47 protein-coding genes and 1 other RNA gene (2 of these 48 running past the window's edge) are annotated in these 57671 nt (G+C 60.2%); 22 read left to right on the top strand and 26 right to left on the bottom strand.

The genetic code is table 11. From position 1 onward, the window contains the following. The 4 genes from HDF15_RS07265 to HDF15_RS07250 form a co-directional block, all read right to left on the bottom strand. Positions 1 to 1170: the 5' portion of a prolyl oligopeptidase family protein gene (locus tag HDF15_RS07265; protein ID WP_184254143.1), read on the bottom strand. 966 nt of this gene lie to the left of the window's left edge; only the first 1170 of its 2136 coding nucleotides appear in the window; it begins with the start codon at positions 1168 to 1170; its stop codon lies beyond the left edge, outside the window. A 230-nt stretch (positions 1171 to 1400) separates the two neighbouring features. After that, positions 1401 to 2327 carry an energy transducer TonB gene (locus HDF15_RS07260; RefSeq protein ID WP_184254141.1) on the bottom strand — a complete coding sequence of 309 codons (927 nt, stop codon included), beginning with the start codon at positions 2325 to 2327 and terminating at the stop codon, positions 1401 to 1403. Then, complete coding sequence (locus HDF15_RS07255; RefSeq protein WP_260330906.1) at positions 2327 to 2878, bottom strand: RNA polymerase sigma factor; 552 nt, start codon at positions 2876 to 2878, stop codon at positions 2327 to 2329. Before HDF15_RS07255 ends, HDF15_RS07260 begins: the two co-directional genes overlap by 1 nt. Before the next feature lie 586 nt (positions 2879 to 3464). Then, entirely contained in the window at positions 3465 to 5132 is a 1668-nt protein-coding gene (locus HDF15_RS07250) for a DHA2 family efflux MFS transporter permease subunit (RefSeq protein ID WP_184254137.1), read from the bottom strand. A 68-nt stretch (positions 5133 to 5200) separates the two neighbouring features. Here HDF15_RS07250 and HDF15_RS07245 point away from each other — a divergent pair, with 68 nt between their 5' ends. The 3 genes from HDF15_RS07245 (at position 5201) to HDF15_RS07235 (ending at position 6526) form a co-directional block, all read left to right on the top strand. Then, positions 5201 to 5806 carry a TetR/AcrR family transcriptional regulator gene (locus tag HDF15_RS07245; protein ID WP_221314320.1) on the top strand — a complete coding sequence of 202 codons (606 nt, stop codon included), beginning with the start codon at positions 5201 to 5203 and terminating at the stop codon, positions 5804 to 5806. Positions 5807 to 5891: 85 nt separating this feature from the next. Next, a complete protein-coding gene (locus HDF15_RS07240; protein WP_184254135.1) occupies positions 5892 to 6143 on the top strand; it encodes a type II toxin-antitoxin system Phd/YefM family antitoxin in 252 nt (83 codons plus the stop codon). Further along, on the top strand, positions 6140 to 6526 hold the full coding sequence (locus tag HDF15_RS07235) for a type II toxin-antitoxin system VapC family toxin (protein WP_184254133.1): 387 nt from the start codon (positions 6140 to 6142) through the stop codon (positions 6524 to 6526). Before HDF15_RS07240 ends, HDF15_RS07235 begins: the two co-directional genes overlap by 4 nt. Before the next feature lie 70 nt (positions 6527 to 6596). Here HDF15_RS07235 and HDF15_RS07230 read toward each other — a convergent pair whose 3' ends face one another. Together HDF15_RS07230 and HDF15_RS07225 are read right to left on the bottom strand one after the other, a co-directional pair. Then, positions 6597 to 8273 carry a S10 family peptidase gene (locus HDF15_RS07230; protein WP_184254131.1) on the bottom strand — a complete coding sequence of 559 codons (1677 nt, stop codon included), beginning with the start codon at positions 8271 to 8273 and terminating at the stop codon, positions 6597 to 6599. 143 nt (positions 8274 to 8416) lie between these two features. Continuing rightward, on the bottom strand, positions 8417 to 10249 hold the full coding sequence (locus HDF15_RS07225) for a DUF885 family protein (RefSeq protein ID WP_311733053.1): 1833 nt from the start codon (positions 10247 to 10249) through the stop codon (positions 8417 to 8419). A 95-nt stretch (positions 10250 to 10344) separates the two neighbouring features. On the opposite strand from HDF15_RS07225, the gene glgA reads away from it, so the two are divergent. Then, a complete protein-coding gene (gene glgA, locus HDF15_RS07220) occupies positions 10345 to 11589 on the top strand; it encodes a glycogen synthase (protein WP_184254129.1) in 1245 nt (414 codons plus the stop codon). Positions 11590 to 11607: 18 nt separating this feature from the next. Here glgA and HDF15_RS07215 read toward each other — a convergent pair whose 3' ends face one another. After that, a complete protein-coding gene (locus HDF15_RS07215; protein WP_184254128.1) occupies positions 11608 to 11931 on the bottom strand; it encodes a DNA-binding protein in 324 nt (107 codons plus the stop codon). Between the two features lie 2 nt (positions 11932 to 11933). Continuing rightward, on the bottom strand, positions 11934 to 12263 hold the full coding sequence (locus HDF15_RS07210) for a type II toxin-antitoxin system RelE/ParE family toxin (protein WP_184254126.1): 330 nt from the start codon (positions 12261 to 12263) through the stop codon (positions 11934 to 11936). A gap of 215 nt (positions 12264 to 12478) precedes the next feature. On the opposite strand from HDF15_RS07210, the gene HDF15_RS07205 reads away from it, so the two are divergent. Further along, positions 12479 to 13456 (top strand): transaldolase, encoded by a 978-nt coding sequence (locus tag HDF15_RS07205; protein ID WP_184254124.1) that lies wholly within the window; start codon positions 12479 to 12481, stop codon positions 13454 to 13456. A gap of 64 nt (positions 13457 to 13520) precedes the next feature. On the opposite strand, the gene HDF15_RS07200 is transcribed toward HDF15_RS07205, so the two are convergent. Beyond that, positions 13521 to 15041, bottom strand: a complete 1521-nt coding sequence (locus HDF15_RS07200; RefSeq protein WP_184254122.1) for a glycosyltransferase 87 family protein — start codon at positions 15039 to 15041, stop codon at positions 13521 to 13523. 106 nt (positions 15042 to 15147) lie between these two features. Here HDF15_RS07200 and HDF15_RS07195 point away from each other — a divergent pair, with 106 nt between their 5' ends. Next, entirely contained in the window at positions 15148 to 16131 is a 984-nt protein-coding gene (locus tag HDF15_RS07195; RefSeq protein ID WP_184254119.1) for a glycosyltransferase family 2 protein, read from the top strand. A 29-nt stretch (positions 16132 to 16160) separates the two neighbouring features. Here the strand turns inward: HDF15_RS07195 and HDF15_RS07190 are convergent, their stop codons facing one another. The 6 genes from HDF15_RS07190 to hslV form a co-directional block, all read right to left on the bottom strand. Beyond that, positions 16161 to 17897 carry a hypothetical protein gene (locus HDF15_RS07190; RefSeq protein WP_184254113.1) on the bottom strand — a complete coding sequence of 579 codons (1737 nt, stop codon included), beginning with the start codon at positions 17895 to 17897 and terminating at the stop codon, positions 16161 to 16163. Positions 17898 to 18021: 124 nt separating this feature from the next. After that, positions 18022 to 18714 carry a hypothetical protein gene (locus HDF15_RS25505; protein WP_221314318.1) on the bottom strand — a complete coding sequence of 231 codons (693 nt, stop codon included), beginning with the start codon at positions 18712 to 18714 and terminating at the stop codon, positions 18022 to 18024. Next, positions 18714 to 19022 carry a PadR family transcriptional regulator gene (locus HDF15_RS07185; protein ID WP_184254111.1) on the bottom strand — a complete coding sequence of 103 codons (309 nt, stop codon included), beginning with the start codon at positions 19020 to 19022 and terminating at the stop codon, positions 18714 to 18716. Before HDF15_RS07185 ends, HDF15_RS25505 begins: the two co-directional genes overlap by 1 nt. Before the next feature lie 196 nt (positions 19023 to 19218). Continuing rightward, positions 19219 to 20826, bottom strand: coding sequence for an ATP-dependent protease ATPase subunit HslU (gene hslU / locus HDF15_RS07180; protein ID WP_184254109.1), 1608 nt, complete (start codon positions 20824 to 20826; stop codon positions 19219 to 19221). Between the two features lie 44 nt (positions 20827 to 20870). Continuing rightward, positions 20871 to 21383, bottom strand: coding sequence for a hypothetical protein (locus HDF15_RS07175; RefSeq protein WP_184254107.1), 513 nt, complete (start codon positions 21381 to 21383; stop codon positions 20871 to 20873). A gap of 29 nt (positions 21384 to 21412) precedes the next feature. Then, the gene (gene hslV, locus HDF15_RS07170) at positions 21413 to 22027 is read right to left on the bottom strand and encodes an ATP-dependent protease subunit HslV (RefSeq protein ID WP_184254105.1); all 615 of its coding nucleotides are present in this window, start codon (positions 22025 to 22027) and stop codon (positions 21413 to 21415) included. 363 nt (positions 22028 to 22390) lie between these two features. Here hslV and HDF15_RS07165 point away from each other — a divergent pair, with 363 nt between their 5' ends. Continuing rightward, positions 22391 to 22834, top strand: a complete 444-nt coding sequence (locus HDF15_RS07165) for a DUF3592 domain-containing protein (RefSeq protein WP_184254103.1) — start codon at positions 22391 to 22393, stop codon at positions 22832 to 22834. 235 nt (positions 22835 to 23069) lie between these two features. Here HDF15_RS07165 and HDF15_RS07160 read toward each other — a convergent pair whose 3' ends face one another. Together HDF15_RS07160 and HDF15_RS07155 are read right to left on the bottom strand one after the other, a co-directional pair. Beyond that, positions 23070 to 24737 carry a M28 family peptidase gene (locus HDF15_RS07160; RefSeq protein ID WP_184254101.1) on the bottom strand — a complete coding sequence of 556 codons (1668 nt, stop codon included), beginning with the start codon at positions 24735 to 24737 and terminating at the stop codon, positions 23070 to 23072. A 352-nt stretch (positions 24738 to 25089) separates the two neighbouring features. Beyond that, a complete protein-coding gene (locus HDF15_RS07155; protein WP_184254099.1) occupies positions 25090 to 26151 on the bottom strand; it encodes an A/G-specific adenine glycosylase in 1062 nt (353 codons plus the stop codon). Between the two features lie 58 nt (positions 26152 to 26209). Between HDF15_RS07155 and rnpB the strand changes: the two genes are divergently transcribed. From rnpB to HDF15_RS07135, 4 genes are all read left to right on the top strand, one after another. Beyond that, an RNA gene (rnpB, locus tag HDF15_RS07150) (RNase P RNA component class A) lies at positions 26210 to 26686 on the top strand. Between the two features lie 140 nt (positions 26687 to 26826). Then, positions 26827 to 28830 (top strand): hypothetical protein, encoded by a 2004-nt coding sequence (locus HDF15_RS07145; RefSeq protein WP_184254097.1) that lies wholly within the window; start codon positions 26827 to 26829, stop codon positions 28828 to 28830. 135 nt (positions 28831 to 28965) lie between these two features. Continuing rightward, on the top strand, positions 28966 to 29706 hold the full coding sequence (locus HDF15_RS07140; protein WP_184254095.1) for a hypothetical protein: 741 nt from the start codon (positions 28966 to 28968) through the stop codon (positions 29704 to 29706). A 193-nt stretch (positions 29707 to 29899) separates the two neighbouring features. Next, the gene (locus tag HDF15_RS07135; protein ID WP_184254093.1) at positions 29900 to 30946 is read left to right on the top strand and encodes an aldo/keto reductase; all 1047 of its coding nucleotides are present in this window, start codon (positions 29900 to 29902) and stop codon (positions 30944 to 30946) included. A gap of 82 nt (positions 30947 to 31028) precedes the next feature. Here the strand turns inward: HDF15_RS07135 and HDF15_RS07130 are convergent, their stop codons facing one another. After that, entirely contained in the window at positions 31029 to 31430 is a 402-nt protein-coding gene (locus tag HDF15_RS07130) for a type II toxin-antitoxin system HigA family antitoxin (RefSeq protein WP_184254091.1), read from the bottom strand. Between the two features lie 88 nt (positions 31431 to 31518). On the opposite strand from HDF15_RS07130, the gene HDF15_RS07125 reads away from it, so the two are divergent. Next, positions 31519 to 32283, top strand: coding sequence for a DUF72 domain-containing protein (locus tag HDF15_RS07125; protein WP_184254089.1), 765 nt, complete (start codon positions 31519 to 31521; stop codon positions 32281 to 32283). Between the two features lie 345 nt (positions 32284 to 32628). Here HDF15_RS07125 and HDF15_RS07120 read toward each other — a convergent pair whose 3' ends face one another. Beyond that, on the bottom strand, positions 32629 to 34290 hold the full coding sequence (locus HDF15_RS07120) for a DHA2 family efflux MFS transporter permease subunit (RefSeq protein WP_184254087.1): 1662 nt from the start codon (positions 34288 to 34290) through the stop codon (positions 32629 to 32631). 37 nt (positions 34291 to 34327) lie between these two features. Continuing rightward, positions 34328 to 34948 (bottom strand): HAD family phosphatase, encoded by a 621-nt coding sequence (locus tag HDF15_RS07115; RefSeq protein ID WP_184254085.1) that lies wholly within the window; start codon positions 34946 to 34948, stop codon positions 34328 to 34330. Between the two features lie 105 nt (positions 34949 to 35053). On the opposite strand from HDF15_RS07115, the gene HDF15_RS07110 reads away from it, so the two are divergent. Both HDF15_RS07110 and HDF15_RS07105 read left to right on the top strand, forming a co-directional pair. Next, positions 35054 to 35863 (top strand): zinc ribbon domain-containing protein, encoded by an 810-nt coding sequence (locus HDF15_RS07110; RefSeq protein ID WP_184254083.1) that lies wholly within the window; start codon positions 35054 to 35056, stop codon positions 35861 to 35863. Then, positions 35860 to 36417 carry a 5' nucleotidase, NT5C type gene (locus tag HDF15_RS07105; protein WP_184254081.1) on the top strand — a complete coding sequence of 186 codons (558 nt, stop codon included), beginning with the start codon at positions 35860 to 35862 and terminating at the stop codon, positions 36415 to 36417. The genes HDF15_RS07110 and HDF15_RS07105 overlap by 4 nt, the downstream gene beginning before the upstream one ends. Positions 36418 to 36505: 88 nt before the next feature. Here HDF15_RS07105 and HDF15_RS07100 read toward each other — a convergent pair whose 3' ends face one another. The 3 genes from HDF15_RS07100 to HDF15_RS07090 all read right to left on the bottom strand — a co-directional run bounded on the left by HDF15_RS07100 (position 36506) and on the right by HDF15_RS07090 (position 42959). Continuing rightward, a complete protein-coding gene (locus HDF15_RS07100) occupies positions 36506 to 40000 on the bottom strand; it encodes a DEAD/DEAH box helicase family protein (protein WP_184254079.1) in 3495 nt (1164 codons plus the stop codon). A 236-nt stretch (positions 40001 to 40236) separates the two neighbouring features. Beyond that, entirely contained in the window at positions 40237 to 41424 is a 1188-nt protein-coding gene (locus HDF15_RS07095) for a restriction endonuclease subunit S (RefSeq protein WP_184254077.1), read from the bottom strand. Beyond that, a complete protein-coding gene (locus HDF15_RS07090; RefSeq protein WP_184254075.1) occupies positions 41421 to 42959 on the bottom strand; it encodes a class I SAM-dependent DNA methyltransferase in 1539 nt (512 codons plus the stop codon). The genes HDF15_RS07095 and HDF15_RS07090 overlap by 4 nt, the downstream gene beginning before the upstream one ends. A 748-nt stretch (positions 42960 to 43707) precedes the next feature. On the opposite strand from HDF15_RS07090, the gene HDF15_RS07085 reads away from it, so the two are divergent. From HDF15_RS07085 to HDF15_RS07060, 6 genes are all read left to right on the top strand, one after another. Further along, on the top strand, positions 43708 to 45048 hold the full coding sequence (locus HDF15_RS07085) for a hypothetical protein (RefSeq protein ID WP_184254073.1): 1341 nt from the start codon (positions 43708 to 43710) through the stop codon (positions 45046 to 45048). 713 nt (positions 45049 to 45761) lie between these two features. Beyond that, positions 45762 to 46775 (top strand): aldo/keto reductase, encoded by a 1014-nt coding sequence (locus tag HDF15_RS07080; protein WP_221314317.1) that lies wholly within the window; start codon positions 45762 to 45764, stop codon positions 46773 to 46775. A gap of 625 nt (positions 46776 to 47400) precedes the next feature. Then, positions 47401 to 48165: a CPBP family intramembrane glutamic endopeptidase gene (locus tag HDF15_RS07075; protein ID WP_184254071.1), complete on the top strand. Its 765-nt coding sequence runs from the start codon at positions 47401 to 47403 to the stop codon at positions 48163 to 48165. Positions 48166 to 48199: 34 nt separating this feature from the next. Beyond that, complete coding sequence (locus HDF15_RS07070) at positions 48200 to 49195, top strand: SDR family oxidoreductase (protein ID WP_184254069.1); 996 nt, start codon at positions 48200 to 48202, stop codon at positions 49193 to 49195. After that, positions 49192 to 50544 (top strand): nucleotide sugar dehydrogenase, encoded by a 1353-nt coding sequence (locus tag HDF15_RS07065; RefSeq protein WP_184254067.1) that lies wholly within the window; start codon positions 49192 to 49194, stop codon positions 50542 to 50544. The genes HDF15_RS07070 and HDF15_RS07065 overlap by 4 nt, the downstream gene beginning before the upstream one ends. Before the next feature lie 191 nt (positions 50545 to 50735). Then, on the top strand, positions 50736 to 51224 hold the full coding sequence (locus HDF15_RS07060) for a DUF6036 family nucleotidyltransferase (RefSeq protein WP_260330905.1): 489 nt from the start codon (positions 50736 to 50738) through the stop codon (positions 51222 to 51224). A 51-nt stretch (positions 51225 to 51275) separates the two neighbouring features. Here the strand turns inward: HDF15_RS07060 and HDF15_RS07055 are convergent, their stop codons facing one another. The 3 genes from HDF15_RS07055 to HDF15_RS07045 form a co-directional block, all read right to left on the bottom strand. Further along, a complete protein-coding gene (locus HDF15_RS07055; RefSeq protein WP_184254065.1) occupies positions 51276 to 52502 on the bottom strand; it encodes an NAD(P)/FAD-dependent oxidoreductase in 1227 nt (408 codons plus the stop codon). Positions 52503 to 52738: 236 nt separating this feature from the next. Beyond that, positions 52739 to 54430, bottom strand: a complete 1692-nt coding sequence (locus tag HDF15_RS07050) for an NAD-dependent malic enzyme (RefSeq protein ID WP_184254063.1) — start codon at positions 54428 to 54430, stop codon at positions 52739 to 52741. A 36-nt stretch (positions 54431 to 54466) separates the two neighbouring features. Then, positions 54467 to 55813, bottom strand: a complete 1347-nt coding sequence (locus HDF15_RS07045) for a DUF2252 domain-containing protein (RefSeq protein ID WP_184254060.1) — start codon at positions 55811 to 55813, stop codon at positions 54467 to 54469. A 63-nt stretch (positions 55814 to 55876) separates the two neighbouring features. Here HDF15_RS07045 and HDF15_RS07040 point away from each other — a divergent pair, with 63 nt between their 5' ends. Next, complete coding sequence (locus HDF15_RS07040) at positions 55877 to 56362, top strand: heme-degrading domain-containing protein (protein ID WP_184254058.1); 486 nt, start codon at positions 55877 to 55879, stop codon at positions 56360 to 56362. A 293-nt stretch (positions 56363 to 56655) separates the two neighbouring features. After that, on the top strand, positions 56656 to 57671 hold the 5' portion of the coding sequence (locus tag HDF15_RS07035) for a class I SAM-dependent rRNA methyltransferase (RefSeq protein WP_184254055.1). It continues 217 nt past the right edge of the window; 1016 of the gene's 1233 nt are visible here — the first part of the coding sequence; it begins with the start codon at positions 56656 to 56658; its stop codon lies beyond the right edge, outside the window.

Raw genomic sequence — 57671 nt, 5'->3', positions numbered from 1 at the left:
CTTCTTTGTCCAGCCGTTTGCGGTGGGAGTGTAGATATAAGCCTTGCCCTGTACGTGATTGAGCGTGGTGAGCAGCAGGCGGGTCCTGGTCGTATCGACACCCTGCAGGAACTCCTGCACCGTCGGCTCAAAGACGACGGTCGGCTTCAGATGCGCGGGGTCCTTCACCACCTCCGCCAGCTTCATCTCCAGTAGTGATCCCTGCTTGAAGCTCTTCGCCTGACCCGCGGGCGTCCAGTCTTCATTGATAGAAAGCAGCACGCGGCCGTCGATCATTCCGGAGAGATTGGCCTTCAGCGGGATCGACAACTGCTTCAGCCCCTGCGGCGTCTGGACGAAGCTCTGCGACTCGAAGAAGCTGACGCCACGCGTGAACACCGTCAGCGAGTGGCCCTTTGTATCGTGGAGGGTATAGGCTCCGGCGCTGATATCCGACTCCTGCCCACGGAAGACCTCTTTCGCGGTGTCGAGCGGCGTGCCACGCTTCCACTCCTTCACGACAAACGGGTAGCCCGACTTGGTCATCGTGCCCGGGCCCCAGTCACGCGCGATCAACAGCGTGTCTTTGTCCAGCCAGCTCGCACTCTGCTTGCTGTGCGGCAGGGTGAAGCCGCCTTCTACGAACTTGCCGGTCTTCAGGTCGAACTCGCGCATCGTGTCGGCGTCTTCGCCACCGGCGGAGAGCCCGACCAGGCAGTAGTGGTCGCCCGGATAAAGGCAGTCCAGGCCATGAGAGACCCACTTGACGCTGTCCTGCTTGCCCAGCGCATCGTAGTCGATCACGGTCTGCCACTTCGGCTGCATGGTGAGATAGTCGGAGAGGCTGGTCTTGCGGAAGATTCCGTTGACGTGTTCCGCATCGCGCCAGAAGTTGTAGACATCGCCCCCGCGAAGATCAGGGTACGGCAGACGATCCGGCGCCTGCGAAAGCTTCAGGGCCTCCTCGTGATACGCCGCGAAATGCGGGTCGTTCTCGAGCACCTTGGCTGTGCGCTCGTTCTCGTCCTTCACCCAGGTCATGGCACGGTCGCTCGACACGTCTTCCAGCCACACATACTTGTCTGTATCCGTACTATCGGACGGTCCCTGTTGCGCCAGCATGCGCGCTCCACTGCCTAAAACCAACATGGCCGTCAGCACAACGGCCGATCTTTTCACTCGTTCCCGCATGTCCACTCCTGTTTCGCCATTTAAACGCGTACCGATACTCTAACGCCCAACAGACGAGACGGGATACAAATGATTTCGCTCCAGCGGTTGCACCTCATACTCCCCCGATAATCCACCCGCCCAAAGAGCCTTGACGCAAAGAACGCCAAGAAAAGAGCCAAGTTTCGCCACGGTTACCATGGTGAAGCCTGGCTTCCTTTGCGTTGAGGCTTTTGCTTTTATGCAACGCCTCAGAAGATCTGGAAGTTGACCTCGACATTCATCTCCACCTTGACCGGCTTGCCGTTCTGCATTGCAGGCTTGAACCTGTACTCGCGAACAGCTTCGAGGGCCTTCTCATCCAATCCCATTCCCACGCCCCGGGCCACACGAACATGCGACGGATTGCCCTGCTCGTCGACGATGAGAGAGACCAGCACATTGCCGGAGAACTTCGCCTTGCGAGCCTCTTCGGAGAACTGCGGATCTACCTCGTGGATCAGCAGCGGCGCATGCACCGAACCTCCAACCCGCATGACTCCCCCACCGGTATTCCCTCCCGAGCCCAGCCCCACCCCGTTCCCGACACCTGACCCTATACCCGTCCCGGTTCCATTGCCCATGGAAAAACCTTTGAGCGAAGAGGTCGGCGCACCGATATTGGGCATCGTGTTGGTGGCCATCTTCAGGTCGGGCTGAACGACGACACTCGGCTCAATCGCCAGCTTGGGCGCGACAGTCGGTGGGGCCTTCGGAGGCAGAAGCTGCTGCGGAGCCAGCTTCGGCAGATGTCCCTGCGTAACGGGGGCAAGATCATGCTGGCCTCCGCCACCGCCGATGCCGACCAGCTTCGGCGCAACCAGCGGCGGGGGTACGGTCAGCGTCGCCAGCACCTTCACTTTCGGCTGAGCGGTCTGCCTGTGCTGCGATACGACCGTGAAGATCACCAGGATCGCCGCTGCATGCGCTCCCACAGCTACCCACAGGGAAGCCGCACTGCGCCGTGTGGCAACGCGTTCGGCGAAGGCAAATGGGCGTGCGGTCTCTTCCTGAGCCAGTCTCGCCAGTAACCTCTGCTCCAGGCCGCCGGGGGCGGTCGCCGTCACGCGATCGCGCAGAACACTCTGCAGCAACGCGTCAAACTCTCCGAACTCATGGATTGCAATCACTTCGCTCATCACCGTCTCCTTATTCCTGCTACTGCCTGGCTTCTCTCTTCAAACCGCTCCCGGAACTGAGCTCGCAGAGCGGCTCTGGCCCGCATCAGCCGCGTCCGTACTGTGCCTTCGGGCAGCCCCAGCATCAGGCCAACCTCCCGCGAACTGAGCTCTTCCATCGCGGTGAGCAGCAGCGGCTCGCGCAGTTCCAGCGGCAGATCTTCGATGAGCTCATGCAACAACGCATGCTCATCGCTCTCCGCCACCGCCGACTCCGGCGATGGCCGCACATCCTGCAATCGCTGCTCCGCGTCTTCGTCCTCGACTCCGACAGAACGCATTCGGATTCGATCCAGCGCCGACCGCCAGACCACCCTCGCCAGGAACGCCCGCTCGTCTTCCATCGCCCGCCAGGACTCGCCGCGATACAGCTTGAGCAGCGCGTCCTGCACGGCGTCTTCCGCATCCTGCGGATGACGCAGAAGGCTATAAGCCACGCGGTAGAGAAAGCGCGCGTGTTCGGCGACGATCCGCGCAAAGGCGGCCTCGCGTGATTCCTGGGGGACTGTCATGGTCTTCGGTTGCATCCTGTCCCTTCACTATCCAAGACCGGACAAACCGCAAAACCGTTCACTATTTTCGAAGTATTTTTTGGGAGGAGGAGGTTTTATCTATCGGCACAGAAGCCAGCCCCGAAGGGGCGGCTCCATCAAAGCCCAGGGTGAAACCCTGGGTTACAAGGTAAGGAAAGGTATAGCCCTGAAAGGGCGTCCTATCGGGGCTAACCCGGATAGATCGCCCTTTCAGGGCTACATCTCTCGCTGCCACCTCTTCGGGGCTGGTATACATGACCTCTTCGCGTCAGGGCTAACCTTTCCGACTAGGTAGTGTCTGACGAATCGGAGATAGTGGCTTTTGTTTTTGTCTTTGCTTCTGAGATAGGTCCGGGTTTTAGCCCGGACATTCAGACAGGCGATCAATGGGGCTTCAGCCCCTGGGATAGGCTCTCCTCTCCGCAGGCAGAGAGGCCAAGAGAGAGGAAGGCTTGTCCCAGGGGCTGAAGCCCCCTTCGTATTTGTCCTGTAATACCCGGGCTAAAACCCGGGCCTATCTCAGAAACAACAGCAAAAGCGTACTCGTCGATTCGTCAGACACTACCTAGTGAGCCTCAAGCTCGATCTTGCCCACGATCTTCGGTGGCCGCTTCAGGAAGAACACCAGCGGCAGCATGGCGGCCAGCATGTACCCAAACATGCGGTACTGGTCCATGTAGGCCAGCAGCGAAGCCTGCCGATGCACCTGCGCGTACAGCAGCGCCAGCCCCGCATAGGCCTGGTCCGAGGCTGAACCTCTCTGTACCGCCCCCATTGCATGCGAGGCCTGCATCGCCAGCGTATTGCTCGTCGTCAGGTTCGCCGTAAGGTAGGTCTGGTGCGTCTGCTGGGCGCGCTGCAGGAAGGTGCTCGAAAGCGCAATTCCGATACTGCCGCCCTCGTTGCGTACCAGCGCGTAGATGCCCGCCGCGTTGCTGCTCTGGTCTGCCGGCAGGAAGCGGAACATGATCGTGCTGAGCGGCACCGTGGTCATGCCCAGGCCCATAATCTGCAGGACACGCGGCCAGATCAGGTCCGATTCGGCCATCTGCAGATTGCCCAGCGAAAGCCACCATGTGCCCAGCGCAATCGTGACGATGCCCACGAAGATCATCCGCCGCGCATCCGCGCCCCGGCTCAATAGCCAGCCGATCATCGGCACTTCGATCATCGTCACCAGGCCCGCCGGAGAGACCGCCAGACCCGCCGTGGTCGCGTCATATCCCATCAACTCCTGCATGTACTGCGGCAGAAGGAATGTCGTGGCGTAGAGCGCCGTGTAGAGCCCCAGCACGATCATGCAGCAGAACAGGAAGTTGCGTTCTTTCAGAAGCCGCAGGTTTACCACGGGATTCTTTACGTGCAGCTCCCACACAATAGCCCCGATGATGGAGAAGACGGCGATCGCCGCGCACCACGAGATAAACGTCGAGCCCAGCCAGTCCAGCTCCTGCCCGCGATCGAGCACGATCTCCAGCGACGCCAGTCCCAGACTCACCAAGGCCAGGCCGCCCACATCAATCCGCAGCTTCTTGCCCTTCTGCAGCAGACGCTTCGCAGTCAGAGCTGCCGGGTCGACCAGCACCATGCGCGTAAAGAATGCGCACAGGATTCCGACCGGAATGTTGATGTAGAAGATCCAGCGCCAGGAGTAGTTATCGGTAATCCAGCCGCCCAGCGTCGGCCCGAGCACAGGCGCGCACAGAATCGCCACCGTGTAGACCGCCATCGCCATGCCGCGCTTCTCTCCCGGAAACGCATCGGCCAGGATCGCCTGCACAGAGGGCTGCAAGCCGCCGCCGGCAAGCCCCTGCAGCACTCGAAATACAACCAGCATTCCCAGCGTGGGGGCCAGGCCGCAGAGAGCCGAAAACACCGTGAACAGCACGACCGAGACGAGATAGAAGTTCTTGCGCCCCATCACGCTGGAGATCCAGCCGCTGATCGGGAGGATGATCGCATTGGCCACGAGATAGCTCGTCAGGACCCAGGTGCTCTCATCCTGCGAGGCCGAGAGGCTGCCTGCGATATGCGGCAGCGCAACGTTCGCGATGGAGGTGTCCAGCACCTCCATGAACGTGCCCATCGTTACGACCAGCGCGATGATCCACGGATTGAAGATACGGGGTTCAGGCACCTTTTCAGGCGCGACGTGCGGCCAGAGGTCACGGTCCAGCAGTGCCTCCGGTTCAAGCTCCAGCAACTCTTCGACGGATGTTGACCCACCAGTCACAAAAATGACTCCTCAGTCATTAGAGCATCTATGGGGGCCGATAGACTCATTTATGCTAGGTTGATTTCGTGCCCTCCGTCCCCAAACCCTCGTCCAGCCGCCGCGTGCTTACCGACCTGCGCCGCCGGGAGATTCTCGCCGCTGCCATCAAGGTCTTTGGAAAGAAGGGTTTCGCAGATACCCGCGCCGAAGACGTCGCCGCAGCCGCAAAGATTGCCAAGGGCACGCTTTATCTCTACTTCAAATCCAAGGAAGATATCTACACGACGGCTGTGCGGCATACCGTCGATCAGTTGCGAGTGCTTGTGGAAGAGCGCGTATCGGCTGTCGACGGCGTTCGCGACAAGCTGGCCGCCGCTATCGCCCTTCGCATGGAGTTCTGGCTCGACCAGCAGAACCTCTATCGGCTGCTGCTGACCGTCGGTCGTGAACCGAAACACCGTCGCCAGACCAACGAGGCCCTGCGTTTCGGCCATGACAGCTTTCTTGCCATCTTCCAGGAAGGCGTCGCTACCGGGGAGCTGCCGGCTCGGGACTTCGATGCGCTCTGCTGGGCCATCCTGGATATGACCCGCGGCTGTAACGAACGCCGCCTCGACGGTGTCACGGACCGCACGCCACAACAGGATGCCGATTTCATTCTCGAAGCTGCGCTGCAGAGCCTCGGGATTTGAAGGCACAGAATGGGCCAGTAATGGCATTTGCATAGGCCTTTCCAGCTAGACTAGACTAAGTGAACTAAGTCTGATGGAGGCTACAGTGGATACCGTCAATATGCATGAAGCCAAGACCCACCTTTCGAGGCTCGTCGATAAAGCCGCCAAGGGAGAGTCCGTTGTAATTTCCAAGGCTGGCAAGCCTATGGCCAGGCTCGTTGCTTTCGAGGCGCCCGAGGAAAAACCGAAGCAGCGGATTGGTTTTATGAAGGGCCAGATGACGATTCCCGATGGCTTTGGGTTCAAGGATGATTTCAAGGAAGAGATAGAAGAGCTCTTTGGGCTGTCCAAGTGAAATTGCTCTTGGATTCACATCTTTTAATCTGGACGGCTGCAGGTTCTGGCCGTTTGCCTAAGCGTGCGTTGCCTTTGCTCAACGATAAAGAAAACGAACTATTCTTCAGTTCGGCCAGCCTCTGGGAGATCACGATCAAAGCCGCAGCCGGACGACAGGACTTCCAGGTCGACCCACGTCTGCTTCTCCGCAACCTGCTCGACAACGGCTATATCGAACTGCCAGTCACGAGCAGGCATGGCATAGCCGTATTGGGGCTACCCAGTTTGCATAAGGATCCCTTCGACCGCCTGCTCGTCGCTCAGGCGATTGTGGAGGGCATCACCTTACTGACGGTCGACACTACAGTAGCCAATTACCCCGGCCCTATACGAAAGGTCTGAACAACAAAGGCCGGGCATCTTCGCCCGGCCTCTGCTTTGTTGCGATCGCTTTTATCGCTCGAAGACGAACCTACTGGCCGCCTTCATTCTCCTTGATGAACGCCGCCGTCCGGTCATGCAGTCCGTGCAGCGCGTCTTCATTCACATAGACCATGTGGCCGGTGGGGAAGAACTTGTACGAAATGTTCTTCTGCAGCGAAGTGGGGAGGGGTAGATGCTTCATCTCGTAGGTCGCGGCAAAGTACAGCGTGCCCAGATCGAAGTAGCCGCCCATCAGCAGCACATGCATCTTCGGATTCACCTTCATCGTGTAGGCCAGGTCCGCCGAGACGTTCACGCCTGAACCCTGCCCTCCGCCGGGGCCGTTATGCTTCATGTCCCAGGTCCAGCCGGGCTCGCGCGCGCTCGACTTGTAGGTCATGTTCTCGCCGAACTTCAGCGTCTGGTGCGCATACGTATTCATCGCCGACATGAAAGCAGCTTCGATGGACTCGGTGAACGGATCATAGTCGGCGCTCGCGCTGAGCGGGTCGAGGTGCGGCCCTTCGTAGCGTGAGTCCAGACGGCCTGTCGTCGTATCGCTGCCATCCTGCAGGTACTTGGAGAACTCGCCGCCCGTCAGCCGCAGGTTGGCCTTCAGCCACAGAGCCTGGGGAACGCCGGTGTAGCTCTCCAGCTTGGCTGCCACGGCAGCCTTCTTCGTTGGGTCAAGGTCTGCGCCCTGCAACAGGGCCGAGGCGTAGTCTCCGATGGAATACTGCTCCACCTCATGCAGCCAGGGCTCGAGCTCCGCGGGCTGGTTCGGAATCTTGTGGTGATACCACGCGGTCGCCGCGAAGCTTGGCAGCGCGAGGAAGAAGCCGTTGTCCGTTCCGGGGTTGCCGTCGGATCCATCGGCCGAGTTGTCGAAGCTCAGGATCTGGCTCAGCAGCACAACACCGTTCAGGTCCACGCCATGCTGTTGCAGCGTCGCGCTCAGCACGGCGTCGCGCGTGGTGCCGTAGCTTTCGCCGAAGAGGAACTTGGGCGACGACCAGCGGTCGTACTTGGTCAGGAAGCGGCGGATGAAGCGGTCAAACGCGGCTGCGTCCTGGTCGATGCCATAGAACGACTTGAACGCGTCCTTGCCCATCACGCGGCTGTAGCCCGTGCCCGGCGCGTCGATGAAGACCAGGTCGGCGGTATCCAACAGGCTGTACTGGTTCGGCACCGTCTTGTACGGTCCACCGAACTGGTGCTGTGTGTCAGGCGTCAGCACCCGCACCGGCGACATGCTGCCCATGCGCAGATACATCGTCGCCGAACCCGGCCCGCCGTTGTAGAAGAACACTACGGGACGCGTTCCCGAATCCGCGCCCTTGGCGAAGTACGCCGTATAAAAAATGCGCGCGGTCGCGGGCTGATCTTCAGGCTTGGCAGGCAGGTCGATACCGGAGTCCGGCAGCAGCTTGCCGTCCAGGCCCAGGGTCGCGTCCTGCGCATCGCTCGAACCGACAGTCAACATGCCGGCGACAGCCTTGTAGGCGATCGTCTTGCCGCCCGCGACGGTTACGGAGCCCTCGGTGATGGAGTCTGCCGGAAGCGCTACAGGCTTCTTCTCTGGTTCAGAGGCAACGGTAGTCGTCGTTGTAACGGCGGTTTTGTCATTGCCATGATGATCCTGGGCCAGCGACGGCACTCCAGCGGCAAAGGCGAACAGACAAAGGGCACAGACCGTGAGACCGGCCATAGAAAGAGTTGGACGCATTGATTTCTCCTGTTGCTTCTTCGCACAGCATGACTTGCAAGTTTTCACTATATTGCAAATGGAATCTCATTTGCTCAACTGACGGAACTATATCTTGCGGTCGAAGGCCAACAGTGTAGCCCCATCGATCCCACGGCTCGCCTCTACCGCTCCATCTCGGGATAAGGCCCCACCCCGCCGCCCGCGATCCACTGGTCGAGATGCTCTTCCAACACCGGCAGCGGCACAGACCCCGTCTCCAGCACAGCATCATGAAATGCCCGGATATTGAACTTCGCGCCCAACGCGGCCTCTGCCTTGTGACGTTCCTTCAGGATCGACAACTCGCCGAGGTAGTACGAGAGCGCCTGCCCCGGCCAGGAGATGTAGCGGTCCACCTCGGTATCGACCTCGTGCTCTGAAAGCGCCGTGTTGTCACGGAGATACTGCCGTGCCTGTTCGCGGGTCCAGCCCTGCGAGTGAATGCCCGTATCGACCACCAGCCGCGCCGCGCGCCAGGCCTGGTAGCTCAGCATGCCGAAGGTCTCATAGGGCGTGTGATAGATCCCCATCTCCGTCCCGAGCCGTTCGCAGTACACCGCCCATCCTTCTCCGTAGGCCGAGATATACGCACCGCGAAACTTCGGCAGATCCTTATGCTCCGCCGCAATCGGGATCTGGAACGCGTGGCCCGGCGCCGACTCATGCAGGGTCAGCGCAGGCAGCGAGTACAGGCTGCGCGAGGGCAGATCGTAGGTGTTCACGAAGTAGACTCCCGGCCCACCGCGGCCCGAGGTGTAGAACGGAGCAATCTCGGGCGGAACTGGACGAATCGCGAAGCGCTGTCGCGGCAGGTAGCCGAAGTAGCGCGCGGACACACCGTCGAACTCCTTTGAGATATACGCCGCCCGCATCAGCAGCTCTTCCGGAGTCTTCGCATAGAACTGGGGATCGGTGCGCAGGTACTGGAGAAACGCCGGGAAGTCGCCCTTGAAGCCCGTCTGCTGGATCACCGCGAGCATCTCCGCGTGGATGCCGGCCATCTCGTGCAGGCCGATCTCGTGGATCTGCTCCGGCGTCAGATCGACCGTTGTGTATTCGAGAATCTTGGCCTGGTAGTAGGCCTTGCCGTTCGGCAGGCTCTCGGCGGCAAGCGCCTCCTGCGCTCCGGGAACATACTCTTCGCGAAAGAACTTAAGCAGTTCCGCATAGGCGGGGATAATCTTCTGTTCGATGGCGGTACGTGCCTCAGCCCGAAGCTCACCCTGGCGGCTTTCAGGGATGGAAGGCAGCATCGTGGCAAACGGCTTCCAGTAAGGCGTGTCCTCTGCACGCTTCGCCTCCGCGATCGTAGCAATCGAAACATCCCGGCCCTCCAATGTCACCTTCGGGGGAGTAAACCGGCGTGCGAGGCCCGCGCGCATGTCCGCGACCTCCTCGCCGAAGAAGCGCGGGGTGTCATTCAACTGCGAAAGGTAGTGGCTGTAGTCCTCAGCCGTCTTGAAGGAGTTAATCGGAGGGTCCGACAGCTCCGACCAGAACGCGCTGTCGGAGTTCACCGGCATCTCGTAGTAGCGAAACTTCTGGCCATTAATCAGCACCGCAATCTGTGCGCGAAAGACCCGGTAGTTCACCTTCTCCGCGGGCGAAAGAACCTCGACTTTCAGCGCGTCGAGCTGCGCCATCACCTTCGTCCAGTGAGCCAGCTTGGCCTGCTGTGTCGCCTCGTCCACGTTCGGGAGCACAGGCAGAATCGTCTCGTCGTTCTCATCGTCGGAGCCGCCACGCTGCGCTTTGCGCCACGCCGACTCCGCCGTGTAGATCGCCTTCAGGCGAGCGTCTTCCCTCGTTTCGGCTGACCTTGCGGCAGTCGCACCCACAGGTGTTTTCTTCGTGATCGAAGTTGGCGGCACTCCCCCTGATGCAGTACAGGTCGCAGTACAGGTCATGGCAAGCATCCCTGCCGTTGTGGCTATCATCCCAATCTTGAGCTTCACCGTTTCCGCCTCTCATTTATGCTCGTCGTTGCGCCTGAACTACGCTAAGAGGCGCGAGCGCGCACCCTGCGCAGTTCGATTTCCTGGAGTTCCAAATGCGTGTAGGCCTGATGACCCGTGAATATCCACCCTACGTCTACGGAGGCGCTGGAGTCCATGTCGAGTATCTCTCCCGCGAGCTTGCAAAGAAGATCGAGGTCGAGGTTCACGCCTGGGGCGACGCTCCCGATCACGATGGGCTGCGCGAACTCGAAACGCCGCACGAGGCGCATCTCGATGTTCACTTCGAGAACCCGTGGCCGCTGATCTCGCACGGCACACAGGCCAAGTTCAAGGGCGCGCTGGAGGCGCTCTCGCTGAACCTGCTGCAGCAGCTACATCTCGAGAAGCTGGACATCATCCATACGCATACCTGGTACGTCTCGATGGCGGGCTTTCTCGCCAAGAAGCTCTACAACATCCCCTTCGTGCTCACCACGCACTCCCTTGAGCCGCTGCGCGCCTGGAAGGCCGAACAGCTTGGCTCCGGCTACGCCTTGAGCTCGTGGATGGAGCAGACGGCCATCCTCGACGCCGATGCCATCATCGCCGTCTCCAACGGCACCAAGGCCGACATCCTGAAGGCCTATCCCGGCGTCGATCCTGCACGCATCCACGTCATCTATAACGGGATCGACCTGAACCAGTACCAGTGGACGCCCGACACTACAGCGCTACGCAGCTATGGCGTCGACGAGACCAAACCTTACGTCCTGTTCGTGGGCCGCATCACGCGACAGAAGGGTGTGACCCACCTGGTTGAGGCCATTCAACACCTGCCCGCCGGAACCCAGGTGGTGCTCTGTGCCGGTGCTCCCGACACTCCCGAGATCGCGGCCGAGATGCGCGAGAAAGTAGACGCCGCCCGCGCCGCCGGGGGCAACATTGTCTGGATCGAAAAGATGGTGACCAAGCAGGAGGCCATCCAGCTCTACTCGCACTGCGCGGTCTTCTGCTGCCCTTCGGTCTACGAGCCCTTCGGCATCATCAACCTGGAGGCGATGGCCTGCCGCGCGCCGGTCGTCGCGTCAGCCGTCGGCGGAATTCTGGAGGTAGTCGTCGAGGGCAAAACCGGTCATCTCGTACCCTTTACAGCCGACCCGGTCACAACCTTCCCCACCGACCCGGCGCAGTTTGCCCGTGACCTCGCCGCAGGCATCGCGGACCTGCTCGCAGACTCCGTGAAGGCAAAACAAATGGGTGAAGCAGGACGCAAACGCGTGGAAGATTATTTTTCGTGGACCGCCATCGCCGCGCAGACGATTGAGCTTTACGAAAAACTTATTGCCAGCCGGAGGTAAGCCGCTTTATCGGAACTGCTATGCGGCAACCTTGTGAATCACCTCAAACACGGCCCCCTCACGTTGCTGAAGGTAGGCAACGATCTCGAAGAAGTTGCGGATGTGGGGGTTTCCTGCCGGGCTAAGCATCCGCATAAGGCTCTTGGGAGATTTGCCTAGAGCCTCTCCTAGCTTCACAAAACCGATTGTGCCGTTGATATAAGTTCGAAGCACTGATTTTCCTGTCTCCACGTCACCTGAAGCCATACAACCGAAGACCTCGCTCAAGAGCGCCCGGCGGAACTCTGCATCGTTTTGCAGGTCTTCGCGCACCGTGTCGTTGTACTTTCGTGTCGATCCCATTGTCAGACTCTCTTCCCTTTATTTCGCTTGTACTCTTGCCACAGACTCTGTGCGGCATCGATGTCTGCCTGTTGACGTTTCTTCGTCCCACCGCCCAGCAATACGACGATGGTTTCGCCATCCCGCCCGAAGTACACCCGGTAACCTGGACCAAAATCCAGCCGCAGCTCTGAAACACCAGCTCCAACACCCTTCGCAACGGAAAAATTCCCGCGCTCTACGCGGTCAAAGGCTACGGTGATGCGCGCTCTTGTCATGGCATCAAGTGTTGATCTCCACTTTGCAAAGGGAGAGAGTCCAACCGCGTTGACGTACTCGACCAGCTCGACCACATCTTTACGGTAACGAAAGTGTTACTGCATGTCGAGACATACCAGCAAGGCTCTAATAATTTTTGAGAAATATAACGCCACAACCATCAGGCGCACGAGCTCCGTACTCGCTCCTGCCAGACCGCATCTGCCAGGCGTAGCCAAAGGGCTCTATAATGGAGTTCCTACGCGCGGTTGACTCGCGCCCCACACAACCCTCCCCGAGGAGTTTCGAAATGGCAAATTTGTTGGATCAACTCAAGTCGATGACGACCGTCGTCTCCGATACCGGCGATATCAACGCCATCAAGAAGTACAAACCGACCGACGCGACGACGAATCCTTCGCTCATCGCAACGGCCGCCACCATGCCCGAGTATCAGCCCATCGTTGACGGTGTTCTGAAGACCGCACGCGAGAAGGCACCGGCCGGAGCTTCCAACGCCGATGTTGCCGCCTCCGCCTTCAAGTCGCTCGCTGTCGCCTTCGGCCTCAAAATCCTTGAGATCGTCCCGGGCCGCGTCTCCACGGAAGTGGACGCTCGCCTGAGCTACGACACCGAGGGCTCGCTCGCCGCCGCCCGCGACATCATCAAGCAGTACGCCGCCGCCGGCATCGGCCCCGATCGCGTCCTCATCAAGCTCGCCTCCACCTGGGAGGGCATCCGCGCCGCCGAGATCCTCGAAAAAGAGGGCATCCACTGCAACATGACACTGCTCTTCGGCATACACCAGGCTGTCGCCGCCGCCGAAGCGCACGTCACCCTGATCTCTCCCTTCGTAGGCCGCATCCTCGACTGGTACAAACAGGACACCGGCAAGGACTTCAAGGGCGCCGACGATCCTGGCGTTCAGTCGGTCACCGAGATCTATCACTATTACAAGAAGTTCGGCTACAAGACGGTTGTCATGGGAGCGAGCTTCCGCAATATCGGCGAGATCACCGAGCTGGCTGGCTGCGACCTGCTCACCATCGCACCCAAGCTGCTCGAAGAGCTGCAGACGAGCGAAGGCACGCTGCCCCGCAAGCTCGATCCGGCTGCCTCCAAGAACGATCCGATCGAGAAGATTTCGGTCGACAAGGCTACCTTCGACAAGATGCACGCAGAGAACAAGATGGCGCACGACAAGCTGAAGGAAGGCATTGACGGCTTCGCCAAAGCCCTCGTTGGCCTCGAGCACTTGCTGACCGAGCGTCTGACGGAGATCTCCTAAACTCCTTATGCTCTGAAACAAAATGGCGACCTGAAAGGGTCGCCATTTTTTGTGCTCGTCTCCCCTAAGACTTGCACGGGGAGCGGTCTACAAAACCAACATCCAAACGAAGCAAACCGCTCTGGGGCTGGGCAGTGGAAGCAACCGCGCACGACAGCAGGATGAGCGTTGGCTGGTCCACCTGCGCACCGCGAGCCGCAACGCGCAAGACATAGACATTGCTGAACGGCGCCGCCGTAAAGAGCCCCTTAGGCGCATAGCTGTCCGGATCACGATCCAGAACGACCGCCGTAAAGTGCTGTCCGGAGATCTGACGATCGAACTCCTGTACGGCCGGCTGATAGCCCCGGCCCAGCACCGCATCCAGGGCGTCCATCTCCGCGTGCATCGGCTTGCCTGCCATCAGGCCATCGTAGCTGTGGTTTACGACCCATACGTCCCCTGGGGTCGCTCGCAGGTCTGCGATGAACTGCTGCCGGCCCTCCAGCGCTCCCTGCATGGGCAGCACCTGCCCCGGACGATAGAGGTGAGCCATCAACTGTACCGTCAGCGCCAGCCATAGCAACGCAGGCACAGTGATACGCGCACGGCCCACTGCAAAAGTGGGACTGCCCGCTGTCTCCCACCGCTCCAGGAGCCGATGAACCGCTATCCCCGTCAGAATCGCGACCCACGCATACAGCGGAATCGTCGCGTTGATATTGGCTCCGCCATGCGCTCGAACGAACCACACCGCGCCGCCGATCAGGACGGTCACGATCGCAAAGAATGATCCCTCCTGCTCGCGCCAGCGCATGGGGGCCAGCAGGACAGCGGCCAGGATGAGGATCACGGTTACCGGCAACGGCTCCAACAGATCGTGCGGCATAAACATCGCGGCCTCGCGCGGAGCCCAGCCGAGAGACCCCGTCGTTCCAAAAGCGTAGAAGCTGTACCAGTGCTGCGTCAGATGGTTGAGCCAGGCCACGCTGGCCCAGGCCATGGCCGCAAAGGCAGCCATGCCCATCAGCATGCGCTTTGGTCGCTGCCACTCCACCAGGAAGATCGCCAGCCCCAGGGGGAGAAAAGTCTGCTTGCCATGGAAGGCCAGCAGCCACATCACCGCAGCCAGCAGAGGATGCGCGCGCCGCGTCGCCAGTACTGCCAGGAGAAACAGGAACACCGACAGCGAATCGACCCTGCCCACATCGAACCAGCCCAGCACCAGCACGTACAGGCTGGCAAAGAGGCCGACAGCCACCACCGCGGCGGCCCACCGCCGCGTCTCTTTCCAGACCATCAGAAAGATCACGCCAAAGGTGCCGAACGCCGAAAGAATCGATACCATCCGCAGCGGCGCATAGCTGAGGCCCATGACCTTGGACAATGCGGCAGAGAGATAAAAGAACAGGGGGGCATACAGGTAGGAAGCCCACTCCAGGCTCGGCGCCGCGTAGAGCGGATAGCCGTGACGCAGCCTCCACACCGAGGTCATCATGCCGCTCTCGACGCGGTCTATCTCAAACGGATAGTGCAGCCGATGCAGCGCGATAAAGAGGAATGACAGTACAAAGAAAAGCGAAAACCCGAGGGCGGCCAGCCGCAAGAGGCGCTCTAACCTACTTTCTTCCATATGCGGCATACGCCCATTCTAGAGCGATGAGGAAAAAGTGTCTTTCCCGGCCTTCCATCGGTGATAGCCTTTGGAGGCAATGGGGGAACTTCGTGCTACCAATCAGGCCGCGCATGCCAGCGTCCAGGACACCGCACCGCGTATCGCGGTCTTGATCCCCTGCCATAACGAAGAAGCAGCGATCGGCAAAGTGATTGCGGCCTTTGCCCGTGAACTTCCCTCCGCAGCAATCTACGTCTACGACAACAACTCCACCGACCGCACCATCGAAGTCGCCCAGGCTGCCGGGGCCTTTGTCTCCGTCGAACGGCTCCAAGGCAAGGGCAACGTCGTGCGTCGCATGTTCTCCGACATTGAGGCCGATGCCTACGTGCTCGTCGACGGCGACGACACCTACGAGGCCGCCAGCGCCGTTCCCATGCTCGACATGCTCTTCACCGAAGGCATCGACATGGTCACCGGCACGCGTGTCACCAACATCGCCGCTGCGTATCGGCGTGGGCATCGCTTCGGCAACGTCATGCTCACCGGCATCGTCCGCGCCATCTTTGGCGACCGCATTACGGACATGCTCTCCGGCTACCGCGTCTTCAGCCGCCGCTTCGTCAAGAGCTTCCCGGCACTGAGCTCCGGCTTCGAAACCGAAACCGAGCTGACCATCCACGCGCTGGAGCTCAAGATGCCACTCGGAGAGCTTGAAACGCCCTACCGCGACCGCGGCGAAGGCAGCACCTCCAAGCTGAACACCTACAAGGACGGTGTGCGTATCCTCGCGACCATCGTCTCGCTGGTCAAGGATCAACGTCCTCTACAGTTCTTCACGATTGCCGGGGTCATCCTGTTCGTGCTGGGCGTAGGCTTGAGCGTGCCGATCCTGATTGAGTTCCACCGGACGCATCTCGTCCCACGCTTTCCGACGGCCATCCTCTCCACGGGGATCGTGCTGCTGTCGTTCCTCTCGATGGTCTGTGGCCTGGTGCTGGACTCCGTCGCCCGGGGCCGCAAAGAGGCCAAGCGGATGACCTATCTTTCGATACCTGCCTCGATCATCCGTCAACGTTAGCGTTGTTGTGAATGGTGGGAAATAAGTCACTAGCGCGAGGCAGCCTCCAACGGATACGCAAAGAAATCGCTATCCCCCAGCTGCACCCATCCCTCGGGCTTCCGCACCGAGTTCGCGAACTTCGTCACGATAAACCGCAGGCCCATCTTCTGCAGCGGCTCGGTCACCGAGTGCTTATCGGGGATCGAATCCCATACCTGCTGCGGATCGGCGTTGTTGGGCGTCTCCACCTCAGCCAGGATCTGCGCACCCGCCAATCGCGCCCATTGGTGGTCGAGATAGCAGGCGGTATCGCCAAAGCAGGCGATCTTGTCGCCGGGCTTGAGCCCCATCGCGTCCAGTGCCTCGGCCATGGGATTCATCTCCGGGTTGTAGCCGGCCTCTCCGCGATGCGCGCTCGGTTCCAGGCGACGACATTCCGCCAGATAGCTCACAGCCTGCATGGCGGCGATGCCTGCGAATGAGACCACGAGAGCACCGGCAATCCATCGCACCCGCTCCCCTTCGTTCCCTTCCCTGCGCTGCAGCCACGCGAAGAGCGGCAGCAGCACCAGAAGAAATGGCGCCATCAGGTAACGCTCCTGCAGGTCGATAGGAAAGTAAATCCCCAGCATCAGCAGTCCCCACACAACTGCTGGACCACCCACCAGCGAGGCGCGCCGTCGTGGCCAGATCGCACCGAAGGCCAGCATTACGCCAAGCAGAACGAAGGCTTCGGGCCGGCCCAGCAGATACCGCACGAATAATTCCGTGCAGCGAATCAACCGCTCTACATGCCCTTTGAGCCAGAAGTGCGGCGTCAGGCCAACGGTCCAGTACGCCGGATCGAACCATAGCGGAAACGTGCCCACCGGATGCGCCGCAAAGCTGAAGACCGGAGGCGGTGCGGCGATGACGGCTTCCGGATGCGTGAAGGTTCCCACGGCATGGCCAAGATCGTGGAGGTACCACTCGTGCCAGCGCGGGGTCTGGTCGATGAAGTAGCAGTAGTTCAGCCGTGCGGAGTCGCCGGTGGACAGGTGCCCCAACTGCCGCGAGATCGCCACGACATACGGTCCCGCAATCGCCGCGAACACGATCCCCGTTACGACAGCGCCGGAGACGATCTTCGTCCGCTCGCTTCCCTTGCGGGTGAGCCCAAAGATCAATACCGCCAACAGCAGGAACAGGGAGGGCAGAAAGGCAAAAGATTTGACCAGATAGGCGCAGCCCAGCGTGGCTCCCAGCACTGGCCACGCCCAGAAACCCGAACCGGCCTGCAACCGAAGTCCCAGCCCCATCGCCAACAGCAGCAACACCATCAACAAGGTGTCGGAACGCACCGCCGTCAGCGGCAGCTCGCGTCCGGCGCTCATGGTCAGCAAGGCCAGGCCCAGCAGGTGCAGCGCCCAATCCGGAACAGCTGCTCCGGGCTCACCCGGCCCACGCTGCGCGCGCAGCCGCACCAGACCGGCTGTGAAAAAGAGACACGCCAGGATTGCCAGCCCGAAGATCGCTACATTCGTATAGCGCGCCATCGCCATCTCGGTCCAACGCGTGGGGTGGACGGCTATTCGCACCGCGGCGAGTACCGCCGGATAGCCGGGATTCCAGTAGCCATTGATCGCGAGTCCGGCATGGCCGTCGGTCAGGGCCTGCGAGATATCCAGGAAGGCTGTGCCATCGCCGTCCATGAGGTAGCCGTCGTAACGGGCGTACCCGAAGGCGATCACCAACATGAAAAGCGCATACAAACCGAGCAGCCGGCGACTGCGTGAACTGGTCATGAAACTCCCCTGTGCGGATGGCACAAGTATAGGGTAGCGGCTGTTGTTTAATTTTTGACGCCATCCTACGGCTACTCTCGTATTGGCAGACACCTAGGCAATGTGGCCGGTCCGCGAAGACCGTTTAAGATCTCTCCGCGAGCAGCACTTCCAAGCGCTCCAGCCGTCTCCGGTTGATTCGCCGCGTATGCAAAAACAGCAGCGCCACACCTATCCATAAAAGACCGATAACCACATCCCGGCCCGGATGCACGCGAACTCCACCCCGCTCAGCCAGCATCAGGCCGACGCTATAGGCGAGAAAGGCAACACCAGTAATCCACGCCTTGGGAGAACGGTAGAGATCTCGCATATATTCGAGCCTCGATCTGTAAAACCGGATGAGCGCTGTAATATCGTCGTCCGGCGGCACCTTTGTCCTATTGCGCCACTGAATTAACGAAATCATCCCCATTGAGATCGCACCGAACATAACCAGGCTGCAGCCAACGCGCTCCGACAAGTTTGTCGCGTGGGAGAGCCGGTCACTATAGATAAAGCCATGCGAAAACAGGATGCCCCAGGCTATATTTCCGCGGCGTGTTACCTCTGCAAACCGCTGTGCCACACGAGAGAGCTCGTAGAGCGAATCGACAGGCGCTTCCCGGTAGTCGAACAGAACCCGCGCACTGCCAAGCGCCCAGAGCAATGCACCCCAATCGCTTTCAACAAAATCAACTTCGCGCGCCAGCCCTTCTGCCCACTCCTTGCAACCGGGTGAGGCGAAGCGTACGACCGTATTCGAAACCTTAAGCGCCAATTTGCGAACGAGAGTCATTAGGCTGTCACCCCACCGAATGCTGGTTGCCCCGCAGACTGTACAGAAGCAGCGCTCACCTGCTCACGCGCGTACCGCAAGCCGTCGTTCGTCAGCTTATACATGTGGCGCGGCGGGCGGCCTGTCTCCGTGGCCTCCCAGCTAGTCTCCAACATGTGGTGCTCTGCCAGCCGCATCAGGATCGGGTACAGCGTCCCTGACTTCAGCCCTGTGTTGCGGCTGATGTCGTAGCCGTAGCGCCACTCCTGCTCGCATTGAAGAAACTCAGCCAGCACGAGTGTGGTTTGCGGTGACTTACGCAGCTTCATGGGATTAAATCTATATATGTAGATTTAGGCTGTCAACTGGATAGATTGGGATTTGGTTAGGCACAGATACGAGGCACCCGCACGGACGAAGGGGCACGATTGAATCGTGCCCCTTCCGTTCCTTACTTCTAAAGTTGTGGTAATTCGAGAAGCAGATTCCCTGCGGGAATGACAACCAGAAAAGCAAAGGCAAGTTCTACAAGATATACCGGCTCAGGTCCTGGTTCTTCACGATGTCGGCAACCTGCTGCTGCACGTACTCGCGCTCAACGCGCAGCACGCGCTGCGTGCCCTTGTCCGTTGTGCGTTCCAGGAGGGTAGGCACGGGCTTTGCCCCGGCGACCGGCTCCGTGGACTTCACCAGATCAGGAGCCTGGAAGCTGATCTCGTCCAGCACCTTCTCCATGATGGTATGCAGCCGCCGTGCGCCGATGTTCTCCGTCGTCTCATTCACCTGGAAGGCAAAGTTGGCCATCTCCTCCAGTGCCTCGGGAGCAAACTCCAGGGTGAGGCCCTCGGTTTCGAGCAGCGCTGTCGCCTGCTTCACCAGAGACGCCCGTGGCTCGGTAAGGATGCGCAGGAAGTCGGCCACCGTCAGCGGCTGGAGTTCCACGCGAATAGGAAAGCGCCCCTGCAGCTCCGGGATGAGATCGCTGGGCTTCGACACATGAAACGCACCAGCCGCGATGAAGAGGATGTGGTCCGTCGCGACCATGCCGTACTTCGTGTTGACGGTCGTCCCTTCCACGATGGGAAGGATGTCGCGCTGCACGCCCTCGCGGCTGATGTCCGGGCCGTGGCCGCCCTCGCGTCCGGCGATCTTGTCGATCTCGTCGAGGAACACCATACCGGAGTCCTCAACGCGCTCGATCGCCAGGCGGGTGACCTGGTCCATGTCGAGCAGGCGGCCTTCTTCCTCCTGCACGAGATAGTCGAAGGCCTCGACCACCTTCATCGGCCGCTTGCGCGTGCGCTGGCCGAACATGCCGGAGAGCATCTCCTTCATCCCGCTTGAGTCCATGTCCTCCGGCGGCTGGTTGCTGATGAACTCAATCTGCGGCATGTTGCGGTCACGAGTCTCAATCTCGACCATGCGGTCGTCGAGCCGGCCTTCGCGAAACTGCTGGCGCAGCCTGTCCTTTTCGCGAGCCCGTTCTGCATCGGTCTTAGGCACTACAGCCAGGGCCGGAGAGGCATTGGGTGCCCCTTCGGCAACAGGCGGCTTCTGCCCGCTGAGGTGCAGTGCCATCTCGATCACCTCGGGAGGAAGCTGCTCTTCGCTTGTCGCCACTACCAGCCGAGGTACAGGCGGGCCTGTCTCTGTAGCTGGAGTGCTCGGCGATCCCTGCTGCACGAGCAGATCGACCAGACGGTCTTCGGCAGCCAGCTCGGCGCGGTCTTCAATCTCGTCGAGCTTCTCCTCGCGCACCATGTCGATGCCGATCTCGACGAGGTCGCGCACCATCGATTCGACATCGCGCCCCACGTAGCCGACCTCGGTGAACTTCGAGGCTTCGATCTTGAGAAACGGCGAGTTCGTAAGCTTCGCCAGCCGCCGCGCGATCTCGGTCTTACCTACGCCGGTCGAGCCGATCATGAGGATGTTCTTCGGCATGATCTCTTCGGCGAGTTCAGGCGGAAGCTTCTGCCGGCGCGAACGGTTACGCAGCGCAATAGCGACTGCTCGCTTCGCGGCGGCCTGGCCGACGACATACTTGTCGAGCTCCGCCACGATCTCGCGCGGCGTCATCTCATCGAGCGCGAGTGCCTGGTCTTCAGCCGTTCCGGGTAGATAGATTGCCATAATTCTAGGGTTCTTCTTTCTTGCAAAACTTGCCTGCGTGCAGGCTATGGATGTGCGTCGTTCGGCTGCACCAGCAGCTTCACGTCGTTGATGACCTGGTCGATTGCGGCCGAGAAGGCGGCGTCACGGCTCTTCTTGCGAAACGCGCCGTTGATCTCCTCGGCAAAGCCCCACAGGGAGACCCGTCCGCGCGAGTCGGTGATCCCCACCCGAATCTGCGGGTTGCTGAGTCCCGGCGTGTCGACAAACCGGATTGCAAAGATGACGTCCGCGTCCTTCGGGTCGGCGACAAGCTCGTATCGCCCCCACGCCTGCATGCCCTGGAAGAACTCGTTGTAGGCGCGCTCCGGGCCGCCACTGTAGGTCGAAGGGAACGAGCTGACATCGCCCAGCTCAAAGGAGATGAACGCCTTCTTGCCCTGCAGGATCGGCGCAGGCACCGGCGCGGAGGAGGAGTTCACCGGTGCGGCCTTGCGCTGTGCCGTCAGAGAGGGCGAGAAAGCGGCCAGGCCGAGGACAGCTCCGGCAAAAAGAATGCATTTAGCTAAGCGCAGCATGGAGTCTCCTTGAATTTCAATCCCGGCGGCTACTCCGCCGCCTTCAACTCTTCGATGGTCACGCTCTGGTTCGAGTAGATACAGATCTCCGCCGCGATCTTCATGCTGCGTTCGACGATCTCGCGCGCGGTCATCTGCGTGTTCTCCATCAGCGCGGTCGCGGCGGCCAGCGCAAAGCTTCCGCCCGAGCCGATGGTCGCAATCAGGCCGTCTGCCACCGCGTCGGGCTCGATGACGTCGCCATCGCCACTCAGCAGGAACATCTGCTTGGTGTCGGCGACGATCAGGAGCGCCTGCAACTGGCGCAGCAGCTTGTCGGTGCGCCAGTCCTTGGCGAGCTCTACCGCCGAACGCCCGAGATTGCCGCCATACTGCTCCAGCTTGGCCTCGAAGCGCGTAAACAGCGAGAAGGCATCCGCCGTCGAACCCGCAAATCCGGCGAGGATCTTTTCGTTGTAGAGGCGGCGGATCTTCTTCGCCGAATGCTTCATGACCGTCGATCCAAGGGTCACCTGGCCGTCGGCCGCCATCACCATCGAGTCGCCGCGGCGCACGCAGATGACCGTCGTCGAGCGCACGCGGCGGCCTTCGCCTAGGTCGAGCGGGTGGCCGTTTCTGTCTGTTTTCGCAATATTTTTTCGCATAGGTCGCACAGGGCAGTATATCGCCGTGGGGTTTGGGGTTGTGGGGCTTGATTTTCGTTGCTGTTGCTTTTCTGGTTGTCATTCCGAGGCGAAGCCGAGCGAACCTGCTTCCTCCCGTTCTTAACTCGTGCCAATTCAACCTATGCCTTCTTGATTTCGCCTATATTTTCTGGGCAGTACAAACGAAAAACGGGAGACAGCAGGTTCGCTCGCTACGCTCGGAATGACAACCAGAAAAGCAACAGCAACGGCAGCAGCAAAAACATCGTCAGGCGCGAACCATACTTGGCTCACCTTTCATCCAGAAAACAAATCTCTGCGCTATTCTTTCCCCAAGCCGTGAAGCCCTATTTCCATGACCTCGTGCACGTTTTCGATGGCCAGATTCGACAGGCCCCGCGCCTGATCGGCGGCATTGTTGCAGGTATCGTCCTTGCCTCTGGCATCGCCTGGTGGGTCGTTCGACGCCTTCGTCCTTCAGCCGATGAGTTGGAGCGCCGTCGCTGCGAGCTGATCGCCATGAGCGGACGCATTACCGACGGCTACCTTGTTGACGCCCGCTCGCTTAATGGTGAGGAGAGCCTTTCGCCCACACCCGAGGTCCTGTTCTACAGCTACCGCCTCGCCGGCGTGACGTATAACTGTGCGCAGGATGTCTCACGTCTGCCCGAACGCGTGCGCGGCTTCCGGCTGGACCAGGCGGTGCAGGTGCGCTACGACCCACGCAACCCCGGCAACAGTATCCTCGTCTCCGAGAGCTGGAGCGGGTTGTGGCTGCGGCAGGGTTCCAGTGAGCCGAAAGAGTAGTTCGTCGTTGCTTGTTTTTCGTCGTCATCCTGAGCCATAGGCGAAGGACCCCCGCATTCTGCACGATGCCACTGGAGCAAATGCTGCTCGCTGGCCAATTAGCTCGGCCCAACATTGTTTGTTCGTGGTGGCCCCATGCGGTTGTGCCACCACGAATGCGGGGGTCCTTCAGCTACGCTTCAGGATGACGACGAAAAACGGGTGACCTGAACACTGGACAAAGGATAGGTCGCCCTTACTTCCCTTCACTCGCCTTGCGCGCGGCCTCGAACTCATCGCCGGCCTTCCACTCCACCGTGTGCGGCGCGTGGATCACCTGCCAGCCAAGATCAATGCCGAACCGCACCAGCTTCGCGTCTCCCTTGAAGTCCCAGTTCGGATCGAAGTTATCGCTGAAGTTGTGATAGTGGTTCTCGTTGAAGCTCTTCTCCTGTGCGGCGCCCCACGCGTGATCATGGCCCTCATACAGCGTGCCCGCGTCGACGGAGAACGCCGGAATGCCTACACGCGACAGGCTGAAGTGATCGCTGCGATAATAGCTGCCCGCCTCGGGCCGAGGGTCGGGCACGATCGCCAGGTCGAAGCGTTTAGCCGTCGCCTGCACCTCGGGATAGAACGTCGTGCGCTGCGCTCCGTTGACGTTGATCTCCTGCTGTACGCCGATCGGCAGCAGCATGTCGTAGTTGATGTCGAGCGCGATCTGCGAGACCGGCACCGGCGGATGCTGGCCCAGATACTCCGAGCCCAGCAGCCCCTGCTCTTCCGCCGTAACGGCTGCGACGATCACCGAGTGCGGCAGGTCACTCGGCGGCACCTGCTTCCAGGCCCGCGCCATCTCCAGGATCATCGCCACGCCGGTCCCGTTGTCGGCAGCGCCGTTATAGATGTTGTCGCCCGGCATCCCCGGAACGAAGCCGAGGTGATCGTAGTGCGCCGTATAGAGCACCGCCTGGTCAGGCTTGCCACTGGCCTTGTTCTGTCCCGGCAGCATCGCGACGACGTTCGGGCTCTGGAACGGGCGCACCGTGCTGGTCACCGTGGCCTTCAGCCGCACGGGCAGCTCGACCGCATGAAAACCACGCTGCCCCGCAGCCGTAAACTCTTTGTCGAGATCGAGTCCGCTCATCGCGAACAGCTTGCGCGCCACGTCGAGATGAATCCAGCTCGCGGCCTGCAGGCGTGGGTTGGCGTCATCGCGCAGCGCGGTGCGCTCGCCGGAGTTCGAGTTCTTCACCACGTCCCAGCCATAGCTCGCGAGATCGGTGCGATGAATGATCAGCGCGCCTACCGCGCCTTTGCGGGCCGCCTGCTCGAACTTGTACGTCCAGCGACCGTAGTAGGTCAGCGCCTTGCCCGCGAAGAACTTCGGGTCGTCCGAGGGTGGGTCGCCGACGATGCAGAGAATGACCTTACCCTTGACGTCGACACCCGCATAGTCGTCCCAGTTGAACTCCGGGGCTGTAGCGCCGTAGCCGACGAAGACGATCGGCGCGTCAATCGTCGTGACCGGGGTCAGTGTCTGGTTCGTAACGACGAAGTCGTCACCAAACTTCAGCAGGACGGGCTTGCCCTTCTCCGATTCCAGGGTAAAGGACGTCTCCGCCGGCTTGACCTTCATGCCGACGAAGTTTACCTGCTGGAAGAACGTGCCGTTATCCCCAGCAGGAGTCAGGCCTTCGAGCGCGAACTGCGTGGCGATGTACTGGGCTGCAAGCTCGCCGCCGCGCAGGCCTGGGTAGCGCCCCTCGAGCAGATCGTCGGAGAGGAACTTGTCCTGCTCGCGAATACGGTCTGAGCTTACCGACTTCTCCGCCGTGTTCAGCGGGGTCTGGCTCAATGCTTTGCCTGTGCTCATGCCCGCTGCCATCAGCAGCAGCGCTGTCATCGTCCAATACTTCGTCATCGTCACGTCTTCCTTTGCAGCGTGTTTCTGGTTGATTGCCAGTATAGGCGGCGATACAGTGCTCTTGTTGTTTGTTTTTCGCCGTCATCCTGAGCCGTAGGTGAAGGACCCCCGCATTTTGCACAATGCCACTGGAGCGAACGCTACTCGCCAAGCATCTGTACCCAGCCTGACATCGTCAGGCCGGGGTAGCCCTATGCGGTTGTGGTGGCCCCAATGCGGGGGTCCTTCGCCTACGGCTCAGGATGACGGCGAAAAACAAACAACGGCAACAGCAAAGGCAAAGGCGGCGGCAACAACAGCGACGACGAAAAACAGGCAACAGCAAAGACGTCGACCACCACGGCCCTTGCTATTTCGGCAGCATCACACCCACCCGCTGCAACACCTTGCGCGCGAGCCCTGTCAGCGGCAGCTCACGCAGCTTCGCCGCTGGCGTCCAGATCAAATCGTTCGCCGCCGCAGGAACCGCATCGCGCAGCTTGCTCTCCGCAAAGACCTGCACGTCGTAGTTCGTATTCGTAATCGAGTGCTTCACCCGCAGCAGCGGCTCATACGCCGTAACGGCATCCATCGGCAGCGGTGGAAGCTCCAGCATGCCCGGCATCAGCGAGGCCTCGGCCGAACGCCGCTCCAGCAGGACCTTCTCCCCGCGTCGCGCGAGTAGATAGGCAACACTGCGGCTCCGCTGCTTCTCTCTCGCCGGGGTTACATGTTCGCCCCGCGTCCTGCAGAGTCCAACCACCGGGCACTGCAGACATAACGGCGACTTCGGCGTGCAGATCGTCGCACCCAGCTCCATCATGGCCTGGTTGTGGTCTCCCGGAGGATTGCCGACCCCGCGCTTCGCCGCGGCGGGCACCAGTGCCTGCGCCGCCTTCGTGATCCGGGCGCGCCCCTGCCCTGTCCGCTCTTCCGGCAGTCCCATGAGGCGCAGCAGGACGCGTTCGACGTTGCCGTCCACCACCGCCACGCTCTCGCCGAAGGCGATGCTGGCAATCGCGGCGGCGGTGTAGTCGCCGACACCCGGCAAGGCCTTCAACTCCGCTGCTGTGCGCGGCATCTCCCCATGCAGTTCGCCCACCACAAACTGGGCTCCGCGATGCAGCATGCGCGCGCGCCGGTAGTAGCCCAGCCCGCTCCACAGGGCGAGCACGTCATTCTCTTCCGCTGCGGCCAGGGCCTGCAGCGTGGGGAAGCGGGTAAGGAACTCGCGATAGCGCTCGATCACCGTGGCCACGCGTGTCTGCTGCAGCATGACCTCCGACAGCCACGTCGCATAGGGGTCGTCGATCCCGCGCCAGGGGAGCACGCGAGCGTGTTCGCGGTACCAGCCCAGCAACAACCGGCGAAACTCAATCGCGGGTACTTCGATTTCAGGAGCGATACCGGTCCCTGCTACAGCCTGTTTCATCGACCTAGTCTACTTGCCGGTTTGTGACGGGTACTTCGGGGCGTACACTGAGAGGAGTGCAGGCGGCCGGATGATCGCTGCCTCCCGCGGCTTGCTGTCGGGAGGGGGAGGAAAGTCCGAACTCCGCAGGGCAGTGTGCCGGATAACGTCCGGGACCCATGCGTCAAGGTATGGGGACGGCCAGTGCAACAGAAAGCAAACCGCCTCAGGCTGTTGAACGGGCTTCGCAAGAGGCACGTTCATGCAAGCGGTCTGCGGTAAGGGTGAAAGGGTGGGGTAAGAGCCCACCGCGTTCGCAGTAATGCAAACGGCACGGTAAACCCCACACGGAGCAAGACCAAATAGGCAGGGAGACAGCCGACCCTCTTCAGTCGGCAGTCGCGCAACGGCCCGTTGCGCCCAGGTTGAAGGGCTCAGAGTGTGCGCAAGCATGCTGACCGGAACCTGCGGGTAGGTTGCTGGAGCGCCGCAGTAATGCGTCGCCTAGAGGAATGATCGTCTAAAACAAAATTCGGCTTACGGGCCGCCTGCACAGAATTTCACATCGCTATACCTGGACAGACAAAACGAATCGCCCATAGAGCATTTCACCCTTGCTCCGCGCGGGGTTTCCGCCGGCCCGGTTAGCGGAAATTCATGGCTACTGTTGTGGGAATAGCGTAAACTTTGCCCATCATGGCCTCTTTTCGTACGCTCTCTCTGTCCAGATTTGCCCTGGCTTTCTCCGCTTCCGTCTGTCTGGCCTCTGTGTTGACCGGCTGCGGAACCGGGGCTCTCGATACCTCCAGCACAGGAACTCTCGGCATCCAGGGCCATGTTTTCGGTGGCCAGCAGCCTGTCACAGGCGCCTCTATCTTCCTCTACGTCGCGGGTACCGGCGGTAACGGCTCTGCCGCGACCTCGATCCTCCAGGGTGCGGTCACTACCGGCGAGGGCGGCACCTTCAATATCGGCACCAACTACAGTTGCCCCTCCGGCACGGATCAGACCTATATCGTGGCGGTCAACGGCAATCCTGGGCTCGGCACGGGCAACAACAATGCGCTCGTCCTGATGGCCGCACTTGGAGACTGCAGCAACCTCAGCAGCTTCTCCTTCGTTAATATCAACGAGGTAACGACTGCAGCCGCGGCCTGGGCGCTGGCACCGTTCACGACGTCTTACACCAACGTCGGCTCGAGCTCGACGAACACCAAGGGCATCCAGAATGCCTTTCTGGACGCACAACTGCTCGCCGATTCCAGCACAGGCCTGCCCCCTACAACGCTTCCTGCAAACCTGACCATCGAAACCAGCAAGCTGTACACCCTGGCCAATGCCATCGCCTCCTGCGTCAACTCGGATGGCGGCTCCTCCTGCAGTCCCCTGTTCACCGCCGCAACGCCAAGCGGTGGGGTCGCACCGACCGACACCCTCGGGGCCGCGCTGAACATCGTCAAGCATCCTGCTCAGAATGTCGCGGCAGTCTTTACGGCAGCCTCGTCCCAGCCGCCCTTCCCGTCGCTGCCCAAGGCGCCGAACGATTGGACGATGACGATGACGATCACTGGCGGCGGATTGAGCAATCCTGACCCTATCGATATCGACAGCAACGGCTTCGTGTGGGCGGGCAATCACAACGACTCTACCGGCCAGCCCAACACGTCCAGCATCAGTGAGTTCTCCCCGCAAGGCACTCCGCTCAGCCCCTCTACAGGGTACGGTTTTGGCCTCCTGGATGAGGTTCTGGGCCTGACCATCGACTCCAGCGACAATGTCTGGGTCACGAATGAGGAGACCAAGGGCGCGCTCAATGGAAGCCTCACTGGATTTTCCGGTGCGAGTTCGTCGACGCCGGGCACTCCTATCGTCAACAGCGCCAGCGGCGTGCCCTACTTCCTGGACCCCAATTCCACTACCGGGACGTACTTCCCGGTCTCCCTCTCAACCAATGCCAGTGACCAGATCTTCGTCCTCAACCAGAATACGAACCATGAATCGGTCTTCAATCCCACCACGGGTGCCTTTGCGCCCCTGGCCGTCAACAATGTCAACTTCCCTGTAGCGATTGCCGCCGATGCATCAGGCGGCCTCTGGATTGCCAATGCGTGCGTCTCGGGCTGCAGCGCTACTGGCGGGCCTCCGAATGGGGCCGGCGACAGTACGGTTACGCACGTCGCAGCAGACGGCACTGCCATGCGGCCGGTGTGCTGCTTCACCCCGAGCAGTCTGGCTACTGACGGCCTGGGAAATGCCTGGATCGCAGACGGAGGAAACAACTCGGTCAGCGAGATCAATCCAGCGGGCACGGTAGTCGTCAACCAGCTCCAGGTCGGCGGCCTTCAAAACCCTGCGCTTCTCAGCAGCCTGTCGATCGACGCGGGCGAAAACCTCTGGATTGCCAACCTTCGCTCGATTACGCCCAATAGGCAGGGAACGCTCTCGGGCATCGCAAGCACGACCCTGACAAGCATTTCGCCGAACACCAGCGGATGCACGACCACGCAAGACGGAAATACAACCTGCACCGTCCCCGGCGGCTTCGGGTTGGATATCAACTTGCAGGCGCCGAGCGCTACGGTTCCCGATCGCAGCGGCAATGTGTGGGTTTCGAGTTCCAATTCGAACAGCCTGGTCATGTTCTTCGGCCTCGCCGTCCCCACGGCTACGCCAATCCGGCCGACGCCAACAGCACCGTAAGGCAGAAGACAGAAAACAGCACCGACGGGGCACGGCTTTTCGCCGTGCCCCGTCTAATTTGAGTAGGGTCGAACGTTTAACCTATGCATGCACAACCGTTTTCTGTTAGCTCTTGAGTTCCCTGTTTCCTGCCCTATGTCCCTGTCGAATCCCTGGCGCGTGCTTGCCTTCGTTCTGTTTACCGTTGACGCGGTTACGCTGGGTCTGCGAGCGCAGGCTCCTGCTCCCTCCTTCGAGATCCTCACCCATCGCATGGATGTCGACGTGGACGGCGCTCCGACGGCCTATGGCCCACCCAGCAAGCCGACGCTCGATTACCTTCGCAATGCGCACCTTCGCGGCATACCCGGAGCGGAGATCGTCGGCTACCTTACCGATGACGACCATCCGAACATCCCCGTGGTGCAGGGCCCCCAAGATCCCGCCCCGGGCTACTACATCTCACAGACCGCCTATACCGATCCCGCGCTCACCAATGCGCGCGATCTTCGCCGCTACGTCGACGCGACGCGAATCAACTATGTTGTGCTGGGACGGGAAGCTACGCGCAAGGGTGCCCGGCTCGGCGACTTTGTTGCAGTGCACTCGCAGCGCACCGGACACAGCGTCTACGGCATCGTCGGAGATGACGGCAATCCCAGCGGCAACGAGGGTTCGCTGCATCTTTTACAGGCCCTGGGCTATCCCTTTCACGATGGCAAGCAGGATGCCGTGGAGCGCAGAGAGATCGTCATTCGCTTTTTTCCACACTCCAATCCACAGCATCGGTTCTTTCACACCCAGGCTGCGCTGGAGGATGCGGCCCGGAAGCTCGGCCTGAGCTGTGACTTCCCCGAGAGTCCCTCAGCCTCCAACTCGCATCCAAAGAATCGTTAGCGCTGCATCCTCCTCAGGGGCAGTTCGATCTTCGGAGGAACACGGCTTCGGCCCTGTCGGCCGATCGTTTGCGACGAATAAGCGTCGCAAACACATACGAAAACGTTGGGGTATCCTGTTTCGGCATGGCGAAGGCCATGCTCTTCCGGCGCATGCCCTCCGGCCTCAAACTATCCACCACACTGGAGTTCAAATGGAATACCGCTCTCTTGGCCGCTCCGGCCTCAAAGTCCCCGAGCTCTGCTTCGGCACCGGCACGTTCGGCGCCGGCAACGAATTTTTCAAAGCCTGGGGCGATACCTCGCAGGATGACGCCCGCAAACTGATCGACATCTGCATGGAAGCCGGCGTCAACTTCTTCGATACCGCCGACGTATATTCCACCGGTGCCAGCGAAGCGATGCTCGGTAAAGCGATCGCGCACCTCAAGCGCGAAGACGTGCTGATCTCGACCAAGGCGACCTTCCGCTTCGGCAAGGGGCCAAACGATGTGGGCAGCTCGCGCTACCACCTGACGCAGGCGCTCGAGGGCTCCCTGAAGCGGCTCAACACCGACTACATCGACGTCTACCACCTGCACGCATTCGATGCGACCACGCCAGTCGAGGAAACGCTGAATACGCTCGACACGATGGTGCGCGAGGGCAAGGTTCGCTACATCGCCTGCTCGAACTTCTCGGGCTGGCACCTGATGAAGTCGCTCTCGGTCAGCGAGCGCTATGGCTGGGCGAAGTATGTAGGCCACCAGGTCTACTACTCGCTGATCGGCCGCGACTATGAGTGGGAGCTGATGCCGCTCGCCGTGGACCAGGGCGTAGGCGCTCTGGTGTGGTCGCCGCTCGGCTGGGGACGGCTCACCGGCAAGATTCGCCGTGGACAGCCGCTGCCTGAGACCTCGCGCCTGCACAAGGCCGCGGACGGCGGTCCGGTAATGTCCGACGAGTACCTCTACAAGGTCGTCGACGCTCTCGACGAAGTCGCCAGGGAGACCGGCAAGACGGTTCCGCAGATCGCGCTGAACTGGCTGCTGCGCCGCCCCACGGTTTCGACGCTGGTCATTGGCGCGCGTGACGAGAAGCAGCTTCGCGCGAACCTCGACAGCACAGGCTGGAAGCTGACTCCCGAACAGGTGGCCAAGCTCGATGCCGCGAGCGCAGTCAACCCGGCGTATCCCTACTGGCACCAGGTGCAGTTCGACGAGCGCAATCCGTTCCCGACGCCGCAGACGTTTGGGAAGTAACTACACACAAACAACAAAGGACGGCGCTGATGCGCCGTCCTTTTCTTCTGTTTGTTCACAGAGGCTAACGTCGCTATCACTCTTAGAAAAACAGCTCCGGTGAGACGTGAAATCTTTCACTAAGCCAACGAATCTGCTCTTTGTTCAACTCACGCTTGCCGCTCATTACCTCGGAAACGATACTTGGTGTGCCAAACACGTCGACCAGATCCTTTTGCTTCAATCCGTTCTGATCCATGAAAAACTCGATCATTTCCAAGGGAGAACACTTGGGCAGCGTGTAGTGCTTCTCTTCAAAATCTTCAATCAGAAGTGTGAACAAGTCTGCGAGTTCTGTTTCTTCCGGACTCCAACTACCGTACCGCTGTTCGAGGCTATGCAATGCTTCGATGTAGCTTTCGTTCTGTTCCTCCGATTTGATAACGCGTGGAGGAAACTTGACGAGCAGCGCTGTATAGGCCGGACTAACTGCGAGTGCACTCATGATTTCCATCCTCCCTTATCGTAGGCTGCATGTGTAAGAACGTGCCGAATAGATTACATCTCAAGTATCAGCTTAAACGCCTCTCTCAATGACTGAATCCTCCTCGCCAATTCGCATCGGCACCGCTGCCTGGACGCTCCCCAAACAACATGCGTCCCTGTTTCCGGAAGAAGGCTCCCACCTCATCCGCTACGCCCAGCGCCTGAACTGCGTCGAGATCAACTCCAGCTTCCACCGGCCCCACCGGCTCAAGACATGGGAGCGCTGGGCCGCGACCACACCGGACGACTTTCGCTTCGCTGTCAAGATTCCCAAGACCATCACGCATACTGCAAAGCTCATCAATACCGGCGCTCTGTTGCAGGAGTTTCTGGATCAGGTTCGCGGCCTTGGCGACAAGCTGGGTCCGCTCCTCGTGCAGCTTCCCCCCAAGCTGGCCTTCGATGAAGGGATCGCACACGAGTTCTTCACCACGCTCCGCGAACTGCATACCGGCGCGACCGTCTTCGAACCACGTCATGCAAGCTGGTTCGCTCCTGCCGTCGATCGACTGCTCCGCGACTTCGAGATTGCGCGCGTTGCCGCCGATCCACCCAAGGGCTCCACGCTTGCCGCGAAACCAGGCGGCTGGCAGGGCCTTCGCTACTATCGGCTGCACGGTGCACCGCGCACGTATTACTCCGATTATGGTGAGGAGTTTCTTCAGCAGCTTGCGAGCGATCTGCGCACGAGCAAGGTCGAGACCTGGATCATCTTCGACAACACAGCCCTCGGCCATGCCACAGCGAATGCTTTGTTCTTGAACGATCTTCTCGTAAAGAAAAACGCTTCCCGAGATGCTACGTGGCTCTAGTGTTCCGAATCCTTCATTCATTGAAGATTGGGCCCGTTTGGAATAGCGCAAACCGCAAACCGCGACGCTAAAGCGTCGCGGGGGGAGGGAGCCGTAGCCTTTAGGCTACGGAAATAGAGGCCTAGCAAAGATGTGGCCTTTAGGCCCGGGCCTTCTTTCCGCGGCAAACGAAAGGCCCGGGGCTAAAGCCCAATTCTTGCCTGCCCTTGATTCCGTAGCCTAAAGGCTACGGCTCCCTCCGACTCCCTGACGCTAAAGCATCAGGGAACGCGCTTCGCGCTATTCCGAACAACACCATTCTTTTCTTTGGAAAATTGACTCTTTGAAGAATTACCGGCTCACGCTCTAATGTCCCGCACTCGACGACGCATGCTTTGGTGGCCGAGGAATCAGGAACAGCAGCGGAAGCATGCAAGCGCAAAAGATCGCGAGGTCACGAATGATGTCCACGTAGGCAAGGTTCGCCGACTGCCGGTGAAGCTGGTTGTAGATGTAGGCCTGCGCCTGGTGCATCGCTCCGAGCGAAGGCCCACCACCCACCGGGCCTGTGCCGTTGCCTATCTTGAACGATCCAGCCATCGACTTTACCTGCGAATTGAATCCCTGATTGGCCGTCGTAAGATTTCGCACCATCATGCTCTCGTGCGTAGCGGTACGGCGCGTCAGCATGGTCGCCATAAACGCCGTGCCGCACGAGCCACCGATATTGCGCGCAAGATTCGTCAGGCCCGAGACATCGTTGCTCTCGCTCTGTTTCACTCCGATGTATGCGATGGTATTGATCGGGATGAACAGGAACGCAAGACCCGACGCCTGGAACATACGCATGATGACGAGCTGGCCGTAGCTCAACTGCAGGTTCAGGTTCGTCATGTAGAGCAGCGATAGCGTCAGCATGAGAAAGCCATACGCAATCAGCTTGCGCGGATCGATCTTGCCCGACAGATAACCCACCACGGGCATCATCGCCATCATCATGAAGCCGGCAGGAGACAGTACTTTTCCTGCAAGTTCCGCTGTATATCCCATCAGCGTCTGCACGAACTGGGGGATCAGAATCGTCGTGCCATAGAGAGAGAAGCCGAGTACGAACATCAGTACAAAGCTGACGGCAAACTGCCGCCGCGTGAAGAGCGTGAGATTCAGGATCGGTCGATGACCGTCACGCAGTTGTTTGAGCTCCCACCAGATCATCACGATGAACGCGATCACCATCGTCACGCAGAAAAACATGATGAGGTGTGAAGAGAACCAGTCGTCTTCCTGCCCCTTGTCGAGGACGAACTCCAACGATCCAAAGGTAAGACCCAGCAAGCCGAAGCCCAGGAGATCGAGTCTGATCCCGCCCTTTTGCGACTCCTTGACCTGCTTCTCGACCCAGGGTGGGTCTTCGACGATGCGCGAGGTCAGGTAGAGCGACAGCAGACAGATCGGAATATTGAGATAGAAGATCCAGCGCCAGTCGAAGTTATCGGTGATGTAGCCGCCGAGCGTCGGCCCGATGGCCGGGGCGACGACGACCGCCAAACCGTACATCGCAAAGGCCTGCCCTCGTTTTTCCGGCGGAAAGGTATCGGCAAGAATCGCCTGTTCGCTGGGTGCGAGGCCGCCGCCGCCAATGCCTTGGAGAACACGGAAAAAGACCAGCAATGGCAGCGTCGGAGCCAGCCCGCACATGGCGGACGAGATACCGAACAGCGCGACGCAGATCATATAGAACTTCTTGCGGCCGATGAAGGTCGTCATGTACGCGCCCGCCGGCAAGATCACAGCGTTTGCAACAAGATAGGCCGTCAGGACCCAGGTGGCTTCATCCTGCGTGGCCCCCAGACCACCCGCAATGTGCGGCAGCGCAACGTTGGCGATCGAGCTGTCGAGCACCTCCATAAACGTCGCGAGCGTTACGGTCATCGCGACGATCCACGGATTGATTCTCGGCCGCCACGGCACTGCCGGAGCGGAGGAGGTTTGACCTGCTGGAAGTTCGATTGCGGTTGCGGCTGCCATGAGTTGTTACTTCAGATTCCACGAAACGGCCAGCGATTCACGAATTTGCCGTAATTTCTACCTTTACGAGCCGTTCCCGCGGGTGAGGAATCTTTACCGTGGCCATTCCGGCCGCCACTGCCGCCTGAATTCCCAGGTCCGCATCCTCAAATACGAGGCAGTCTTCGGGTGCAACGCCCAGCCTCTTTGCAGCGATCAGGAAGGGTTCAGGATCGGGCTTGCCGCGCTGGTAGTCCCCGGCACAGACCAAGGTCTCGAACTTGTCCAGGATCTTCAGCGTCGTCAGAGACGCCGTCACTGCCTCCCGCGTGCCTCCGGAGACAACAGCGAACGGAATCTTCCCGTAGCTGGCTTCAACATGCTCCAGCACCTCCGGGACAGCCGTCAGGTCGGGAAGAATCTCGAAGTAGATCTCCTCTGTGCGCTTCATGACGGCAGGAATCGGCATAGTCAACCCCTGCTGCTCATTCAGAGTGGTGATGATCTCGGCCATCGGCATGCCGCCCCAGGCGTAGAAGAGGTCTTCGCTGAACACACCACCCCACTCCGAGAGCGCCCGGTTCCAGGCAATGAAGTGCAGCGGCATGGAGTCGGCGATGGTGCCGTCGCAGTCGAACAGGTACGCCTTGAAAGGGCCATCAGGTAGCTTGAGTTTCATGCCTACCAGTTTAGGGGATGGCCCATGCGATCGACTGGCGATGCCTCATCCTGCTGCAACGTGCTAGCCTTTTCCATTGGGCAACAACCGCTCGAAAGGAGCACGATGAACGCCAACCTCGAGCATCTCGTCGTTCTCCAGGCGCAGGACCTGGAATTGAAGCGCCTCCGCGAAGAGCTCGCCGAAGCACCCCGCCGCGTAGCTGCCGCAGAAGCCGCGCGCGGCAAGGCCGAAGCCTTGCTCGCCGCCGCCAAACAGGCACTCACCAAAGAAGAAGTCCTGCGCCGCTCGCAGGAGTCGGACGTAACCGACCGCCGCGGCAAGATCGCGCGTCTGCGCAAGCAGATGGACTCCGCCACCAGTGCCGCGCAGATTACCGCGCTCGAGCACGAGATCAAGTTCTCCGAGGAGTCGATCTCCAAGCTTGAAGACGAAGAGCTCGCCTCGATGGAGCGCACCGAGCGCTTCGACGCCGAGAAAGAGACCGCCACCAAAGCCGTCGAGAAGACCACCGCTGCGCTTGAAGCCGAACGCACCCGCGCCGCCGAGGTCACGCAGAGCAACAACGCAGCTGTCCAGGGGATCGAGGGCGAACGTCAGACCCTGCGCGCGCTCATCAAGGAATCCGACGCGGGAGAGGCGGCGCTCTCTACCTACGACCGCATCTCGAAGGCCAAGGGCACGGGAGTGTCCGAGGCGATCGACCACAAGTGCTCGGCCTGCCAGATGATGGTGCGTCCGCAGCGCTGGAACGACCTCACGGGCCGCGAGCACGACCACGAGATCTTTACCTGCGAGACCTGCGGGCGCATGCTCTTCTGGGACCCTCGGCGCGACGCTCCGGGTAGCTGGGCAGCGGGCGAACGTTTGGCCTCAGCCAAGGCTGTTGCCAAGTCGCTGGAGTCGCGCGCATGACCTCGCCGCAATCCCAAGGCTCGGAGCGCAAGATCATCTGCGTCGACATGGATGAGGTCATCGCCGACGCGCTGGGTGAACACCTGCTGCGCTACAACCGCGACTTCAACGAGAAGCTCACACCCGCCGACCTACACGGCTGCTGGCTCTGGGACTACGTACCTGCAGAACGCCTCAAGGCACTCGATCAATACATGCGGACAGACGACTTCTTCGGCGTGCTGGACGTGATGCCGCACGCGCAGCGGGTCCTCGAACGCCTGCAGAAACACTACGACATCTTCATCGCCACCGCGGCAATGGAAGTGCCGACGAGCTTCAACGCGAAGTTCCGCTGGCTGGCCCAGCACTTCCCCTTCATCCCGACGTCGCACATCGTCTTCTGCGGCAACAAGAGCATCCTCCGCGCCGACTACCTGATCGACGACAACCCCCGCCAGCTACGGCTCTTCCACGGCGAAGGGATCCTGTTCAGTTCCCCCGCGAATGCCTTCGTCACCGGCTTCCGTCGCGTCAACAACTGGTTGGATGTGGAGAAGATGTTTCTGGGGTAGAAGGCGCAATATGGTGAAAAGTGGGGGATTCTTGATAAACCATCGCGCCTGCTAGATTGCAAAATCGATAATCGCCCAAGCAGAGCAATTATCGCCCAAGCTGGCTTGCTCCTGTACCTTCTGCATTCGTTCGGATGGCGGCCAGGATTGAGACCATTTGCTCGACTTCCGGGTCGCTGAAGAGACCTGCTACGCCCTGAGGATGCGCATTCGTGAAAGGCGCGTCGTAGAGTTGGGCCGGATCGACATATCCTCTTCGCGCAAGCAAATCGACTATCAGTTCGACGAACTGGTGCTGGCTGGCGGTGAGGGTTTTTCCACTCAGAAAATTCTGAAACGCCTGTCGTGCGGCGGCGCGATCAAGGCCCACCAGGGAGCGCACAAAAAGCCCAAGACTCGGTTGCTCCCCCTTCACGGCGGCAAGTTCCGCAGGGCTGGCACCTTCGGTCAGAAAGATGGCTTCTAGCTCGGAGATGTCCGCAGGCGTGAGTGGTTCATTCCATTTCAAATGCTGGATTGCAGGTTTCTGTTCATACTTGGCGAGAAAGTGCTGGGCCTTCGCGCGAAACCTTGTAATGTCCACTCCAGGAGAAGCTGCGGGAAGCAGATTAGGAACAGGCGTATGGTCTGCCAACTCGTCGGGGAAGTCCGTAATGACGATGGGACGAGTAACAGCTTCTATCAGTTTTACGAGCGACCGAAGATGCAGCCGAACAGTCTCAAGCGATGAAAGAGTGGCATTGCGCCAGAAGTCTCCGGTCTGGATCTCCTGAAGCAGCGGAAGCTCAGCGGCGATCATGGGGATCACGGACTTGGCTTCCAGCAGCGTAGCAAGCGACACCACCTTCTCCGCCATCTTTATGAAAGCGGGCTCCGCGCGCAGCATGGCAAGCTGCATCCTCAGAATGAGGTGATCGAAGACCTTGGCCGGGCCGTCCGAGTCCGTGATGGAACTCGGCAGCCTCGCCAGTGGATCGAGATCGCTGACCTGTTCGACATCGATTTTGGTAAAGGCCTCGCGATTGGAGTAGCGCTCAACTTGACGGCGATGCGGTCTTACCTCGAACGTATCGAGGCTCATGCCCGCAATCTGGCTGCGGAGCATCTCGACGATGGCTGCACGCAGCGCAATCGTTGAGTCGCTGATCTGAACCCCGTTTTCTGCCTGACGGTCGACCTCCGCCAGCAACTGTACGCGCCGGCTGAAGAGCCTGGAGGTCAGGCTTGAGGTTGTTGCGCCGTCCTTCGCGTCGGGATTTATTCCGAAGTACTCGAAGTTCTTGCAGTAGTCGAAGATGGTGAACTGCGTTTTGTCTTGTCCGGGACCTAAGAGGTTGGGACGGAGACGCGTTCCGCGGCCGATCATCTGCCAGAACTTTGTCTTCGAGCGGACGGACTTGAAGAAGGCCAGGTTCACGACCTCCGGCACGTCGATGCCGGTGTCGAGCATGTCCACCGAGATCGCAAGATGCGGCATCTTGTCCGGCTGCGAGAAGTCATCAATGAGCGTCTGCGCAAACTCGACCTTGTGGGTGATGACGCGCGCAAAGTGTCCGGCAAGGTGCGGGTAGTTGAGATCGAAGCGTTTTGCGATGAACTCGGCATGGCGCTGGTTCTTCGCAAAGAGAATCGTCTTGCCGAGACGATCACCATCCGCCACCTTGATGCCATGTTCCATCAGGTGCGCGAGGACGAGATCGACCGTCGACTCATTGAAGAACCACTGATGCACCTCCGGCGCTTCGACGGACTCCGGGATCTCTCCGTCCTCACTCCATTCGAGCTCATCCCAGGCGGCCTGTTGTTCAGGTGTCAGATCTTCGTAGCGGATGCCCTGAGTGGGGATGCGGGCGGGCGTATTCAGCACCTGGTAGGGAACGAGGAACTTGTCCTCGATGGCCTGGCCAAGTGAGTATTCGTCGGTGGGGACCCCGTCCTCCAGCTGGAAGAGCCTATAGGTGTTGCGGTCGATCTCGTCGCGCGGTGTGGCTGTCAGGCCCACGAGCAGTGAATCGAAGTAATCGAAGATGGCTCCGTACTTCTGATAGATCGAGCGGTGTGCCTCGTCCACGACGATGAGATCGAAGAAGCCGGGGCCAAACTGTCTGGCGTCTTCTTTTGTTTTGTCGGCAGCGTCGTCGATCAGATTCATCATCGTCGGATAGGTGCTGACGTAGATGTGACCTACCTGACCGCGATCGGTGACGAGGTTTACGGTCGTGGCGCTGGGTAGATGGCGGCCGAACTCTTTGACCGCCTGTCTCACGAGCGTGCGCCGATCGGCGAGAAAGAGGATGCGCCCGGACCAGTTGGCGCGCATCAGCACATCGGAGAGAGCGATGATGGTGCGCGTCTTGCCGGAGCCGGTCGCCATGACCAGCAGCGCCTTGCGCAGGCGCCTGGCCTCAAAGGCTTCGGCGATGCGGCGGATGGCACGCTCCTGGTAGTAGCGTTCGGCTATGGCTGTGTCCGTGGCGACAGTGGAGAGAGATTTGCGAGACGTTCTGCGCTGAATCAGCAGTTGCAGCTCGACCTGCGTGTAGAACCCGGCGACGGGACGCGGAGGATAGCGCAGGTCGTCCCAGAGGAAGTGGTCGTAGCCGTTGGTGTAGAAGATGAGCGGACGCTGGCCAAAACGGGCTTCGAGGGCGTCGGCGTAGAGCTTGGCCTGCTGCTGACCTTCGGCAGGGCTGCGACGGGTGCGCTTGGCTTCGATCAGCGCGAGAGGCAGAGCATCGGGACCCCAAAGAACATAGTCGATCTTGCCGGTGCCGGAGGGTGTGGGCAGACCGGTAACGGCGTACTCGCGCGTATTCGGCGCATCGAGGTTCCAGCCTGCTTCTTTGAGCAACAGGTCGATGAAGGCGTCGCGGGTCTCGGCTTCGTTGTAGTCGTGGGTGTCGGGACGGGCGGCATTAGCGGCACGGAGCTCGGCGATCTCCGCGCGCATGCGTTCGAGGTCTGCATCTCGTTCGAGAAGCTGCGCCGCAAGGCTTTTTTCTTTCGCGGCGAGATCGGCCTCATGTTGTTTGCTGATCTCCAGCAGCTTCTGCTGGGCCTCGCGCTGCAGCTTGACGCTTGCGGTTTGCGCTGCCTGGAGCCTGGCCTCGATGTCATTCGCGCGAGGCAGCAGGTCGCCGTTGAAACGCAGGGCATCGGCTGGCGGTGTGCTGCGGCTGTAGGTGCGGGCCAGCCAAAAGGTCAGGTGGAAGAGTTCGCGAACAGCGTCGAAGGATTGCTGCGTGCTGACAGCGGCGGAGTTGTGAACAGCCGCGTTGCCGGTGCGGTTGATGAGCACGCACTTGGTGTGCAGCGGTTGTCCGGCGAGCGCCGCGAAGGTGGGTTCGTGAATCAGCGCGGAGAGATTGGTCTGGTAGGGCGAGTGCAGCGTGGGTTCATGCTTGAAGAGCCACTCCAGAACTGACTCCAGGGCGCGTCGCGCGTAGAAGCAGGCGGTACGTGGGTCGGGGTAGACCAGCGACTCGGCCTTGGCAGCCTCCGCGTGCAGCGCGGGCCATTCGGCACGCAGGAACGCGAAGTTACTCGGCGGCTGCTGTGCGGCTTGTGGCGGGACAGGAGACATGGTTTCGATGGAGCTGGTTCTGCCTTTCTAATATCACCACACATCTGTCTTTTGAGCGACCTAACTCACGTGGGAAGTCAGAGATCGCATTTGGAGTTGGGTTGGACCAGCGACATTACAAAGGGAGATACAGAGGGGAGTTCAGTCGTGGATCGAAGCCCCGAAGGGGCGGCTCCATCACATTCTTGGTTTGTCGAAGTTCTAAAGATACTTGAATGAATTAGTGACTCGCCTCGCTAGAGTTCTCCGCGAAAGGCTCGATGTTGGAGAGAGGCGAAGGTTTCATTAATAGCCTTTAGGGAACCCAAAGCCTTATTGCGGATATCTTCGATTGCCTTAAGTTTCTTCAAGAAATCTAACTGTGTAGACATCGGCGGGCTAAGGGTTGGTAACGCACGAAGTTGTGTCATGTTGATACTGGCGAGATTGGAGGTCTTCTTAGCACACTTCAAGAAATAGTTTTTCGCCAAGCGCGTCTCAAGATAGCTGGCGAAGACTTCAGGCAGTAGACGGCCCTGATCGAGTCGGACCCTGAAGACATGGTTCTGGTGGATACATGGATCAATCTCTCCATTCCACATGGCTCCGCGGCCCAGCTTATCGAAGTCGCCGCCTTCGGTCATTAGGATGTCACCTGCTTGCAGTCGAAGCTCTTCAACTTCCCTAGGAGTTGCTCCAATTTCCTTAACCTCTGAAAGGCGAAGATGGCCCGCTTGAACATTCGCTACCCGAATATAAGGAACACGCAGAGGCATATGCGCACGTGCTGCACCATGCACCGTAACTCCTGACACGATAGATGCGAGTTCACAGAGTGGCTGAGCATCGACTTGATTCTGCTGTTCAGGGAAATACTTGTCGAAGAGAGCTCGGATAAGTTGCATGTGGAGAGCCAGAGTTTGGCGGCGCTTGGAGCGCAGAGTTTCTGCCTGATCCAGAATTGTCGCGATCCTCCTCTGCTCGTCAAGTGAAGGTAATGGTAATAAAGACTCTTTAACGATGCGATCCGAGACTGCTGGATAGCTCTGTCCAGTTGCGAATTGGGTCATCCTTCCAATAAAGAACGAAGTACGCAACCAATGGAATAAATATGGAGTATGGAGTTCGTTGTGTTTCGGCCTCAAAACGCAGAAACCAGTTGATGCGATTGAACCATTTAGTTGGTCTGGAACGATCGCAACGGCGTTGAGATTTGGACGAACTGTTGCAATCAGAACATCCCCGGTGCGGACTAGTTGGCGAGCCCGGCTCGGTGCATCTGCAGTCGAAAGGACTCGCTGACCGACAATAGTTTTCAGTTCGTTATTTATTGCGGAGAGATCGATATACGTAAATTTCTCTCCACCCGTCGCTACTGGGTCAATGGATTGCACTGGGTCAACACATTCGCCAATTGAAGAATAAGTCGGGACGGCGAGCTTCATCCCAGCATCTCCTCAAGTTCTTTCAAGCCCAAATGAATCTCAGCCTCAAGTTGTTGCAACTCGGCAAGAACTTCCTTTGGCGACACATGCTTGATCTCTTCATGTACAACCTGCTTGTAGCGGTTGAGAGAAAGGTCGTAGTTGTACTCTGCGATCTCGGCCTTGGGGACGCTAAAACTTCGCGCAGTGCGCGGGTTCTCGCGCTCGGTGCCATCGCGTTGTGAATAACGCGCAGCGACATCCGGCAGGTTATTCTTCGCATGCTCTTCTGCCGTGAGCGGCGTGCGCGGGTCGGGGCCAAGCTTGTCTTCAGAGAGGAGTGGCGTGCGCTTGTCGTCGAGTGACCAGCCATCAGCCTGCACGTCATAGAACCAGACATAATCTGTACCGCCAACCCCGGTCTTTGTGAAGAAGAGGATGGCGGTGGAGACACCAGCGTAAGGTTTGAATGCGCCTGAGGGGAGCGAGACCACGGCGTCGAGCTTATGGTCTTCGACGAGTATCTTGCGCAGCGACTTATGCGCATTCGAAGAACCGAAGAGGACACCGTCCGGCACGATGACTGCGGCACGACCACCGACCTCCAGCATGCGGATGAAGAGCGCGAGGAAGAGCAGTTCGGTCTTCTTGGTCTTGACGGTCTGCTGCAGGCCCTTAGCGGTGGACTCGTAGTCCAGCGAACCGGCGAAGGGCGGATTAGCCAGCACCAGCGAGTACTTGTCGACCTCTCCGGCGTTGTCTTCCGAAAGCGAGTCGCGGCGTTCGATGTCGGGGTTTTCGACGCCGTGAAGCAGCAGGTTCATGCTGCCGATGCGCAGCATGGTAGCGTCGGAGTCGAAACCGTGGAAGAGCTCGTGGTTGAAGTGGTGACGCGACTCCTCGGTGTCGAAGAGGTCTTTGTAGTGATCGCGCAGGTACTCGCTAGTAGCCACGAGGAAACCGCAGGTACCGGAGGCGGGGTCGCAGACGACATCCTTCGGTGTGGGCCGGGTGAGTTCCACCATGAGCTGGATGATGTGGCGCGGTGTGCGGAACTGGCCGTTCTGCCCGGCGGAGGCGATCTTGGACAGCATGTACTCGTAGACGTCGCCCTTGGTGTCGCGGTCGTCCATGCGGATGGCGTCGATGAGCTGGATGGCCTTGGAGAGCAGGTTGGGCGTGGGGATGGTGAAACGAGCGTCGCGCATGTGGTGCGCGTAGGTGGAACCCTCGCCGCCGACCGTGCGCAGAAACGGGAAAACGTGCTCGCTGACGAGGTCGAACTGGGCGCGGGACTCCTGGGTGCGCAGGTAGGACCAGCGCAGATGCGCATAGGGGGTCTTGAGGCGGTCATTGCCCTCGGGGAAGATGCGGCGGTCGAGTGGCTGGCTGAGTTGACGGGCCTTGGCTTCAGCGAGAGTCTGCTCTTCGTCGAGGCGTTTGAGAAAGAGCAGGTAGGTAATCTGTTCGATGACCTCGATGGGATTGGCGATGCCGCCCGACCAGAAGCTATTCCAAAGCTGGTCGACCTGGTTGCGTATTTCTCCGGTAAGCAAAGGGAACCTCAGACGTCGGTATGACAGCCTGAGAATACATCAGGGGTAAGTGCATGGCATTTGAGGGAGAAGCTGGGCATTCCCTCAGCGGCTAAACAGGCTGCGGAAAAAGTCCCCATTTGATCTTTAGGGCCAACGGCCCGTTTCATACCAGCCTGGGGCACAGCGAACCAGGACAACACGCGACAGCGTGGTGGCTCGGAGAGCGACGCCCCAGGTTAGCGCAGGAGTAGAAGTTGAGGGCTGTAAGCCCGATTCATCTTTTGTGCAAACACAATGAATCGGGCTTACGGCCCTCTGCTTTCTTATTGATTCTGTACCTGGGGCTGGGATGAAACGGGCCCTTGGCCCTAAAGATCAAGACTCGCTTCCCAGCTAAGAATTTCCGCAGCCTGTAAAGCTGCAGTGCGAGGGAGGCATTTACGGCACGGGTGAACCCGTGCCCTTAATGAGACGTGGCTTTTCGGCGGCTTCTTTTCAGCAGCCTCTAAAGCTGTTTGCTGATGCTGAGTTTTGCGAGCATCTTTCGACTGCGCTCGGAGCAGGCTTCCCGGTCTGTAGTGCCGCTGCGGGCAAAATACAGAGGTCTCTCCACTACGGCGGCAAAGAACGCCGCCTCCGGTCGAGATGACAGCGTTTGAGGGGGATCGAGAGATCGAGGGGAGACTGGTGTGGGAATTGAAAGAAGACGCGGTGTATCGTGCTGCCTGTCTCCCCGCGCAACCGAAGCGATGCTAGCCTCAATGTGATGGTTCTGAATCGCCGATGCCCCGTTCTTGTGCTTCCGCTGCTGGCCCTTGTTGGGCTGGGGATGGTGGGGTGTGCCAATCCTGGGCCTCCGAGGCCGCCTTCGTTGAAGTTGCCGGCGTTTGTGAAGGATCTTGCCGCTACCCGGCGGGGAGACGTCGTGGAGCTGCGGTTTACAGTGCCGCAGCGGACTACCGATGGCCTTCCCCTGCATCTTACGAACGTCACGGCAAAGTTCTGCCGGGCTGTCGATACGGGGGCCTGTGTTCCCGTCGCTGAGTTGCCGGAGCAGAACTTTGCCGTGACGGCCAAGGGGCAGCCCGGGCAGACGAACTCGAATCAGACGGGCGTGAATCAGACGGCCAAAGGGCAAATAGATCAGGCGAACGTAGCCGTGGCGCACGATGCGCTGCCTGCTACGCTGACCGCAGGGGCGGCGCGAGTGCTGACCTATCGCGTTGAGCTCTATAACGATACCAACCATACCGGCGGCTTCTCGGAGCCAGCCTATGCTGCTGGTGGGGCTACGCCTTCGCCTGTCGAAGAGCTGCATGCCCAGGGGTCTCGGCTGGGGGTTGTGTTGAGCTGGAAGCCCTCGGACAGGCCTGCGGCGGATGACGGTATCGTGGTGCTGCGCCGCGAGGATCTTGCGCCAAAGCCGAAGGCGCCCGTCGCCCACAAGGCAAAAGTCGCGGCTCCTGCAGCCAGTTCCTCGGAGAAGAAGCCGGTGACGACCCACGGCAGTTCGACAGAGCCCAAGCCGGCGAAGGCCAAGAGCGACGCCGAGTCGAATATTGTGTGGCTTACCACCGCTCCGCAGCCCGATCCGCTTGCGGGGGACGCTACGGATAAGGAAGCTTCCGTCCCGGCGCAGCCGGTTCGCGACGGCATCACGTTGGACGATACCGCGCTCGCGGACGAGCCCTATCGCTATACCGCCGAGCGGCGCCGGTCGGTCCAGGTCGGCGGGCGCACGATGGAGATGCAGAGCGAGGTCTCCGCTCCGGTTGAGTTCACCCTGCAGGATGTCTATCCACCGCCCGCACCTACCGATCTCAATGCGGCGAGCTTTGCCAATCCGAAGCTGACGGTTGATCTGATCTGGCAGCCGGTCGATACGCCTCATCTTGCCGGGTATAACGTCTATCGCGAGACACTCGATGGGAATGGTGCGGCTACGGGTGTGAAGACTCGCCTGAACCAGGTGCCGGTTCCTGCGCCTGGCTTCCATGACGTTACGGCGGTGGCGGGTCAGCGTTATCGCTATAGCGTTACGGCTGTGGATGCGAAGGGGAATGAGAGTGAGTCGGCGGTGACGGTGCTTGGGCCTGAGGGGCCTTAGGCCTGTGCTGCTTGCCTGTATCGGCAAGCCAAATAGTGCCTGACGAATCGGAGACCCCGGTCTTAAAGCGAAATCAAGCTCGCTGCACGCATTGCTTGTGTTTTACATTTCCCCACAGAATCGTCATCCTGAGCGGAGCGTCCCAGCTTTGGGGACGCGGAGTCGAAGAACCCCGAGGGTGGCAGTCTTGCCCAAAACTTTTGCAGCGTTTCTACCTCGATCGTTCGTGCCTGAACTTTCGTGCTGGAAAAGGTCCTAACCTCCTGGGTGAGATCAAGTCCTTCGGGGTCCTTCGACTCCGCACCTCGCAAAAAACGCGAGGCGCTCCGCTCAGGATGACAGATCTTGGGTGGCGATTTGTAGGGGGAAGGCGCGAAGAGGGTCTGGCTAAAATCGTGCCCCGCCCGGTTCGTGCCTTGCCTGATGGGCCGTGGCAGGTTGAGAAGCAGATTCCCTTCGGGAATGACAACAAGAAAGGCAAGAGCAACTGCAAGGGCGCAAATTGCCACGAAATTGATTACTTAAATGGGATAAGCCGCCGCTCGCGCTTCCATCAAATGGGGCCCGTGAGTTGCATGACAACTCAAATATGCGCGAGCAGCGGCTCCACTGTGTAAGACGCGGGCAACCTGCGAAAAGGTTGGTCGCCCGTGTCTTTTGGCCGGAATCTTTGAATCTGGAACTTCCCACAGGGGCTGAGCGTCCAATCGCGCATGAGCGCTTCTGCAAATACCGCAATAAGTTACCGCAATCTTGGCTCTACAGGCACCCGTATTACGCCGCTGTGCCTCGGCATGATGACCTACGGCTCCAAAAAGTGGCGCGAGTGGGTCCTGGAAGAAGACGAAGCCCGCCCCCTGGTACGCCGCGCCGTTGAGGCCGGTATCAATTTTTATGACACCGCGGACGTGTACTCGCTCGGCGAGAGCGAGGTCGTCACCGGCAAGCTGCTGCACGAGTTCCAGCCGCGCCGCGAAGAGCTGGTCATCGCCACCAAGGTCTTCAATCCGTTGAGCGATGGCGCGAACGACCGCGGACTCTCGCGCAAGCACATCATGGCCTCGATCGACGCGAGCCTGAAACGCCTGAAGGTGGACTATGTCGACCTGTACCAGATCCATCGCTTCGATCCGCATACGCCCATCGAGGAGACCTGCGAGGCGCTGCACGATGTCGTGAAGGCAGGCAAGGCGCTGTATCTCGGCGCGTCGAGCATGTATGCGTGGCAGTTCCTGAAGATGTTGAACTTCCAGCGCGAGAATAGCCTGGCGCAGTTCGTGACGATGCAGAACCACTACAACCTGGTGTATCGCGAGGAAGAGCGCGAGATGATTCCGCTGTGCCTCGACCAGAAGGTGGGCTGCATTCCGTGGAGCCCGCTGGCACGCGGCTTCCTGACCGGTTCGCGCAAGCGCGGCGACGGCAAGAGTGAGACGACCCGCGCCCGCACTGATGACTTCGGCCATAGCCTCTACTATCGCGAGACGGACTTCGATGTCGTCGACCGCGTGATCGAGATTGCGCAGCAGCGCAATGTGAAGCCCGCGCAGATTGCCCTTGCGTGGATTCTTGCGAAGCCCGGGATTAGTGCTCCGATTATTGGTGCCAGCAAGCCGTATCAGTTGGAGGATGCGCTGGGGGCGTTGTCTCTGAAGCTTACGGAAGAGGAGATCAAGCAGCTCGAAGCGCCGTATGAGTCACATCCGATTCTGGGGCATAGTTACTGAGGTTAGGCATAGCCCTGGGTTACAGGACGAGGAAAAGATAAGCCCTGAAGGGGCGGCCTATCGTGGTTGGCATCGATAGGTCGCCCCTTCAGGGCTCTCTCCTTCTCTGGGGCCGTAACCCAGGGTTGCGGCGACACGGCGAGCAAAAGCGCTCGCCAGCCGCCTCCACCCTGGGCTGGGATATATCGCCCCTTTGGGGCTTGGATCTGTGGCTGGGCGAAATAAGAGCCTGCTCTTCATGTGTTTGGGTCCATGGCTATGCCAAATGAGGGCTCCCTCCTAAAGACAGTGCGAAGACCAATGTATTTGCGTCCCGCAGAATTCAGGCGCTTTCACCTCTGAGCTATCGTCGGTGGCAATCCACAATGCAGGGGTCCTTCGCCTATCCACCCCGGGTTGGCTCAGGATGACGGCGAAAAACAAACAAGGACCACGCCACGCTTCTGTACACTGACTGGAACGTTCTCAGGTACAGATATCTCGAAGGTCGCCACTGTGCGCCACCCCCGTATTGCTATGGGCCACGAGGTCTGCGCCGCCAGGACACCAACAATATCCATACGCTGAACGAACGCGAAACAAAGAGTGAATAAACGAGCGAATAGGTTTGGCCGAGGAGGCTGGAATGTTGCACCTGTTTACGTATGGAGTCCTGCTAGCTGCATGTCTCGGCATCCTTTGGGGATTCGTCCGCAAGGACCATGCTGAATACGCCGCCTTCAAGCTCCTCACGGAGACCGCAGACCGGCAACGCTGCTATCGTGACTGGACCGTGAAGAGCTTCCTGCTCTTCACCGGTTCCACAGTAATCGTCCTGGCTCTTCTGCGACGCTTCGGCGCGCTGATCGCACTGCCAAACGAGTTTCACTCGCTCTCCCTTCAGCTTCGATCCCAGATGCCGAGAGAACAGCTTCCGGGTCGCGGATTTCTTCTGGGGTTTGGCTTTGCCGTATTCGGGTCCATGATTCTGGGCGGTTTTCTTGCGAGAGCTCTGGCTCGCAAAGGAGACAAGGCAAAGATCGTGACGGTCGGCGATATTGAACCGCTCATGCCGCGCAATGGGGCGGAGACCGGCTGGACGGCGCTGCTGTCTCTCAATGCCGGATTGAGCGAAGAACTCTTCTTCCGGATGCTTCTGCCGTTACTGCTGGTCAATTTGTTGGGGAATGCACGGTTCGCCTTCGCCGTAGCCGCTATCCTCTTCGGCCTGGTCCACTTCTATCAAGGCGCCGTGGGCGTGATCGCGACCATGATCCTGGGCCTCGTGTTTACAGGGCTCTATCTGTGGACGGGAAACCTCTGGATCGCAATCGGCGTGCACGCTTTCTTCGACCTGATCGGGTTGGTCGTCCGCCCGACATTGATGCGGATGATTCCCGTTAAAAGTTAAACGGTCTTCGGCGTCTTGGTAGAATCTAATTCTCTTGGCTACTTATCTCATTACCGGCATCGCGGGCTTCATCGGCTCGCACCTCGCACAGGCGCTCGTCGAACGGGGGCACCATGTTCGCGGCATCGACAACTTTTCGACGGGGCGACGTGAGAACCTCGCGCACATCGCCGAAAAGGTCGACCTGCTCACCGTCGATCTGGTGAACGCCGATGCCGTCGCCCGCGCCTGCGTCGGGGTGGACGCCATCCTGCACCAGGGAGCGCTGCCCAGCGTTCCGCGCAGCGTGAAGGATCCTCGGCCGAGCCACAACTCCAACCTCGACGGCACGTTCAACCTGCTCGAAGGCGCGCGCGCCGCGGGCATCCAGCGGGTCGTCTATGCAGCGTCGAGCTCGGCCTACGGCAACCAGCCAGGCTTTCCGCGCGTCGAGACGATGGCTCCGCAGCCTATCGCTCCCTATCCCGTGCAGAAGCTAGCCGGCGAGCTCTATATGCAGAGCTACGCGCGCGTCTATGGCATGGAGACGGTCTGCCTGCGCTACTTCAATATCTTCGGCCCGCGCCAGACGCCCGATTCGCCCTACTCCGGTGTGATCGCCAAGTTCTGTCTGCAGATGCTGAAGACAGGCAAAACGAAGGACGAGCAACCGACCATCCAGGGCGACGGCGAACAGGGCCGCGACTTCACCTACATCGCCAACGCGGTGAGCGCGAATCTGCTGGCGCTGGAAGCTCCGGCCGAGAAGATTGCGGGCCGTGTCTTCAACGTCGCCTGCGGCGAGCGCCACAGCCTGAACGAGACCTACCAGATCCTCGCCAGGCTCACCGGTTACAAGAAGCCGGCGGTTTATACAGAAGCTCGCGCGGGCGATATTCGTGACTCCCTGGCTGACATCTCAGCGGCGCGGGAGGCGTTTGGCTATGAGCCGACTGTCAGCTTTGAGGAAGGTCTTGCACAGACCGTGGCCTGGTATCGCGAACAAGTAGCATCCAGACATGGGGCACGAGCGTCAAAAGCAACAACATGATCTACACAAGTACTCTCCCCGACTGGCTTGCCCAGGTCGCTGCTCGTGAAACCCATATTGCCATCATCGGCCTTGGCTATGTGGGATTGCCTCTCGCTCTTTTATTCGCGGAGGAACGTTTTCGTGTAACCGGCCTCGATATCGATGCGGAAAAAGTAGCCACCCTGAACGATGGCCGCTCGTATATCCATCGCATCGAGCCCGAGCACATCGCCGCCGCGAAGAAGGCGGGCTTTCGCGCCACGACAGATTTTGCCGCGCTGCAGGAATGCGACGCCATCCTGATCTGCGTGCCTACGCCGCTGCATCCCGATCACACTCCGGACATGAGCTTCGTCACCAGCACGGTGGAAGCCCTGGCGCCGCACACGCGCGCGGGGCAGCTCGTGGTGCTCGAAAGCACGACGTGGCCCGGCACGACCGACGAGCTCGTCGTCCCGATGATCGAGCGGCTGGGACGCAACGGTCTGCGCGTCCTGCGCAACGACGACAGCGACGACAGCCTGGAAGGCCTGATGGTTTCGTTTTCGCCGGAGCGTGAAGATCCCGGCAATCTCATCACGCCGCGCCGCGAGATTCCTAAGGTGATTGGTGGCGTGGACACACGCGCGACACGCGCGGCTGCCGCGCTCTATGGCGCCATCTTCAACCGCACGGTGGCGATGTCATCCCCCGCCGCAGCAGAGATGACCAAGCTGCTCGAGAACATCTACCGCTGCGTGAATATTGCACTGGTCAACGAGCTCAAGCAGCTCTGCCTGGCGATGAATATCGACATCTGGGAGGTTATCGACGCGGCCTCGACCAAGCCCTTCGGTTTTCAGGCGTTCTATCCGGGCCCGGGCATCGGAGGCCACTGCATTCCGGTCGACCCGTTCTACCTGAGCTGGCGCGCCAAGCAGTTCAACCAGCCGACGCGATTCATCGAACTCGCCGGAGAGGTGAATGAGGCGATGCCCGCGTTCGTCGTCCACACGGCAGAACGCGCGCTGGGGCGTGAAGGTAAGTCTCTGGCCGGAGCGAAGGTGCTGGTGCTGGGCATCGCCTACAAGCGCGATGTCGACGATCTGCGCGAGTCGCCCGCGCTTACCATCTTCGAGCTGCTGGAGCGCGCTGGGGCCAGCGTGTCCTACAACGATCCGTTCTTCGACGAGGTCGGCGTGGGCCGCAAGTACACGCTCAAACGCCATTCCACGCCGCTCGACCGCGTGGGCGAGTTCGATTGCGTACTGCTGGTCACCGACCATTCGATCTACGACTATGAGGCGCTGGTTGAGGACAGCAAGTTGTTCGTGGATACCCGCAATGCTACGCGGGGGATGGTGTCGGAGAAGATCGTCCGCTGCTAAGCCAATCGAGTAAAATAAAGAGCTAGGAAAGACTATGGACAAGACAATCCGCCGGGTCACAGACCTTAAACAGCAGCGCGCGGAGAACTTCCGGTATTGGCAAAGTATCCCTCTCGGAGAGAGACTGTCTGCCATCTCCGAACTCAGCGTCAATGCTTACACCTTCGCCAATGCTGTCAAGGGAGTTCGCAATGAGGATGGCTCAAGACTTCAAAGATCTCTTGTCCGCGTTGAACGCTCATCACGTTAAATACCTGGTAATAGGCGGTTACGCTTTCGGCGCATACTCCGAACCCAGGGCGACAAAAGACATTGATATTTTCATCCGTGCAGATTCCCAGAATAGTTTGGCTGTCTTCAAAGCATTGGCGGACTTCGGCGCACCCCTTGCCGGATTTCACCCTTCCGACTTCAACGATGAAGCAGGCTCCGTCTTCCAGATAGGTGTCCCTCCCAATCGCATTGACATTCTGCAGAAGATAACCGCTGTCAGTTTCGATGAGGCATGGGAAACAAGAGTTGAAACTATAGTGGATGGAGAAATACTCGTCCCTGTCATATCCTCTGATCTGCTTATCCGGAACAAGCTTGCTGTAGGCCGTCCGCGAGATCTGCTCGACGTTGCTGACATCCGTGAGGCAGCACTAGAACGTCCAGACACAGAAAATCCAAATAAGTGAGCGAAGCGTCCCCGACATCTGGCGGCTGAAAATTTTCCCGAGAGCCAACGGCTATACCGCTCCACCCGCCGATACCGCGCTCGCCCACGCCCACTGAAAGTTGTATCCGCCCAGCCATCCGGTCACGTCAACGACCTCGCCGATGAAGTACAGACCGGGCACGCGGCGGCTCTCCATGGTGCGAGCATCAAGCTCGGCGGTGTCGATGCCACCTACGGTGACCTCTGCCTTTGCAAAGCCCTCTGTGCCCGCGGGCGTCAATGTCCAGGCATGCAGTTCGGCCTCCATGCGGGCGATTCCGGTGTTCGTCCAATCAGGCGAAGGCTGCGCCGCAACCCAGCGCTCGGCCATGCGTGATGGAAGAACTGTACGCAGGGCACTCACAAGGCTTGCCGCTTCACGACGCGCGTTCTTTTCCAGCAGCGGTGCGAGCACCTCGCGATCGGGCGCGAGATCGAATCGTACCTGCTCACCGGGCTTCCAGTAGGACGATACCTGCAACACCGCAGGACCGCTCACGCCACGATGCGTGATGAGCAGCTTTTCTCGAAACTCCGGTGCGGTCTGTGGGCGCGACTTTGCCTTGCCTGAACCCGCCGCGTGAGCCACCACCTCAAACGACACACCGGAAAGATCACACCAGCGCTCGCGGTCCTCGGGGGCGAAGACCAGCGGCACCAGAGCGGCGCGCGGCTCAACCAGCGAGTGCCCGGACTGCTGCGCGAGCTCATAGCCGAAGCCCGTCGCGCCCATCTTCGGGATCGACAGACCGCCCGTGGCTACCACCACCGACTCACACGTGAAGTCTCCCGCGCTGGTTTCGACAATGAACTTCGTCGCATCTGTCAGTGTGCTTTCGCGGCGGACCGTATTTACCTTCACGCCACATCGAATCTCGACACCGGCCTCGCCGCACTCGCGTTCGAGCAGCGTCACGATGCGCTGCGCGGAGTCGTCACAGAACAACTGTCCCAGCGTCTTCTCGTGATAGCGGATGCCATGCTTCTCCACCAGCACGATCATGTCCGACGGAGTGAACCGCGCCAGCGCCGACTTCGCAAAGTGAGGGTTGGCGCTGAGAAAATTCTCTGCGCGGGTGTGGAGATTCGTGAAGTTGCAACGACCTCCGCCGGAGATCAGAATCTTGCGGCCCACGCGCTCGCCATGATCGAGCAGCAGCACCCTTCGCCCGCGACGGCCAGCCTCGAAGGCGCACATCATTCCTGCTGCGCCGGCGCCGAGCACGATCACGTCGAATTCAGATAAGAGCGGAGGCATACTTTTCGATTCTATGGATAAAACTGGAGGGAGCATTGGTCTTTAGGCCTGAGCGCTCTTTCGGCTGCGGACAAAAGGCCCGGGGCTAAAGCCCGATTCTTGCGTAGTCTTTTATTCCGTAGCCTAAAGGTTACGGCTCCCTCCGACTCCGCGACGCTGAAGCGTCACGGAACGCGCTTCGCGCAATGGAAGAGCGCGCAATAGGATGGCAGGTCCCAAGACATTTTCCAGCAGTCCTATTTGCGCCGCTTGTAGGGCAGATATACCGGCTCCCAGATGTTCGCGCGGAGGGCTTGCTCGAAGGCCTCGCCGCGCACCGCAGCCAGACCTTCCGCGGCTGCTTCTCGTCCGACCGCCAGCGCTACGCTGATCGAGACTTCTCGCAAGGTGTCGAGCGGTGGCAGCAACGCGCCCTGCGAATTCTTTACCGTCGGAGACATGGCTGCAAGCGCCTGTGCGGCGGCCATAATCATCGCGTCGCTCACCCGTTTGGCACGCGCGCTCAGAATGCCCAACGCCATTCCAGGAAAGATGTACGAGTTGTTGGTCTGCGCGATGCGATGCTGCCTGCCCTCGTATTCGACCGCGCCAAACGGGCTTCCCGTGCCGACGATCGCGCGGCCTTCTGTCCACCGCAACAGGTCCGCCGGATGTGCTTCACTGCGGCTCGTCGGGTTCGACAGCGGGAAGATGGCCGGCCGCGCAACACCAGCGGCCATGGCGCGAACCACATCCTCCGTGAACGCGCCGGGCTGGCCAGAGACGCCGATCAGAACCGTCGGCTTCACGCGCCTCACGACCTCCAGCAAGCCGATACCGTTGTCTCCGCCGTGCCAATCAGCCACCAAGGCTTTCGGTTGCGCGAAGGCCGCCTGCTCCGTGCGCAGGCCGTCCATGCCATCCACCAGCAAGCCGTCTTTATCGACAGCGTAAAAGCGGCTGCGCGCCTCCGACTCGCTCAACCCCGCCTGTGCCAACGCGCTGCAGAGCAGCCCTGCGATTCCCCGCCCTGCCGAGCCGAAGCCCAGCACGGCAAATCGCTGTTCCCGCAGAGGCACGCCGGTGACGTTGACCGCGGCCAGCACGGTGGCCGTCGCCACGGCAGCCGTGCCCTGGATGTCGTCGTTGAAGCTCGGCAGCGCGTCGCGATAGCGGTCGAGCAAGCGTCCGGCGTTGTGCCCGGCGAAGTCCTCCCACTGCAGCAGCACATGCGGCCAGCGCTTCTTCACGACACGCACGAAGCGATCCACAAAGCGGTCGTACTCTTCACCACGCACACGCTCGTGCTTCCAGCCGAGATACAGCGGATCGGCGATGCGCTCGGCGTTGTCCGTGCCTACATCGAGAAAGACCGGCAGACAGCTCAGCGGATGAATGCCCGCCAGCGCCGTGTACAGCGCAAGCTTGCCGATGGGAATGCCCATGCCGCCCGCGCCCTGATCGCCAAGGCCCAGGATTCGCTCGCCATCCGAGACCACGATGCAGCGCACGCCGTCATAGCGCGGATGCTTGAGAATCGTCTCGATGCGATCACGATTCGGATAGCTCAGGAACACGCCGCGCGGCTTGCGCCAGATCTCGGAGAAGCGCTGGCAGCCCTCGCCGACGGCAGGCGTGTAGACCACCGGCAGCATCTCTTCGACGTTGCGGGTGATGAGCGCGTAGAAGAGCGTCTCATTCACGTCCTGCAGGTCGCGCATGAAGGTGTAGCGGGAGAAGTCGTCAGGAAGCGCGTGAAACGCCTTCATGCGCCGCGCCACCTGCTGATTGAGGTCGCCCACCTGGGGCGGCAGCAGGCCGTGCAGCGAGAAAGCATCGCGCTCGGCTTCGGTAAAAGCCGTGCCTTTGTTGAAGATCGGCGTACTCAGCAGACCGAGACCGGTAAGGGAGGTCTCGACAAACTCGGGCGTTGCGCGCGGCGGGGCCATCCCGCTGATTTTACAGAACCGGGCTTTGGGAATCGCTTATTTAGTCTTCTTGAAGCTCTTCTTCAGCAAACCCCAATCGTGCTCGGTCTTGTCGGCATATGAATGCGCAAAGGCGAGAATCGCCCGATCGAAGCGATCGGAGTTGCCGAGATACGCCGAGATGGCCACCGGATCACCCGCCCGGGCGTGGCCACGCGCAAGCAACTCGCCACAGAGATCGGCGTAGCCCTGCAGGCCAACGGCATCGAGGGTCAGGAGATCGAGCGAGGCCTTGTGATCGTTCAACTGACGCACCAGGTAGTCGCGGCCCTCAATGGACGTGTAGCCAAGGAAGGGGTCGGAGGTAAGCTGCAGAGCACGCTGCCCGTCGACCACGCGATGCCCCTGGTGCGTATGACCGGAGGCGTCTTCAGGCAGATAGGGGGCGTAGGCCGAGGCCGCCTCTTCCTTGATCTGGAGGAAGAGCGGATCGGTAGACTCGGCGCGGCTCCAGCCCTCGAAGTACACGCAATAGTCGCGCTGCCCGACGGAGCCGGTGCCGACGACCTTGAACGCCACATCGACCGCGCCGTACTGCGCGAGAAAGTGGCGGCGCTCCGGCTGCAGCGTGCGGACGTAGGGCGTCAGCGCATCGAGCACCGTCTGCGCCTCCTTGGGTCCGAGCCTTTCGAGCAGCGGCGGCTCGGATCGAAAGCGCCGCGAGGCCGTTGAATTTTTGACAGCAGCCTTCGTGCCCGGACGCGCGGGCTCGGTTAGCTTGACCAGCATCTTCTGCGGCGTGGAACGCTCGGCTGTCTCCAGAATCGCCGGGATGGGATCGATGTGCCCGAGCCGGTGGATCTGATACCGCGCGATCTCCAGTACCGGCATCACCGCAAATTCGCTCATCGAACGGCGATAGCGTTCGGTGAAGGTCGCGACCGCCTCCTGACGGGCAGTCCGGCGAATGCCGGCCTCGCGACCCGCGAGCAGGAGGCTCGTGGCCATCCGCTTGACATCCCATTCGAACGGTCCGTGGATCGTCTCATCGAAGTCGTTAATGTCGAAGACAATGCGGCCGTCGAAGCCCGCGTAGGCGCCGAGGTTGTTGACGTGCGCATCGCCGCAGAGCTGGGTGGTGATGCCGGTGTTGGGATGGCAGGCGAGATCGGCGGCCATGATCGGCACGGCGCCGCGAAAAAATCCAAAGGCTGAAGCGACCATGCGCTCGTACTTGACCTGCACCAGCCGGGCGATACGTCCGCGCATGGAATCACGCAATAGATCGAGCGGCGCCTGGGGGCAGGCCGAGAGTTCAAAGTTTGCGTGGGCGCTGCGGGCCAGCTGTTTGCGGGCGCGAACACCCAGGGCATGGCGATCGGCATGAGTCAGCGGTATGGACATGGGACCCTCTGTAGTCAATCAAGGAGCGTTTGACCGATGATAGTGGATGGAGAGTACAACCGAATGAGTGCAGCGGAAGATCTTGCAGTAATCGAAGAACAGGAAAAGGCGTTGCGCTTCACCGCCTTCGACGCAGACACCGCCTGGAAGCTGGGCAGCATCCTGCGGTCAAAGCTGGTCGAACGCGGCTCGGGAGGAACGGTGGAGATCGAACTTGCCGGACAGGTATTGTTTGCCTGCACGACGGTGGGCGCAACGCCGGGACAGGCGGACTGGATTCGCCGCAAACGCAACACGGTAAAGCGGTTCGCGCGAAGCTCCTATGCCATCGGCCGCATGCTCGAGCGGGATGGGGAGACGATGCTGGGGAGGCATGGGCTGGAGCTCAAGGATTATGCCGCGCATGGGGGTGGGTTTCCGATCCTTGTCGTTGGGGTAGGGTTCGTGGGGAGTTTGATCGTCTCCGGATTGCCGCAGCGTGATGATCATGGGTTCGCGGTTTCTGCGCTGGCGGAGGTGTTGGGGGTAGAGGTGCCGGAGCTGGGGTAGAGACCTAATTGGCAAGAAAGCGTCTTTGCTGTTGCTTTTCTTGTTGTCATTCCGAGTGAAACGAGGAACCTGCTTCCTCCCGTTTTTCGTTTGTGCCATGACAAACGTTATGCGCTAGCGAAACCTGTTGCTTCACCCGTATTTTCTACGTAATGCAACCAAAGAACGGGAGACAGCAGGTTCCTCGCTCCGCTCGGAATGACAACCAGAAAGGCAAGAACAACAACAGGAAAGGCAAAGGAACCTTTCTCTCCGGCAGCAGCTGAAGCACACACTCGCTACACTTGAACAACATGTCAACACTCCGCATTACCCGCCGCGCCGCCGACCGTCTCCTCTCAGGCCACCTTTGGATCTACCGGACAGACCTTGAGGCCGTAGAAGTCGAACCCGCGCCCGGCTCGCTTGTCACCGTCACCGATGCACGCAACCAGCAACTCGGCACGGCGCTTTATTCCAGCGCCTCGAAGATCGCCGCGCGCCTTGTCTCGCGAACACCCGAGCTCTCCCGCGAGCAGTACCTCAGCGACATTCGCACCCGCGTCGAGGCCGCCCTGCAACTGCGCCGCGAACTCGCGCCCGTCAACGCAGAGAACAATGCTCATCGCCTGCTCTTCAGCGAAGCCGACAACCTTCCCGGCATCCTCGCCGACCGCTACAACGACCTCGTCATCCTGCAACTGCTCTCGCAGGGCACGGCGCAGGACGACGTTCGTCAGACAGTCGTTGCAGCACTTCGCGAAGGACTCGCGCCCAACGGTGAACCGCTGACGCTCTGGGAAAGGCCCGATCCGCGTATTCGCGAGATGGAGAAGCTTGAAGCGCCCGCACCCGGCCCACTCTTTTCGGCGACGGATTCCCCCGCGACAACGACCCAGTTCACACTCAACGGCCTGCACTTCGGGTATGACGTCGGCGCCGGGCAGAAGACCGGCGCGTTCCTCGACCAGCGCCTGAACTACGCCGCGGCAGCGGCCCAGGTACGCTCTAGCGGCCGCACCGGCCGGGCACTCGATGTCTGCACCTATCACGGCGGCTTCGCGCTGCACCTGGCACAGATCTGCGCGCGCGTCACCGGCGTCGACGCCAGCCGCACCGCGCTCGAAGTTGCCGACCAGAACCTCGCGCTCAATCCGCAGTTGAAGGCCGAGACCGATTGGATCGAAGCGGACGCCTTCGAACTGCTGAGCGCCTATGACACGCAGCACGAACGCTTCGACGCCATCGTGCTCGACCCGCCTGCGTTCGCGAAGTCCAAACGGGCCGCCGAAGGCGCACTGCGCGGCTACAAGGAGCTGAACCTGCGCGC

Origin of the sequence: Granulicella mallensis (genome assembly GCF_014203225.1) — a bacterium.
In the GTDB taxonomy this organism is placed as follows: domain Bacteria; phylum Acidobacteriota; class Terriglobia; order Terriglobales; family Acidobacteriaceae; genus Granulicella; species Granulicella mallensis_A.
Note: the sequence above shows the minus strand (reverse complement) of the source record. Positions and strands in the feature narration are given on the sequence as shown.

Coding starts and splice junctions, on each gene's coding strand:
- HDF15_RS07260 (WP_184254141.1), bottom strand. CDS start 2,327: ATGAGCGAAGTGATTGCAATCCATGAGTTCGGAGAGTTTGACGCGTTG.
- HDF15_RS07255 (WP_260330906.1), bottom strand. CDS start 2,878: ATGACAGTCCCCCAGGAATCACGCGAGGCCGCCTTTGCGCGGATCGTC.
- HDF15_RS07230 (WP_184254131.1), bottom strand. CDS start 8,273: ATGCGTCCAACTCTTTCTATGGCCGGTCTCACGGTCTGTGCCCTTTGT.
- glgA (WP_184254129.1), top strand. CDS start 10,345: ATGCGTGTAGGCCTGATGACCCGTGAATATCCACCCTACGTCTACGGA.
- HDF15_RS07215 (WP_184254128.1), bottom strand. CDS start 11,931: ATGGGATCGACACGAAAGTACAACGACACGGTGCGCGAAGACCTGCAA.
- HDF15_RS07205 (WP_184254124.1), top strand. CDS start 12,479: ATGGCAAATTTGTTGGATCAACTCAAGTCGATGACGACCGTCGTCTCC.
- HDF15_RS07195 (WP_184254119.1), top strand. CDS start 15,148: ATGGGGGAACTTCGTGCTACCAATCAGGCCGCGCATGCCAGCGTCCAG.
- HDF15_RS07190 (WP_184254113.1), bottom strand. CDS start 17,897: ATGACCAGTTCACGCAGTCGCCGGCTGCTCGGTTTGTATGCGCTTTTC.
- HDF15_RS25505 (WP_221314318.1), bottom strand. CDS start 18,714: ATGACTCTCGTTCGCAAATTGGCGCTTAAGGTTTCGAATACGGTCGTA.
- HDF15_RS07185 (WP_184254111.1), bottom strand. CDS start 19,022: ATGAAGCTGCGTAAGTCACCGCAAACCACACTCGTGCTGGCTGAGTTT.
- hslU (WP_184254109.1), bottom strand. CDS start 20,826: ATGGCAATCTATCTACCCGGAACGGCTGAAGACCAGGCACTCGCGCTC.
- HDF15_RS07175 (WP_184254107.1), bottom strand. CDS start 21,383: ATGCTGCGCTTAGCTAAATGCATTCTTTTTGCCGGAGCTGTCCTCGGC.
- hslV (WP_184254105.1), bottom strand. CDS start 22,027: ATGCGAAAAAATATTGCGAAAACAGACAGAAACGGCCACCCGCTCGAC.
- HDF15_RS07160 (WP_184254101.1), bottom strand. CDS start 24,737: ATGACGAAGTATTGGACGATGACAGCGCTGCTGCTGATGGCAGCGGGC.
- HDF15_RS07155 (WP_184254099.1), bottom strand. CDS start 26,151: ATGAAACAGGCTGTAGCAGGGACCGGTATCGCTCCTGAAATCGAAGTA.
- HDF15_RS07145 (WP_184254097.1), top strand. CDS start 26,827: ATGGCCTCTTTTCGTACGCTCTCTCTGTCCAGATTTGCCCTGGCTTTC.
- HDF15_RS07140 (WP_184254095.1), top strand. CDS start 28,966: ATGTCCCTGTCGAATCCCTGGCGCGTGCTTGCCTTCGTTCTGTTTACC.
- HDF15_RS07135 (WP_184254093.1), top strand. CDS start 29,900: ATGGAATACCGCTCTCTTGGCCGCTCCGGCCTCAAAGTCCCCGAGCTC.
- HDF15_RS07130 (WP_184254091.1), bottom strand. CDS start 31,430: ATGAGTGCACTCGCAGTTAGTCCGGCCTATACAGCGCTGCTCGTCAAG.
- HDF15_RS07125 (WP_184254089.1), top strand. CDS start 31,519: ATGACTGAATCCTCCTCGCCAATTCGCATCGGCACCGCTGCCTGGACG.
- HDF15_RS07120 (WP_184254087.1), bottom strand. CDS start 34,290: ATGGCAGCCGCAACCGCAATCGAACTTCCAGCAGGTCAAACCTCCTCC.
- HDF15_RS07115 (WP_184254085.1), bottom strand. CDS start 34,948: ATGAAACTCAAGCTACCTGATGGCCCTTTCAAGGCGTACCTGTTCGAC.
- HDF15_RS07110 (WP_184254083.1), top strand. CDS start 35,054: ATGAACGCCAACCTCGAGCATCTCGTCGTTCTCCAGGCGCAGGACCTG.
- HDF15_RS07105 (WP_184254081.1), top strand. CDS start 35,860: ATGACCTCGCCGCAATCCCAAGGCTCGGAGCGCAAGATCATCTGCGTC.
- HDF15_RS07100 (WP_184254079.1), bottom strand. CDS start 40,000: ATGTCTCCTGTCCCGCCACAAGCCGCACAGCAGCCGCCGAGTAACTTC.
- HDF15_RS07095 (WP_184254077.1), bottom strand. CDS start 41,424: ATGAAGCTCGCCGTCCCGACTTATTCTTCAATTGGCGAATGTGTTGAC.
- HDF15_RS07085 (WP_184254073.1), top strand. CDS start 43,708: ATGGTTCTGAATCGCCGATGCCCCGTTCTTGTGCTTCCGCTGCTGGCC.
- HDF15_RS07080 (WP_221314317.1), top strand. CDS start 45,762: ATGAGCGCTTCTGCAAATACCGCAATAAGTTACCGCAATCTTGGCTCT.
- HDF15_RS07075 (WP_184254071.1), top strand. CDS start 47,401: ATGTTGCACCTGTTTACGTATGGAGTCCTGCTAGCTGCATGTCTCGGC.
- HDF15_RS07065 (WP_184254067.1), top strand. CDS start 49,192: ATGATCTACACAAGTACTCTCCCCGACTGGCTTGCCCAGGTCGCTGCT.
- HDF15_RS07060 (WP_260330905.1), top strand. CDS start 50,736: ATGAGGATGGCTCAAGACTTCAAAGATCTCTTGTCCGCGTTGAACGCT.
- HDF15_RS07055 (WP_184254065.1), bottom strand. CDS start 52,502: ATGCCTCCGCTCTTATCTGAATTCGACGTGATCGTGCTCGGCGCCGGC.
- HDF15_RS07050 (WP_184254063.1), bottom strand. CDS start 54,430: ATGGCCCCGCCGCGCGCAACGCCCGAGTTTGTCGAGACCTCCCTTACC.
- HDF15_RS07045 (WP_184254060.1), bottom strand. CDS start 55,813: ATGTCCATACCGCTGACTCATGCCGATCGCCATGCCCTGGGTGTTCGC.
- HDF15_RS07040 (WP_184254058.1), top strand. CDS start 55,877: ATGAGTGCAGCGGAAGATCTTGCAGTAATCGAAGAACAGGAAAAGGCG.